Source organism: Salsipaludibacter albus, from assembly GCF_019798055.1.
Taxonomy (GTDB): Bacteria; Actinomycetota; Nitriliruptoria; order Nitriliruptorales; family Nitriliruptoraceae; genus Salsipaludibacter; species Salsipaludibacter albus.
In genome coordinates, this window is record NZ_JAHOPH010000009.1 from 55,963 (window position 1) to 112,072 (window position 56,110).

The 56,110-nt window shown below is 72.2% G+C and carries 58 protein-coding genes, 2 tRNA genes and 1 pseudogene (2 of these 61 running past the window's edge); 36 read left to right on the forward strand and 25 right to left on the reverse strand.

Translation table 11 applies throughout. The features are described 5' to 3' along the window. From cimA to KR546_RS07520, 10 genes are all read left to right on the forward strand, one after another. Positions 1–73, forward strand: partial view of a citramalate synthase gene (gene cimA, locus KR546_RS07475; protein WP_238444082.1) — the final stretch only. The gene continues 1,643 nt to the left of window position 1, outside the view; the window shows 73 of its 1,716 coding nt (coding positions 1,644–1,716); its start codon lies off the left edge, out of view; it ends in the stop codon at positions 71–73. A 156-nt stretch (positions 74–229) separates the two neighbouring features. Further along, the gene (locus tag KR546_RS07480; RefSeq protein WP_238444083.1) at positions 230–1,060 is read left to right on the forward strand and encodes an alpha/beta fold hydrolase; all 831 of its coding nucleotides are present in this window, start codon (positions 230–232) and stop codon (positions 1,058–1,060) included. Positions 1,061–1,189: 129 nt separating this feature from the next. Next, positions 1,190–2,059, forward strand: a complete 870-nt coding sequence (gene purU / locus KR546_RS07485) for a formyltetrahydrofolate deformylase (RefSeq protein ID WP_238444084.1) — start codon at positions 1,190–1,192, stop codon at positions 2,057–2,059. Positions 2,060–2,280: 221 nt separating this feature from the next. Next, positions 2,281–3,060 (forward strand): fumarylacetoacetate hydrolase family protein, encoded by a 780-nt coding sequence (locus tag KR546_RS07490; RefSeq protein WP_238444085.1) that lies wholly within the window; start codon positions 2,281–2,283, stop codon positions 3,058–3,060. Between the two features lie 11 nt (positions 3,061–3,071). Continuing rightward, entirely contained in the window at positions 3,072–3,419 is a 348-nt protein-coding gene (arsC, locus tag KR546_RS07495) for an arsenate reductase (glutaredoxin) (RefSeq protein ID WP_238444086.1), read from the forward strand. Continuing rightward, a complete protein-coding gene (locus KR546_RS07500; RefSeq protein ID WP_238444087.1) occupies positions 3,416–3,829 on the forward strand; it encodes a hypothetical protein in 414 nt (137 codons plus the stop codon). Before arsC ends, KR546_RS07500 begins: the two co-directional genes overlap by 4 nt. 87 nt (positions 3,830–3,916) lie before the next feature. Then, positions 3,917–5,335: an adenylosuccinate lyase gene (gene purB / locus KR546_RS07505; protein ID WP_238444088.1), complete on the forward strand. Its 1,419-nt coding sequence runs from the start codon at positions 3,917–3,919 to the stop codon at positions 5,333–5,335. 261 nt (positions 5,336–5,596) lie between these two features. Further along, positions 5,597–7,153 (forward strand): glutamate--tRNA ligase, encoded by a 1,557-nt coding sequence (locus tag KR546_RS19630; RefSeq protein WP_238444089.1) that lies wholly within the window; start codon positions 5,597–5,599, stop codon positions 7,151–7,153. 4 nt (positions 7,154–7,157) lie between these two features. After that, positions 7,158–7,766, forward strand: coding sequence for a GNAT family N-acetyltransferase (locus tag KR546_RS07515; protein WP_238444090.1), 609 nt, complete (start codon positions 7,158–7,160; stop codon positions 7,764–7,766). Continuing rightward, entirely contained in the window at positions 7,763–8,251 is a 489-nt protein-coding gene (locus tag KR546_RS07520; RefSeq protein ID WP_238444091.1) for a CDGSH iron-sulfur domain-containing protein, read from the forward strand. Before KR546_RS07515 ends, KR546_RS07520 begins: the two co-directional genes overlap by 4 nt. A gap of 40 nt (positions 8,252–8,291) precedes the next feature. On the opposite strand, the gene KR546_RS07525 is transcribed toward KR546_RS07520, so the two are convergent. After that, a complete protein-coding gene (locus KR546_RS07525; RefSeq protein ID WP_238444092.1) occupies positions 8,292–9,710 on the reverse strand; it encodes an alpha/beta hydrolase in 1,419 nt (472 codons plus the stop codon). Then, positions 9,707–9,934: a hypothetical protein gene (locus KR546_RS07530; RefSeq protein ID WP_238444093.1), complete on the reverse strand. Its 228-nt coding sequence runs from the start codon at positions 9,932–9,934 to the stop codon at positions 9,707–9,709. The genes KR546_RS07525 and KR546_RS07530 overlap by 4 nt, the downstream gene beginning before the upstream one ends. 176 nt (positions 9,935–10,110) lie before the next feature. Between KR546_RS07530 and KR546_RS07535 the strand changes: the two genes are divergently transcribed. Next, a tRNA-Gln gene (locus KR546_RS07535) sits at positions 10,111–10,182 on the forward strand. A gap of 64 nt (positions 10,183–10,246) precedes the next feature. Further along, positions 10,247–10,319: transfer RNA gene (locus tag KR546_RS07540), tRNA-Glu, on the forward strand. Between the two features lie 43 nt (positions 10,320–10,362). On the opposite strand, the gene KR546_RS07545 is transcribed toward KR546_RS07540, so the two are convergent. From KR546_RS07545 to KR546_RS07555, 3 genes are all read right to left on the reverse strand, one after another. Beyond that, positions 10,363–10,668: an HNH endonuclease gene (locus tag KR546_RS07545; RefSeq protein WP_238444094.1), complete on the reverse strand. Its 306-nt coding sequence runs from the start codon at positions 10,666–10,668 to the stop codon at positions 10,363–10,365. Positions 10,669–11,597: 929 nt separating this feature from the next. Continuing rightward, entirely contained in the window at positions 11,598–14,336 is a 2,739-nt protein-coding gene (locus KR546_RS07550) for a LuxR C-terminal-related transcriptional regulator (protein WP_238444095.1), read from the reverse strand. 155 nt (positions 14,337–14,491) lie between these two features. After that, on the reverse strand, positions 14,492–14,941 hold the full coding sequence (locus KR546_RS07555; protein WP_238444096.1) for an SRPBCC domain-containing protein: 450 nt from the start codon (positions 14,939–14,941) through the stop codon (positions 14,492–14,494). Positions 14,942–15,251: 310 nt separating this feature from the next. Between KR546_RS07555 and KR546_RS19920 the strand changes: the two are divergent. From KR546_RS19920 to KR546_RS07575, 4 genes and pseudogenes are all read left to right on the forward strand, one after another. Then, positions 15,252–16,191 (forward strand): annotated as a pseudogene (locus tag KR546_RS19920) (ABC transporter ATP-binding protein). Positions 16,192–16,230: 39 nt separating this feature from the next. Continuing rightward, positions 16,231–16,950 carry an ABC transporter permease gene (locus KR546_RS07565; protein ID WP_238444097.1) on the forward strand — a complete coding sequence of 240 codons (720 nt, stop codon included), beginning with the start codon at positions 16,231–16,233 and terminating at the stop codon, positions 16,948–16,950. A 49-nt stretch (positions 16,951–16,999) separates the two neighbouring features. Next, entirely contained in the window at positions 17,000–17,842 is an 843-nt protein-coding gene (locus KR546_RS07570; protein ID WP_238444098.1) for an alpha/beta fold hydrolase, read from the forward strand. 72 nt (positions 17,843–17,914) lie between these two features. Further along, positions 17,915–18,865, forward strand: coding sequence for a DUF5996 family protein (locus KR546_RS07575; RefSeq protein WP_238444099.1), 951 nt, complete (start codon positions 17,915–17,917; stop codon positions 18,863–18,865). A gap of 15 nt (positions 18,866–18,880) precedes the next feature. Here KR546_RS07575 and KR546_RS07580 read toward each other — a convergent pair whose 3' ends face one another. The 5 genes from KR546_RS07580 to KR546_RS07600 form a co-directional block, all read right to left on the reverse strand. Further along, positions 18,881–19,846: an LOG family protein gene (locus tag KR546_RS07580; RefSeq protein ID WP_238444100.1), complete on the reverse strand. Its 966-nt coding sequence runs from the start codon at positions 19,844–19,846 to the stop codon at positions 18,881–18,883. After that, positions 19,843–20,586, reverse strand: a complete 744-nt coding sequence (locus tag KR546_RS07585; RefSeq protein ID WP_238444101.1) for an alpha/beta hydrolase family protein — start codon at positions 20,584–20,586, stop codon at positions 19,843–19,845. The genes KR546_RS07580 and KR546_RS07585 overlap by 4 nt, the downstream gene beginning before the upstream one ends. Before the next feature lie 100 nt (positions 20,587–20,686). Further along, on the reverse strand, positions 20,687–21,145 hold the full coding sequence (locus tag KR546_RS07590; RefSeq protein ID WP_238444102.1) for a hypothetical protein: 459 nt from the start codon (positions 21,143–21,145) through the stop codon (positions 20,687–20,689). 71 nt (positions 21,146–21,216) lie between these two features. Beyond that, positions 21,217–22,473 carry a sodium/glutamate symporter family protein gene (locus KR546_RS07595; RefSeq protein WP_238444103.1) on the reverse strand — a complete coding sequence of 419 codons (1,257 nt, stop codon included), beginning with the start codon at positions 22,471–22,473 and terminating at the stop codon, positions 21,217–21,219. A 58-nt stretch (positions 22,474–22,531) separates the two neighbouring features. Then, positions 22,532–23,947, reverse strand: a complete 1,416-nt coding sequence (locus KR546_RS07600; protein ID WP_238444104.1) for a pyridoxal phosphate-dependent decarboxylase family protein — start codon at positions 23,945–23,947, stop codon at positions 22,532–22,534. A gap of 66 nt (positions 23,948–24,013) precedes the next feature. On the opposite strand from KR546_RS07600, the gene kynU reads away from it, so the two are divergent. Then, positions 24,014–25,306, forward strand: coding sequence for a kynureninase (gene kynU / locus KR546_RS07605; RefSeq protein ID WP_238444105.1), 1,293 nt, complete (start codon positions 24,014–24,016; stop codon positions 25,304–25,306). A 23-nt stretch (positions 25,307–25,329) separates the two neighbouring features. Here kynU and KR546_RS07610 read toward each other — a convergent pair whose 3' ends face one another. Continuing rightward, the gene (locus KR546_RS07610; RefSeq protein ID WP_420804245.1) at positions 25,330–25,935 is read right to left on the reverse strand and encodes a dienelactone hydrolase family protein; all 606 of its coding nucleotides are present in this window, start codon (positions 25,933–25,935) and stop codon (positions 25,330–25,332) included. A 44-nt stretch (positions 25,936–25,979) separates the two neighbouring features. Here KR546_RS07610 and KR546_RS07615 point away from each other — a divergent pair, with 44 nt between their 5' ends. Beyond that, on the forward strand, positions 25,980–26,555 hold the full coding sequence (locus KR546_RS07615; RefSeq protein ID WP_238444107.1) for an ArsR/SmtB family transcription factor: 576 nt from the start codon (positions 25,980–25,982) through the stop codon (positions 26,553–26,555). Between the two features lie 38 nt (positions 26,556–26,593). Then, positions 26,594–26,875, forward strand: coding sequence for an Lrp/AsnC family transcriptional regulator (locus KR546_RS07620; RefSeq protein WP_238444108.1), 282 nt, complete (start codon positions 26,594–26,596; stop codon positions 26,873–26,875). A gap of 7 nt (positions 26,876–26,882) precedes the next feature. On the opposite strand, the gene dapE is transcribed toward KR546_RS07620, so the two are convergent. Together dapE and KR546_RS07630 are read right to left on the reverse strand one after the other, a co-directional pair. Then, positions 26,883–28,073, reverse strand: coding sequence for a succinyl-diaminopimelate desuccinylase (gene dapE / locus KR546_RS07625; RefSeq protein WP_238444109.1), 1,191 nt, complete (start codon positions 28,071–28,073; stop codon positions 26,883–26,885). 72 nt (positions 28,074–28,145) lie between these two features. Further along, positions 28,146–28,967 carry a 2,3,4,5-tetrahydropyridine-2,6-dicarboxylate N-succinyltransferase gene (locus KR546_RS07630; protein ID WP_338019116.1) on the reverse strand — a complete coding sequence of 274 codons (822 nt, stop codon included), beginning with the start codon at positions 28,965–28,967 and terminating at the stop codon, positions 28,146–28,148. Positions 28,968–29,176: 209 nt separating this feature from the next. On the opposite strand from KR546_RS07630, the gene KR546_RS07635 reads away from it, so the two are divergent. Together KR546_RS07635 and KR546_RS07640 are read left to right on the forward strand one after the other, a co-directional pair. Then, the gene (locus KR546_RS07635) at positions 29,177–30,205 is read left to right on the forward strand and encodes a DUF368 domain-containing protein (RefSeq protein ID WP_238444110.1); all 1,029 of its coding nucleotides are present in this window, start codon (positions 29,177–29,179) and stop codon (positions 30,203–30,205) included. Then, a complete protein-coding gene (locus KR546_RS07640) occupies positions 30,202–31,116 on the forward strand; it encodes a diacylglycerol/lipid kinase family protein (RefSeq protein WP_238444111.1) in 915 nt (304 codons plus the stop codon). Before KR546_RS07635 ends, KR546_RS07640 begins: the two co-directional genes overlap by 4 nt. Positions 31,117–31,141: 25 nt before the next feature. Here the strand turns inward: KR546_RS07640 and KR546_RS07645 are convergent, their stop codons facing one another. Next, positions 31,142–32,326 carry an aminotransferase class I/II-fold pyridoxal phosphate-dependent enzyme gene (locus KR546_RS07645; RefSeq protein ID WP_238444112.1) on the reverse strand — a complete coding sequence of 395 codons (1,185 nt, stop codon included), beginning with the start codon at positions 32,324–32,326 and terminating at the stop codon, positions 31,142–31,144. A gap of 142 nt (positions 32,327–32,468) precedes the next feature. Here KR546_RS07645 and KR546_RS07650 point away from each other — a divergent pair, with 142 nt between their 5' ends. Genes KR546_RS07650 through serB form a run of 3 tightly spaced genes read left to right on the forward strand, consistent with a single transcriptional unit; the run spans position 32,469 to position 35,471 of the window. Next, a complete protein-coding gene (locus KR546_RS07650) occupies positions 32,469–33,230 on the forward strand; it encodes a hypothetical protein (protein WP_238444113.1) in 762 nt (253 codons plus the stop codon). Next, entirely contained in the window at positions 33,227–34,171 is a 945-nt protein-coding gene (locus tag KR546_RS07655) for a prephenate dehydrogenase (RefSeq protein WP_238444114.1), read from the forward strand. The genes KR546_RS07650 and KR546_RS07655 overlap by 4 nt, the downstream gene beginning before the upstream one ends. A 40-nt stretch (positions 34,172–34,211) precedes the next feature. Beyond that, positions 34,212–35,471 carry a phosphoserine phosphatase SerB gene (serB, locus tag KR546_RS07660; RefSeq protein ID WP_238444115.1) on the forward strand — a complete coding sequence of 420 codons (1,260 nt, stop codon included), beginning with the start codon at positions 34,212–34,214 and terminating at the stop codon, positions 35,469–35,471. A gap of 54 nt (positions 35,472–35,525) precedes the next feature. Here the strand turns inward: serB and KR546_RS07665 are convergent, their stop codons facing one another. After that, positions 35,526–36,515, reverse strand: coding sequence for a GNAT family N-acetyltransferase (locus KR546_RS07665; RefSeq protein WP_238444116.1), 990 nt, complete (start codon positions 36,513–36,515; stop codon positions 35,526–35,528). Positions 36,516–36,647: 132 nt separating this feature from the next. On the opposite strand from KR546_RS07665, the gene KR546_RS07670 reads away from it, so the two are divergent. Further along, a complete protein-coding gene (locus KR546_RS07670) occupies positions 36,648–37,448 on the forward strand; it encodes a hypothetical protein (protein ID WP_238444117.1) in 801 nt (266 codons plus the stop codon). A 216-nt stretch (positions 37,449–37,664) separates the two neighbouring features. Continuing rightward, on the forward strand, positions 37,665–38,087 hold the full coding sequence (locus KR546_RS07675; RefSeq protein WP_238444161.1) for a methylglyoxal synthase: 423 nt from the start codon (positions 37,665–37,667) through the stop codon (positions 38,085–38,087). Between the two features lie 4 nt (positions 38,088–38,091). On the opposite strand, the gene KR546_RS07680 is transcribed toward KR546_RS07675, so the two are convergent. After that, entirely contained in the window at positions 38,092–38,301 is a 210-nt protein-coding gene (locus KR546_RS07680; RefSeq protein ID WP_238444118.1) for a copper-binding protein, read from the reverse strand. 167 nt (positions 38,302–38,468) lie between these two features. Between KR546_RS07680 and KR546_RS07685 the strand changes: the two genes are divergently transcribed. Beyond that, positions 38,469–39,476, forward strand: coding sequence for an NAD(P)H-dependent glycerol-3-phosphate dehydrogenase (locus KR546_RS07685; RefSeq protein WP_238444119.1), 1,008 nt, complete (start codon positions 38,469–38,471; stop codon positions 39,474–39,476). A gap of 81 nt (positions 39,477–39,557) precedes the next feature. Here the strand turns inward: KR546_RS07685 and KR546_RS07690 are convergent, their stop codons facing one another. Then, complete coding sequence (locus KR546_RS07690) at positions 39,558–40,067, reverse strand: hemerythrin domain-containing protein (RefSeq protein ID WP_238444120.1); 510 nt, start codon at positions 40,065–40,067, stop codon at positions 39,558–39,560. A 96-nt stretch (positions 40,068–40,163) separates the two neighbouring features. Then, a complete protein-coding gene (locus KR546_RS07695) occupies positions 40,164–41,084 on the reverse strand; it encodes an SDR family oxidoreductase (protein ID WP_238444121.1) in 921 nt (306 codons plus the stop codon). 149 nt (positions 41,085–41,233) lie between these two features. Between KR546_RS07695 and KR546_RS07700 the strand changes: the two genes are divergently transcribed. Together KR546_RS07700 and rpmB are read left to right on the forward strand one after the other, a co-directional pair. After that, on the forward strand, positions 41,234–42,322 hold the full coding sequence (locus KR546_RS07700) for a D-alanine--D-alanine ligase family protein (RefSeq protein ID WP_238444122.1): 1,089 nt from the start codon (positions 41,234–41,236) through the stop codon (positions 42,320–42,322). Between the two features lie 250 nt (positions 42,323–42,572). Further along, the gene (rpmB, locus tag KR546_RS07705; RefSeq protein WP_238444123.1) at positions 42,573–42,773 is read left to right on the forward strand and encodes a 50S ribosomal protein L28; all 201 of its coding nucleotides are present in this window, start codon (positions 42,573–42,575) and stop codon (positions 42,771–42,773) included. Positions 42,774–42,926: 153 nt separating this feature from the next. On the opposite strand, the gene KR546_RS07710 is transcribed toward rpmB, so the two are convergent. Together KR546_RS07710 and KR546_RS07715 are read right to left on the reverse strand one after the other, a co-directional pair. Beyond that, on the reverse strand, positions 42,927–43,496 hold the full coding sequence (locus KR546_RS07710) for a dihydrofolate reductase family protein (protein ID WP_238444124.1): 570 nt from the start codon (positions 43,494–43,496) through the stop codon (positions 42,927–42,929). Positions 43,497–43,623: 127 nt separating this feature from the next. Then, entirely contained in the window at positions 43,624–44,202 is a 579-nt protein-coding gene (locus tag KR546_RS07715; RefSeq protein WP_238444125.1) for a DinB family protein, read from the reverse strand. Positions 44,203–44,837: 635 nt separating this feature from the next. On the opposite strand from KR546_RS07715, the gene KR546_RS07720 reads away from it, so the two are divergent. From KR546_RS07720 to KR546_RS07735, 4 genes are all read left to right on the forward strand, one after another. Next, complete coding sequence (locus KR546_RS07720) at positions 44,838–45,707, forward strand: alpha/beta fold hydrolase (protein WP_238444126.1); 870 nt, start codon at positions 44,838–44,840, stop codon at positions 45,705–45,707. A gap of 179 nt (positions 45,708–45,886) precedes the next feature. Beyond that, positions 45,887–46,498 carry an arsenate reductase/protein-tyrosine-phosphatase family protein gene (locus KR546_RS07725; protein ID WP_274387760.1) on the forward strand — a complete coding sequence of 204 codons (612 nt, stop codon included), beginning with the start codon at positions 45,887–45,889 and terminating at the stop codon, positions 46,496–46,498. Further along, positions 46,495–47,358 (forward strand): aquaporin, encoded by an 864-nt coding sequence (locus tag KR546_RS07730; protein ID WP_238444127.1) that lies wholly within the window; start codon positions 46,495–46,497, stop codon positions 47,356–47,358. The genes KR546_RS07725 and KR546_RS07730 overlap by 4 nt, the downstream gene beginning before the upstream one ends. Next, the gene (locus tag KR546_RS07735) at positions 47,243–47,884 is read left to right on the forward strand and encodes an arsenate reductase ArsC (protein ID WP_238444128.1); all 642 of its coding nucleotides are present in this window, start codon (positions 47,243–47,245) and stop codon (positions 47,882–47,884) included. The genes KR546_RS07730 and KR546_RS07735 overlap by 116 nt, the downstream gene beginning before the upstream one ends. 115 nt (positions 47,885–47,999) lie before the next feature. On the opposite strand, the gene KR546_RS07740 is transcribed toward KR546_RS07735, so the two are convergent. The 3 genes from KR546_RS07740 to KR546_RS07750 all read right to left on the reverse strand — a co-directional run bounded on the left by KR546_RS07740 (position 48,000) and on the right by KR546_RS07750 (position 50,605). Beyond that, positions 48,000–48,641, reverse strand: a complete 642-nt coding sequence (locus KR546_RS07740; protein WP_238444129.1) for a phosphodiester glycosidase family protein — start codon at positions 48,639–48,641, stop codon at positions 48,000–48,002. A 281-nt stretch (positions 48,642–48,922) separates the two neighbouring features. Beyond that, positions 48,923–49,300 (reverse strand): single-stranded DNA-binding protein, encoded by a 378-nt coding sequence (locus tag KR546_RS07745; protein WP_238444130.1) that lies wholly within the window; start codon positions 49,298–49,300, stop codon positions 48,923–48,925. A 99-nt stretch (positions 49,301–49,399) separates the two neighbouring features. Continuing rightward, entirely contained in the window at positions 49,400–50,605 is a 1,206-nt protein-coding gene (locus KR546_RS07750; RefSeq protein ID WP_238444131.1) for a magnesium transporter CorA family protein, read from the reverse strand. Positions 50,606–50,796: 191 nt separating this feature from the next. On the opposite strand from KR546_RS07750, the gene KR546_RS07755 reads away from it, so the two are divergent. The 3 genes from KR546_RS07755 to KR546_RS19635 all read left to right on the forward strand — a co-directional run bounded on the left by KR546_RS07755 (position 50,797) and on the right by KR546_RS19635 (position 55,512). Further along, positions 50,797–52,431: a DAK2 domain-containing protein gene (locus tag KR546_RS07755; protein ID WP_238444132.1), complete on the forward strand. Its 1,635-nt coding sequence runs from the start codon at positions 50,797–50,799 to the stop codon at positions 52,429–52,431. Between the two features lie 2 nt (positions 52,432–52,433). Beyond that, on the forward strand, positions 52,434–54,623 hold the full coding sequence (recG, locus tag KR546_RS07760) for an ATP-dependent DNA helicase RecG (protein WP_238444133.1): 2,190 nt from the start codon (positions 52,434–52,436) through the stop codon (positions 54,621–54,623). Positions 54,624–54,768: 145 nt separating this feature from the next. Next, positions 54,769–55,512, forward strand: a complete 744-nt coding sequence (locus KR546_RS19635; RefSeq protein WP_238444134.1) for a potassium channel family protein — start codon at positions 54,769–54,771, stop codon at positions 55,510–55,512. A 74-nt stretch (positions 55,513–55,586) separates the two neighbouring features. Here KR546_RS19635 and KR546_RS07770 read toward each other — a convergent pair whose 3' ends face one another. Together KR546_RS07770 and KR546_RS07775 are read right to left on the reverse strand one after the other, a co-directional pair. After that, on the reverse strand, positions 55,587–55,835 hold the full coding sequence (locus KR546_RS07770; RefSeq protein ID WP_238444135.1) for a hypothetical protein: 249 nt from the start codon (positions 55,833–55,835) through the stop codon (positions 55,587–55,589). 44 nt (positions 55,836–55,879) lie between these two features. Further along, positions 55,880–56,110: the 3' end of an IclR family transcriptional regulator gene (locus KR546_RS07775; RefSeq protein WP_238444136.1), read on the reverse strand. It continues 603 nt past the right edge of the window; only the last 231 of its 834 coding nucleotides appear in the window; the start codon falls outside the window, past its right edge; its stop codon occupies positions 55,880–55,882.

The window sequence follows — 56,110 nt, forward strand, 5'->3', positions numbered from 1 at the left end:
CATCGTCGAGGCGTCGTGGCGAGCGCTGTCGGATGCCTGGACCTACGCGATCCTGCAGGCCGGCTGGCGCTGATCCGGAAAACTTTGGGTGTTCCTCCATGTATTTCGCGTTTCTTCGTGACCTGATTCGGGCCTGCGGGGGCGTTTCGACGTTCGACCGTGGTGACGTCCGATCCGTCGGCGCACCCTGATCGTTCCTGTCCGACGTCCCCGAAGAAACGGCTCGTCCATGTCCACCGTGACCCTTGGTTCCAAGGACCCGATCGACCTGTACGTCGAGGACTCCGGCGGCGACGGTCGTCCGGTCGTGCTGATCCACGGCTGGCCGCTCACCGCCGACGCCTGGGCCGACCAAGTGCCCGCCCTGGTCGACGCCGGACACCGGGTCATCACCTACGACCGGCGGGGCTTTGGTCGATCCGACAGCGGCGACGCCTACGACTACGACGCCCTCTCCGGTGACCTCGACGTGCTGCTCAACCACCTCGACCTGCGCGGCGCGGTCCTGGTCGGGTTCTCCATGGGTGGTGGCGAGGTCGCCCGCCAGCTCGGCACGCGGGGCGACGACCGGCTGGCCGGCGTCGTGTTCGCCGCGGCCGTGCCGCCCTACCTCGAGGCCACCGCGGACAACCCGGACGGTCCGCTCGACGACGTTGCGATCAAGGAGATGAAGACCGGGCTGGCCGACGACCCCGACGGGTTCTACGACCAGTTCACCACCGACTTCTTCACCGCCGACGGCGAGGTCCGGGTGAGCGAGGCCAAGCGCACCAAGGCCGTCGAGATGGCGGGGCAGGCCGACCTCGACGCGGCGCTGGCCTGCATCGACTCGTTCGCGCGCACCGACTTCCGCGACGACCTGTCCCTGGTGCGGATCCCCACCCTGGTGATCCACGGCGACGCCGACGAGATCGTGCCGCTGGAGGCCAGTGGTGCCCGCACCCACGAGGCCCTGCCCAACTCCCGGCTGCACGTCGTCGAGGGTGGCCCGCACGGCATCAACGTCAGCCATCCCGACGAGTTCAACCGGGCCCTGCTGGACTTCATCGACGGCCTGTAGGTCGTCGGGCAGGTCGTCCACGACGTCCGTCCGGGGACGGCAGCCGCGGCCGGGGGCACACGTCCTGGCCGCGGCGTCCTGCCGTGACCGCGCCCCGTAGGCTCTCCCCGGCCACCACGCGAGGGGACCATGACCAGCCACGTCCTGACCCTGATCTGCCCGGATCGCCCCGGCATCGTCCACGCGGTGTGCGGGGCGCTGCTCGAGGTCGGGGGCAACATCACCGAGAACGCCCAGTTCGGTGACCCCGACACCGACCTGTTCTGCATGCGCACGGTGTTCGATGCCGACACCGACGACTCGGACGAGGTGGCCCGACTCGTCGCCGCGGCACTGGACGTCGACCAGGTGCCCGGCGGTCGCGACGCCGGCGTCCGGCTGCGGGTTCGCCCGGTCGCGCACCGCCCCGTCGTGATGGTCCTGGTGTCACGCACCGACCACTGCCTCGAGGACCTGCTGTACCGGTGGCGCAACGACCTGCTGCCGATCGACATCCCGGCCGTCGTGTCCAACCACGACGACCTCCGCGACCAGGTCGAGCGTCACGGGATCCCCTTCCACCACCTGCCTGTCAGCGGCGACACCCGGCCCGACCAGGAGGCCGCGATCCTCGACCTGGTCGAGCGCCACGACGTCGAGCTGGTGGTGCTCGCCCGGTACATGCAGATCCTGAGCGACGACCTGTGCACCCGGCTGGCCGGGCGAGCCATCAACATCCACCACTCGTTCCTGCCCGGCTTCAAGGGCGCCAGGCCCTACCACCGGGCACACGAACGCGGGGTCAAGCTGGTCGGGGCGACCGCACACTTCGTCACGGCCGACCTCGACGAGGGACCGATCATCGAACAGGACGTCGCCCGGGTGACCCATGCCCACACCCCCGACCAGCTCGTCGAGCTCGGCCAGGACACCGAGCGGCGCGTGCTCTCGCGTGCCGTCCGCTGGTGGGCCGAGGACCGCATCCTCCTCCTCGGCGACCGCACCGTCGTCTTCCCCTGACGTGCGCCCTCGCTTCGCTCGAGCGCATTGGAGTTGCTCGCTTCGCTCACAACGTCCAGCTCCCACGTCCAGCGACGCCAGTCGAGTGTGCTGATCCCGGCCACCGCTGGCCCCGGGCCGCACACTCGACTGCCAGACCCTGCGGAGGGGCGCGGACGGAGACGGCAGGGCCTCGGCTACGGTGCGGGATCGTTCCCGCCCGCCCATCACGAGGTGTGTCGTTGACCAGGTTCGTCCGCTACTCCACGTCCGAGGGACCCCGGTTCGGCGTGGTCGACGAGTCCGGCGTCCGGGCGATCGACGGCCACCCGTTCGGCGACTGGTCCGACACCGGCCAGCAGGTGCCGCTGGACACCCTGAAGCTCCTCGCGCCGATGATCCCCACCAAGGTGGTCGCCGTCGGGCGCAACTACGCCGACCATGCCGCCGAGATGGGTGGGGAGCTGCCCGAGCAGCCGCTGCTGTTCTTCAAGCCGACCTCGGCGATCGTGGGACCCGGTGACCCGGTGCAGATCCCGACCGACCTGACCCAGGACGTCCACCACGAGGCCGAGATGGCCGTCGTGGTGTCGCGCCAACTGTCGCGGGCGACGCCCCAGGAGGCCGCCGAGGCGGTCCTGGGCGTCACCGCCGCCAACGACGTGACCGCCCGTGACCTGCAGCGCGCGGAGCCGCAGTGGGCCCGCGGGAAGGGCATGGACACGTTCCTGCCGCTGGGTCCGGCGATCGCCACGGGGCTGGACCTCGATGCGGTGCGGGTGGTCGGCCGGGTCAACGGCGAGGTCCGCCAGGACGGCACCACGGCAGACCTCGTGTTCGACGTCCCGACCCTGCTGTCGTTCATCTCGCAGTCGATCACGTTGTTGCCGACCGACATCGTGCTGACCGGCACGCCGGCCGGGGTCGGGCCGATCGTGCCGGGAGACACCGTCGAGGTCGAGCTGGAGGGCGTCGGGTCGCTGGTCAACCCGGTGATCGCCCGGCCACGACGCGAGGGCTGAGGAGCGTGACGATGGAGATCTGGCACAACCCGCGGTGTTCGAAGTCGCGCGAGACACTCGGCATCCTGACCGACGCCGGCGTCGACCCCACGGTCCGTCGCTACCTCGACGACCCACCGGACGCCGAGGAGCTGGCCCGGGTGCTGGACCTGCTCGGGCTCGCGCCGTGGGACGTGACCCGGTTCGGCGAGCAGGTCGCGAAGGACCTCGGGCTGAAGGATCGGCCGCGCGAGGACCCGGCCGCGTGGATCGACCTGCTGGTCGCCAACCCCAGGCTGATCGAGCGCCCGATCGTCGTCGACGGCGACCGCGCCGTCGTCGGCCGTCCGCCCGAGAACGTCCACACCCTGCTGGCATGACCCGCCCGCCCCCGCCCGCCCCCGACCTGACGCGCTGGCCGGGACCGCGCGCGGAGGGACACGGCGGCCTGGCTCGGTTCTTCGCCGTGGCGGGACTCGTGGCCAACGGGTTGCTCATTGCCGTCATGACCTGGGGTGGTGTGCAAGCGGTCGCCCTGTTCCGTGCGACGGGCTGTGGTCCGGGCTGGTGCGGGGCCGGTGTGGTGACCCTGCAGGTCCTCGTGGTCGTGGGTGGACTGCTGGTCGCCCGGTGGTGGCTCCGGCTGGTGTGGAGTCCCTCCTCCTCGAGTGGCTGGTTCGGCGGGCTCCCCTGGCTGACCGCGGTCCTGCTGGGGTTCCTCATCTCCATGCTCGCGGCGATCGCGTTGGTCGGGATCCTGGTCTTCGCCCACCACCCCGGGGGGCCATAGACCGGGTACAGGGAGGTGCCCCGCGGGCTGGGACGGCCCGGGGCTACCGTTCGGGGCGACCCCACGACGACCAGGACATCAGGACCGATGGACGTGATCCCCAACGTGCTCGCGGAGCGCTACGCCAGTGAGGCCATGCGCGCGACCTGGTCCGTGGACGGCAAGATCCGGGCCGAGCGCCGGCTGTGGTTGGCCGTGCTGGGTGCCCAGCGCGACCTCGGCGTGGACGTCCCCGACGGGGTCATCGAGGACTACGAGGCGGTGGTCGCCGACGTCGACCTCGGCTCGATCGCGGACCGCGAACGGGTGTTGCGTCACGACGTCAAGGCCCGCATCGAGGAGTTCAACGCGCTGGCCGGGCACGAGCACGTCCACAAGGGCATGACCTCGCGCGACCTGACCGAGAACGTCGAGCAGGTGCAGGTCCGTGACGCCCTGGTGCTGGTCCGGGCGCGGATCGTGGCCCTGCTGGCACGTCTCGCGCGGTTGGCGGCGGAGCAGTCGGCCACCGTGATCGCCGGGCGCAGCCACAACGTCGCCGCGCAGGCGACCACGTTGGGCAAGCGGCTCGCCACGGTCGGCGAGGAGCTGTTCGTCGCTCTCGGACGGGTCGACGACCTCCTGGAGCGCGTGCCCCTGCGTGGCATCAAGGGACCGGTCGGCACCCAGCAGGACCAGCTCGACCTGCTCGGCTCGCCGGAGGCGGTGGCCGAGCTCGAGCGCCGGGTCGCCGACCACCTCGGCTTCGCCACCACCGCCACCTCGGTGGGCCAGGTCTACCCACGCTCGTGGGACTTCGACGTGGTGACGGCGCTGGCCCAGGTCGCATCCGCGCCCGGCAACCTCGCCACGACCCTGCGCCTGATGGCCGGACACGAGTTGGCCACCGAGGGGTTCAAGGAGGGCCAGGTCGGGTCCTCGGCCATGCCGCACAAGATGAACTCGCGGTCCAGCGAGCGGATCATCGGCTTCGTGACGATCCTGCGGGGTCACGTGACCATGGCGTCCGGGCTGCTGGGGGACCAGTGGAACGAGGGCGACGTGTCGTGCTCGGTGGTCCGGCGCGTGGTGCTGCCGGACGCGTTCTTCGCCCTGGACGGGCTGGTCGAGACCGCGCTGACGGTCCTGGACGAGCTGGGGTTCTTCCCTGCGGTGATCGCCGCCGAGCTGGACCGGTACCTGCCGTTCCTGGCGACCACGAAGGTGCTCATGGCGGCCGTCAAGGCCGGGGTCGGTCGCGAGGCGGCCCACGAGGCGATCAAGGAGCACGCCGTGGCCGTGGCGCTGGACATGCGCGCCGGGGCGGCCGACAACGACCTGGTCGAACGCCTGGCCGGCGACGACCGGTTGGGCCTGGCGCGGGCCGACCTGGAGGCGCTGCTGTCGGACCCGCTGGACTTCGTCGGCACGGCACCCCAGCAGGTCGCCGCCTTCGTCGCCCGGGTCGACGAGTTGGTCGCCTCCGATCCCGACGCCGCCGCCTACGTCCCCGGCGACATCCTCTAGCCGCCGGCCGGGACAGGTCAGTGGGGAGTCGGTCGGCCGTCGTGGCGTTCGTGGCCGGGTTGGTCGGCGTGGAACGCCGTGGTGGCGGGTCAGTGAGGAGTTGGTCGGCCGTCGTGGCGTTCGCGGCCGGGTTGGTCGGCCACGAACGCCCCCTGGGAGTCAGGGGTGGCCCGGGCGGGACCGGGCGGTGGCCGACGGAGGGGAGGGTGGCGGCGCGTATCCTCGGCGGTCACGCCTGCCGCAGCTCCCGAGGTCCCCGCCGTGTCCGAGCATTCCGTCCGTGTCCGCTTCGCACCTGCCCCGTCGGGGTGGCTGCACGTGGGCAGCGTCCGCACCGCCCTGTTCAACTGGCTGTGGGCACGCCACACCGGTGGCACGTTCATCTGGCGGATCGAGGACACCGACGCCGACCGTGCCACCGACGCGTCGATGCAGTCGATGATCGAGGCGATGCGCTGGCTGGGGCTGGACTGGGACGAGGGCATCGAGGTCGGGGGTCCGTACGGTCCGTACCGCCAGTCCGCGCGCGCCGACCTCCACCGCGCCGTGGCGCGCCGCCTCGCCGACCGCGGCCACCTCTATCACGACGACCGGTCACCGGACGAGCTGAACGCGTGGCGCCAGGAGCGCCGGGACGCGGACCTGCCCCCGATCGTGAAGCGCGACACCGTCCCGGACGCCTCCGAGGGAACGCTGCGCCTCGCGCTGCCGACGTCCGGGACCACCAGTGTCGACGACCTCGTGCGTGGGGAGGTGACCTGGGACTGGGCCAACGAGTCGGACCCCGTCCTGGTCCGGTCCAACGGGGCCGTCACCTACCCGCTGGCCAACGCCGTGGACGACCTCGCCCAGGGCGTGTCGGTGGTGTGCCGGGGCGAGGACCTGTTGTCGGTCACGCCCCGCCAGCGTCGGCTGTACGAGTTGCTGCTGGCCGACGACCTGCTCGACGATGCCCTCGCGGAGGCCGGCCTGCCGGCTCGGGACCCGTCCTGGGAGGCACCGTCGACCTTCGCCCACCTTTCCATGGTGGTGGGCCAGGACCGCAAGAAGCTGTCCAAGCGGCATGGCTCGGTCTCGATCCAGGAGTTCGCCCGACGTGGCTTCCTCCCCGAGACCCTGCTGAACTACATCGCGCTGCTCGGGTGGTCACCGCGGGACGGCCGTGAGCGCATGGACCGCGACGAGGTCGTGGCCGCGTTCGACCTCACCAACGTCGGTGCGTCGGCGGCCGCGTTCGACACCGACAAGCTGACCGCCTTCAACGGCGAGCGGATCCGCGACCTGTCCCCGGACGCGCTGGCCCACCGGCTGGTCCCGCATCTCGACGGCACGCACCTCCCCGACGACGACGAGGGCGATCCCGACCCCACCTTCGAGCCGGTGGTGGCCACGCCACCGACCGACGAACAGATGGCCACCCTGGTCGCGCTGGTCCCGCTGGTCCAGGAGCGCATGCAGACGCTGGCAGAGATCGCGGACTACGCCCCGCCGTTCTTCCGCGAGGTCGGCATCGACGACGCCGCTGCGGCCAAGGTGTTCCGCAAGGCCGGCGCCGTCGAGGCACTGGAGGCGGGGGCACGCGTGCTGGCCGACGTGGACTGGACCGTCGAGGGGATCGAGGAGGCGCTGCGTGGCCTGACCGACGAGCTCGGGATCGGGTTCGGCAAGGTCGCCCAGCCCATCCGGGTCGCCGTGACCGGGTCCAACGTCTCCCCGCCGTTGTTCGAGTCCCTGGAGATCATGGACCGGGCCGTGGTCCTGTTGCGGCTCGAGGCGGCGCTGCCGATCGCTCGTGACATCCAGGCCGGCACGGACTGAGGCGATGGACGCCGAGGCTGCCGACGCGACCCGCCCGCCCCCGGAGCCCGGGCCGGCGTGGCCGGCGGCGGAGCGGCTCTCGGACGCAGCGGTGGTCCTCGCGCGTCCGGATCCTGCCCAGGCACCGGCCGTGTTCCGGCTGGCCGCCGACCCGGCGCTGTGGGTCGACGTGCCCGAGGCCGGCAGGACCACCTCGGTGACGGCCCAGCGCGACGACCTCGAGCGGTTCGCCGCCCACTGGGACCGGTACGGATTCGGGTACTGGCTCGCCTGGTCGGCGACCGGGGACGACGACCCGGAGGAGGCCGTCGGCGGCGACCTGCTGGGCCTGGGCGGGCTCCGCTGGTTGTGGTGGCGCGACGACTGGGTGCTCAACGTGTACATCCGACTGGCGGCACGTGCGCAGGGTCGGGGCATCGCACGTCGCCTGCTGGAGACCGGGATCGAGCGGCTGGACGACTCCCTCGACATCGCGACGCCGGTGGTCGTGCGCACGAGGCCCACGAACGAATCCATGGTCGGCCTGGCCCGGCGCATTGGCTTCGTCGACGCTGGCACGGAGGAACGTGAGCTCGGCACCTACCGGGTGCTGGTCCGCGAGCTCGGCACATGAGCGTCGCCGAGCCGGACGGCCGCCCGGACGAGGTGCGTCTGCGGGATCGTGGCCCCGCGGTCGTCCCGCTGGACCTGCCGGTGGTCCGGGCCGGTGCGGCGTCGGCGACCGGTGGCGAAGGCGGGACCACGCGTGAGGTCACGGTGCCCGACGATCCCCGTGGCAACGTGGCGCTGTGTCGCTGCGGGCACTCCGCGATCCGTCCGTTCTGTGACGGCACCCACCGGTCCCGGCAGCTCGGCCACGACCGCCTGGTCGAGCCGCCCGACGCGGCCGCGGGCCCGGTACCCGACGACCTCGGGCCGTCGCTGGTCCTGCAGGACGACGGACCGCTGCGGCTGTGTGGCGGGGTGTCGGTCCGACTGCCCGACGGCACCGTCGTCGCGCCCGCGGACGGCACCGGCCTGTGCCGGTGCGGTGCATCGACGAGCCGTCCGTGGTGCGACGGGAGCCACTCGTCCTGTGGCTTCCGCGAGCACGGCTGAATGTCTGGGCGCGCCCTGCCGGTCCCGGCGCGGTGCGGCGTCACGAGACCCGGGAGTCCCGGCGACGGTCCTGGTCGGGACGCGTCGGCGGTCGCGGCGTGCGACCGGCCACGACCACGGCCATCGCGCGCACCGCCGCCGAGCCGGGGGCGAAGTAGGCGGCGTGCCCGCGGTTGCTCCGGTCGGTGGGCAGGCGGTGCACCCGGTCACCCAACCGGTGGATCGCCGGACCGAGCACGCCGGGCAGGAGTGGCACGGGGTCCAGGGCCGCGGTCGCCGACCACACGCCCACGCCACGGGGCAGGTCGAGGTCGTCCAGGTCGTCGACGCCGGCGCCGGGCCCGGGTGCGCCCAGGGCCACCACGTCGTCGACGTCCAGTGGCGTGACGTCGCCGGTCCGCGTCAGTGCGCGGAAGGTCAGCACGGCGCCGTAGGAGTGGCCGACGACGGTGTGGTGCACCCCCGGGTTCGTGGCGCGCAGCCCGGCGGCGTGGTCCACCAGTGCTGCCCGCTGGGCGTCCGCCCAAGCGTCGGTGGCCGCAGCGGCCAGGGGACGCGGGTCGCCGGTCGCCAGGCCGGACCCGATGGCGACGATGCCGGGTGGGGTGTCGTAGCCCAGCCACGCGACGGTCGCGACCCGCTCGTCGACCACGCGCGCGGCGTCGCGGAGGACGGCGGCCTCGCGCAGCAGTCGGGGCGTGGCGGCCAGCGTCGTGCCGATGCCCGGGACGATGGTGGCGACGTGGCGGGCCCGGTCGGGGTCACCCCAGGCCACGACCGCACGTCCGTCCCCGCTCGGGTCGAAGGCGAGGATCCGGTCGGCCGCCAGCAGTCCCTCGAGGCGCCCGATCTGACGGTCCATGGCGGTCCGGCCCGGGTCCGGGTCCCACGCGGCGGCGCCGGTCAGGGCGGTCGGGTCCCATCGCACGCGGTCGCGTGCGGATCGCAGGCCGTCGAGGTGGTCCCGGAGGATCGCCCGGTTGCAGCCGTCGCGGACGTCGATCGGGATGCCGGCGAGACGGCCGAGCACGTCGGGGTGTGCCGCAATGGCGGCCTGCCGGTCGACCGACGACAGGCCGGCCCAGAGTCCGGCCACGGCGTCGGGCCGGAGTGTGGCCAGCGAGGCCACGACCAGGTCCGGGTCGGCCACGCCATCCGTCCCGGCAGCGGCCAGGATAGACCACGCCACGGCTCGGTCGACGGCGTACGAGCGGTCGAGACGGGCGAACCGCGTCCCGACGACGGCCGGCTGGGCGACCAGGTGGGCGAGGTCGCCCAGCAGGTCCTCCACGTCGTCCAGGATCCCGCTCAGCGTCGCCGCCGGTCCGTCCGGGTCACCGTCCGTCGCCGCGTGCAGGCGGGCCCGGGCGTCGTCCAGTCGCTCGACCGTCCGGCGCACCGCGTGCAGGCCGTCGTCGGTGAAGGCCGTCATCGCCCGGGGATCCGCGCGCACGGTCATGGGCCGCCACCGTCGAGGTGCCGGTCGGCGAGGTCGTGGCCTGCCCTGGCGAGCCGGTCCGCGACGACCCCGAGGTCGTCCAGGCGCGTGGCCAGCAGGTCGTCGAAGCGCTCCCGGGCCAGGCCCCGCCATGAGAGTGCGCGGACGCCGTCGGCCAGGTCGTCGCCCAGCCGCACGAGTCGTCGGACGAGGCGCTCGACGTGGTCGACGAGGTCGTCCAGCACGGCCGGATCGCCAGGCCATGGGTCCGGTGTCGTCACGTCCGTGCCTCGCTCACCCGCCCCCGGGGGGCCTCACGCTACGGCTGCCTCGGCCGGACGGGCAGGCTCGTGTCGACCGTGTGGACAGTCGTCGACTCGCACCACCGTCCGCGAGCCGTTACCATTCACAGCCGCCTCATTCGGGGGTGGTGTAATCGGTAACACGGCTGGTTCTGGTCCAGTTATTGAGGGTTCGAGTCCTTCCCCCCGAGCTGTCAGTGGTATCCTCCGCTGAACAACTCGCCCCGCGTACCTTGCGGGGCGAACACGTGTCCTGCCCCCGTCGTCTAGCGGCCGAGGACGCCGCCCTCTCAAGGCGGTAACGTGGGTTCAAATCCCATCGGGGGTACGTCTCGAAGCCCTGCCGTCATTGACGGCGGGGTTTCGCGCGTTCACGGGGTCTTCAGCAGGTCGGGGGCGTAGCGCTCCAGCATCTCGATGGCGAACGCCACCTTGTCCTCGCTCCGCTGCCCACTGGGATGTGCCGAACTCCACAGCTCCAGGTTCTCCAGCCGATTGTCCGTCCGGTCCCCGTTGACGTGGTGGACGGTTTCGTCTGCGAACAAGGCGCGGCCGAGATGCCGTGCCATGACCAACCGATGTTCGGCCATGGCACTCGCGCCGTTCGCGAGGTCACGGTCCGAGCCGGCCACGGGGACGAACCAGTACCCGTGGCTCAGCCACCCCTGACCGGTCACGACGCGGATCGGCTCGTTCTCGACCGGGTGGCCGTGGACCAGGACCCGGCGATAGTGAGTCTGACAGAAACCCCGGGCATGACTCGGTCGTGTGCATCCATCTGCTCGGCAGTCCTGCATGGATCGCAGGGGCACGCCGGCGCGGACGTCCCCATGGGCGCGCCACCGCTGGTAGTGAGCGTGGCACCACCCGCGGCTCTTGGACTGCCGGTCGCAACCGTCGACGGCACAGGGAGCTGGTGGGGCGCCGTCCGTCGGCACGCCGGTCCGGTACCAGCGCTTGTAGTGCATCGAGCACCAGCTCCGGGCGTAGTGCGGACGGTGGCAGCCCGCGACGGTGCACCTCCGAGGTGCGTGGCTGCCGCTCATGGACTCCACCCGTCGTCCAACGGTGCGTGGCGTCACGCCGTCGCATCGTGAACGGCGGCGATCGTTGACGACGCTACGAGCCGACCGGCGGGCACAGGATGGCGATACGACGACGTGTGGACAAGCGTCGTCGCGCGTGTCCCGTCAGGCGGCGCGGGCGTGGGGGATCGGGGGGTGGTCGAGGAGGAAGGTGACCGCGTCGTCCGGGTCGTCGACGAGCGCCAGCATGCCGGTGTCGGCGAACAGGGGACGAGCAGGGGCAGGGCGGGCTGCTGTTCGGTCCAGAAGTGCCGTCCGACGAACACCATGGGACTCACCAGGCCGTGCAGGCCGTAGAAGTTCTGGCAGGCGTCCTGGAACACCTCTTGGAGGGTGCCGGCGCTCCCGGGCGCGCGGACCATCCGGTGGCCGCCCATGGAATCCGCTCGGGGGTACGTCTCGAAGGCCCTGTCGTCCACGACGACAGGGTCTTCTTCGTTGCTGGCTCGGCAGGACCGACCGCCGCGCGTGCCACGCGGTCGTGCCGCCTGGATCGCGCTGCCCCTCGACTGCCGGCGAGGTCAGGGAAGTTCCAAGTCGGCGAGTTGTCGACGGGAGTTGAGGCCGAGCTTCTGGAAGATGTTGCGCAGGTGGGCGTCGATCGTGCGGGGGCTGAGGAACAGTTGTGCGGCGACCTCCTTGGAGGTTGCTCCGGTGGCCACGAGCCGGGCAACGTGCGTTTCCTGGGGGGTGAGCGCGTCGGTCGGGCGGGCGGTTCGGCTGCGTGGCTGCTCGCCGGTGGCGCGCAGCTCGCGTGCGGCTCGGGTGGCGAACGCGTCCGCGCCCATGTCCGAAAGAAGCTCGTGTGCGGTGCGAAGCTGTTCACGGGCGTCCCGGCGCCGGCCCTCGCGGCGCAGCCACTCGCCGTAGACCAGGTGGGCGCGGGCCAGGTGGGTGGCCATCCGGCAGCGGCCGAGTCGTTCGATCGCCTCGCGGTAGTGCTCCTCGGCGGTGGGCCCCGTGCTGGTCAGCGCGCGCGACCGCGCCGCCAGCCCGAGCGCCCATTGCGTACCGCTGGCACGGGCCCGGATCTCGAGTTGCTCCATCGCCGCGGGCTCGGGCTGGCCGGCGCGGGCGGCCGCCTCGATGAGTTCGGGCAGCGCAACGCTGCTGAACGCCAGCTCGTCGTATTCGCACGCCGCCGCCGCGGCGGCGAGCGCGGCGTCGTAGTGGCCCAGCCCGTTGTGCAGGTATGCCAGCGAAACCTGCGACGAACCGACCGCGGAACCTTCACCTCGCTTCGTCGCGTCCTTGACGATGGTCGAGTAGAGGTCCAATGTCTCTGCCTGGCGGCCGCGCCAGGCAGCCAGGACGAGCCTGGCGTTGGGTATGAGCGGGGCACCCGTTGCCTGCGTGATCGCGTCCTCCTCCGCCAACAGCTCGGCGACACGGGCAAACTCGCCGGTGAGCACGAGCACGGAGGACAAGGCGTTGAGCGCGGGGGCGAGCGTGGTCAGGGCGCCTGCCTCGCGGCCGAGGCGGACGGCGCGGCTGGCCAGGACGTAGAGCGCCTCGTCGTCCCAAAGCATGGCCGCGACGTGGCAGGCCAGCCACAGCCAGGGGCGGCTGTCGTCGCCGGTTCGCGAGTCGCGGGTACGCAGTGCCTCCAGGGCCTGTTGCAGGGTGGGAACGCTCGCCTCGTAGCCCTGCGTGAACCTGATGGCCAGTCCGTCCAGCAGGAGATCGACCGGCCGCGGCGGCGTTGGCGTTGCAGGCGCGTCCAGGGCGGCCTCGGCCACGTCCACCAGCCCTCGGCCTCGGCCGAGACGACCAGCGTGGAAGGAGGCCTCGAGTGCCTGCAGGTAGGTCTCACGGGCCAGCGCGGCGTCCATCGGGCCCAGCGTCCTGGCGGCGTCGAGCAGCAATCCTGGTGCGTCGCCGCCGCGTGTGGTGTGGAACGCGATCTGGGCACGCAGCAACGCGGCACGGGCGAGTTGCCTGTCGTCCAGCGGTCCGCTCGCCGCGACCGCAAGCAGCTCCAGGGCGGCGTCGGATGCACCGGCTTCGTGCTTGGCGTACGCGGCATCCAGCGCACGTGTCGATCGGCGTCTGGGCTCGGGGGTCAGTTCGGCGGCGCGCTGCAGGAACGCAGCAGCCGCGGCCAGGCCGCCACGGGCACGTGCGCGCCCAGCCGAGCGCTCCAGCTCCGCCGCGACCGTCTCATCGGTGCCGAGCGTCGCTTGCGCCCGGTGCCACGCCCGCCGGTCGGGGTGACCGACCGGGTCGGTCGCGACCGCCAGTGCGCGGTGTGCGTGGCGACGGTCCGCAGCCGTGGCGGCCCGGTAGACCGCCGAGCGCACCAGCGGATGACGAAACCGCACCCGGCTGTCGACGGTCAGCAAGCCGGCGTCTTCCGCCGGCGCGGCGGCCTCGTCGGCGATCCCCAGGTTCCCGGCCGCGCGCCACAGCAGGGCCACGTCGCCGGTCGGCTCGGCCGCGGCGACCAGCAGGAGCAGCTGGGTGTCGGCCCGCAGGCTCGTCGAGTGGCGCCGGAAGCCCGCTTCGATCCGGCGCGGGACGTCCAGTGCATCCGGCAGCTCGAACCCGCCCGCGAGCTCCACGAGTTGAGAGCTGTGCGGCAACTCGAGGAGTGCAAGTGGGTTGCCGCGCGCCTCGGCCACCACCCGGTCGCGCACCTGGTCGTCCATGGGTGTGTGGACCGCCGCGTCCAGCAGCGACCGTGCATCGGTCTCACCGAGCCCCTCCAGGTGCAACTCCGGCAAGCCCGCGAACGGGTCGACGTCCGCGTCGCCGAGATCGCGCAGCGCGAACACCATCGCGATCCGCTCGGCCTCCACCCGGCGGGCCACGAACGCCAGCACCTGCGCGGACACCTCGTCCAGCCACTGGGCGTCGTCCACCACGCACAGCAACGGCCCGTCCTCGGCGGCCTCGGCCAGCAGGTTCAGGGTGGCCAGCCCCACCAGGAACTGGTCCGGCGCCGCACCATCCCGCAACCCGAGCGCCACGCCCAGGGCCGCCTGCTGCGGCTCGGGCAGCGCCCCCACGCGGTCGAGCATCCCGGCGCACACCTGGTGCAGCCCGCCGCAGGCGAACTGCGCCTCGGACTCGATCCCGGCTGCCTCCTCCACGCGGAAACCGAAGCCGTCGGCAGTGGCCGTGTCGCGGGCGTGGTCCAGCAGCGCGGTCTTGCCGATGCCGGCCTCCCCGCGCACCACCAGCACGCCGCTGCGGCCGGCCCGTGCTCCCACCAGCAGTTGCTCGACCACCTCGTGTTCGGTGCGCCGGCCCAGGATCACCAAGCTGGTCCTCGTCGTGGATGCCCGACCGCGGCCCGCCGGCTGTGTGCCCGCACGACCAGCCGCGCCTCGGTCGCGACGAGACTAGGCGACGGTCATCGAGGCAGGTCGAGGCGCTGCTGTCCACGCCGGGTCGGATCAGGGCCTGGTGCCCCTCATGGCTGGACCGCCCCGTCCGCACGGGCGACCGCCCGGTCACGGAGCGCGGCGTTCATCGCGGCGAACCCGGGCTCGGTGTCGTCGAGCACCCGGCCCATCACCGGGACGAGCAGCCCGCTGAACACCTCGCGCTGGACGAACCGGGTCCCACCCTCCGGCGGCGACACCAGGCGGAGTTCGTGGTCGCCGTCGAAGATGCCCGGGACGCCGAGCCGGCCCCGCCAGCGAACGAAGGTGCCCTCCTCGATCGCGAGCACGGTGGGTCGGAAGGTCAGCGATCGTCCTCCGGGCCGGATGGTCACCGTCAGCTGCTCGCCGACGGCCAGCCGTCCGGACAGTTGGGTCATGAACGGGTTCCACTCGTCGTAGCGGTCGGTTTCGGCCAGGACCTGCCAGACGGTGTCCGGGGGTGCGGGGATGTGGACGTCGTGCTCGACGATTCTCATGCGGGCTCCTTGCTCCTGTGTGTGGTCGCGTCATGCGTGCCGTGCCGGGGCCATCACGGACCGAGCCGTGGTGGGGCGGTGTCTCGCCGAGCCGGACGCGTGTCGTGTCCCCAGGTTCGCCCGATGGTCACCCCCTCGCATCGGTGAAGGCCACCTATGTCGTCGACCCGAGGTCGTGACGGGATGAACGAGAACGCGGATGTACGTACGGGACTAGGTGACGGTCACCGATGCGAACTGCCGGCGTGCAGGAGAGCCTCGTGACATGGCAACGACGAGTCGACCGACCCCAACCCCACAGGGCCCCGTGATGACCAGCATCGACACCCTGAGGCGTCCCGCCTCTGCTGGCCCCGACGCGGGTCCCGTGATCGCCGTGGATGCGCTGGACGTGAGGTACGGGGAGTTCCACGCGGTCAAGGACCTGTCGTTGCGGGTCGAGCGGGGCGAGGTCTACGCGCTGCTCGGGACGAACGGGGCGGGCAAGACCTCGGCCCTGGAGGTGATCGAGGGCCACCGGACGGCGTCGTCGGGCACGGTCCGCGTGTTCGGCGAACACCCGTCGGACCGACGCACGGTGCGACCCCGGATGGGGATCATGCTGCAGGAGAGCGGGTTCTCGCCTGACCTGACCGTCTCCGAGTCCGCACGGCTGATCGGTGCACTGACCGGGCGGTCGGACACCGTCGAGCGGGTGCTGGAGGTCGTCGACCTCTCCCGCAGGTCCGACACCAGGGTCTCGCAGTTGTCGGGCGGCGAGAAACGCCGTCTGGACTTCGCCACCGCCGTTGTACGGGCGACCCGAGCTGATCGTCCTCGACGAGCCCACGACGGGTCTGGACATCCGGTCCCGCGACGCGGTGTGGGGCGCCGTCGAACAGCTGCGTGAGGACGGTTCGACGATCCTGCTGACGACGCACTACCTGGAGGAGGCCCAGCAGCACGCCGACCGCGTCGGGCTGATGCACCGGGGCGTCCTGCAGGCCCAGGGCACCGTGTCCGAGCTGACCCGCATGCTCCCGGCGTCGATCCACTTCTCGCTTCCACCCGACGTCCCGGCACCGCCGATGCGGACCGTCGCCGGAGCGGACCAGTCCTACCTGGTCGAGACCTTCGACCTGCAGGCCGACCTCAAGGTGCTGCTCGACTGGGCGGCCGCACACGATGTCGAACTTCGTGAGCTGTCCGCTGCGCCGACCCGCCTCGACGACGTCTTCCGCGCCATCGACGCCGACCCGGCATCCGCCTGACCCTGCAACGTCACCGGGCAAACACGAACGGACACCGGAATGATCCCCATCGCCCACAGCGAACTCGTCCAGATCTTCCGCAACCGGGCCGTGCTGCTCACCGGCCTCGTCATGCCGGTCGCGGCCAGCGCCTTCTTCCTCGTCAACCGCGACACGTTCGAGCGGATCGGCAGCCTCGGCTACATCGCGGCCGTCGTCGTCGTCACGATCGCCGCGTTCAGCCTCTACGCCACGACCGTGACCACGTTGGCCACCCGCCGGCAGGACCTGTTCCTCAAGCGGATGCGCTCGACCGCGGCCGCCGACCCGACCATCCTGACCGGACTGGTGCTCCCGGTCAGCGTCATCTCCGCGCTGCAGGTGACCGTGATCCTGGTGGTGTTCGCCGCCGTCAGCGGCACGCCGGCCAACGTCGCGCTCCTCGCCGTGGCGGTGCTCGCGACGTGGGCGATGATGCTCGCGCTGGGGCTGGCCACGGCCGGCGTGACGGACTCGCCCGAGCAGGCCCAGGTCACCTCACTGCCGCTGAGCCTGGGCGTGGTCGCCGTGACCAGCTGGGTCGGCATCACCGGCACCGCCGACCTTCCGTGGCTCAAGCGCCTGCTGCCCGGAGGATCGGCCGCCGAGCTGGTCGTCGATGCCTGGGACGGCGGCGCAGCCCTCACCGACTCACTCACCCTGCTCGTGCCGACCCTGTCGTGGGTCGTCGTGGCGATCGCCCTCGCCACGAAGATGTTCCGCTGGGAACCCCGCCGGTGACCCACCGCCAGCACCACGGCACCCACCACCCAACCAGGAAGGACCTGACATGCCACACGTCACCGTCGGGCGCGAGAACAGCGCCGACATCCGAATCCACTACAACGACCACGGCGAGGGACGGCCGATCGTCCTGATCCACGGCTACCCACTCGACGGCAACTCGTGGGAGCGCCAGGAACGCGCCCTGCTCGCCGCCGGCTTCCGCTGCATCAGCTACGACCGACGCGGGTTCGGGAAGTCCTCGCAGCCGACCACCGGCTACGACTACGACACGTTCGCCGCCGACCTCAAGGCGCTGCTCGACCACCTCGCGCTCGAACGCGACGTCGTCCTCGCGGGCTTCTCGATGGGCACCGGCGAGGTCACCCGCTACCTGGGCACCTACGGGTCCGGCGGGGTCAGCCACGCGGTGCTGCTCGGCGTGGTGCCGCCGTTCCTCCTGCAGACCGACGACAACCCCGAGGGCGTGCCCGGTGACGTCTTCGAGGGCATCAAGCAGGCGATCGTCGCCGACCGCTACGCCTACTTCGACACCTTCTTCGCCGACTTCTTCAACACCGACGTGCTCGCACCGGAGCGCATCGACGCCGCCGCGCTGCGCGCCGCCTTCCAGGTCGCCTCGGGCTCGTCGCCCTACGCCACCCACGCCTGTGTGGACACCTGGCTGACCGACTTCCGCGACGACCTGCCACGCATCGACGTCCCGACGCTGGTCGTGCACGGCACCGCCGACCGGATCCTGCCCTTCGACGCCACCGCAGGTCGCCTCCGCGACGACGAGCTCATCGCCGACCTGACCGTGGTCGAGGTTCCCGACGGGCCGCACGCCATCGGGTGGACCCACCCCGACGAGGTCAATGACGCACTGCTGGCCTTCCTGGCCCGCTGAACACGCGGGCGGGAGTCGCCCCGGAAGCGCGCACCCGACGTTCAGCGATCAGCGGACTCGAAGGTCACGACGATGAGAAGAAGCGATGCCACCAGTGGTCACCCAGGGGCCTGGCCGAGCCTGCGCGTGGACGACTGGGTTGACACCCGCGACACGCTGCACATGTGGACCCAGGTCATCGGCAAGATCCGGCTGGCCAAGGCACCGATGGTCAACCACTGGTGGCAGGTCCCGTTGTACGTCAGCCCCCGAGGCCTGACGACCTCCAACATCCCCGACGGCACCGGCAGTTTCGACATCGAGTTCGACTTCCACACCCACCAGCTCACGATCGACACCGACCACGGCGAGCGGCGCACCGTGAGCCTGGAACCCAAGTCGGTCGCGACGTTCCACGCAGAGGTCATGGCCGCACTGGACACGCTCGGCGTCGACGTGACGATCCGCACCACCCCCACCGAGGTCGAACGGGCCATCCCGTTCGAACACGACGACGAGCACGCCAGCTACGACCCCGACGCGGCCCACCTGTTCTGGCGACAGCTGGTGCAGGCCGACCGCGTGCTGGGCGAGTTCCGGTCGCGGTTCATCGGCAAGGTCAGTCCCGTGCACGTCTTCTGGGGTGGGCTGGACCTGGCGTGCACCCGCTTCTCCGGCCGCACCGCACCACCCCACCCGGGAGGCGCCCCCAACTGTGGCGACTGGGTCATGGTCGAGGGCTACTCCCACGAACTGTCCAGCTGCGGGTTCTGGCCCGGCGGCTCCGACGAGGGCAGCTTCTACGCCTACGCCTACCCCGAACCCGACGGCTTCGCCGACCACCCCGTCGAGCCGTCCGCCGCCCACTACCACCACGAGGGCGGCCAGTTCCTGCTGCCCTACGAGGCCGTGCGGACCGCCCCCGACCCCGACGCCACCCTGCTCGACTTCCTCCAGACCACCTATGAAGCGGCCGCCGACCACGGCGACTGGGACCGCGACGTGCTCGAGGACGACCCCGTCCGACGAGCCAACCCACGCTGACGAACCGAGGACCCGTCAGGGGTGGGGGATCGGGGGATGGTCGAGGAGGAAGGCGACCGCGTCGTCCGGCTCGTCGACGAGCGCCAGCATGCCGGTGTCGGCGAACAGGCGGCCCAGCAGCGGCCAGGCGGGCAGGGTCTCGGTCCAGAAGGGCCGTCCCACGAACACCATCGGACTCACCAGGCCGTGCAGGCCGTAGAAGTTCTGGCAGGCGTCCTGGAACACCTCCTGGAGGGTGCCCGCGCTCCCGGGGAAGAACACCACCCCGTGCCGCGCGATCGCGAGCAACCCGTGCTCGCGCACCGAGTTCTGGAAGTACTTCGCATGGTGGGTCGCCAGCGGGGTGGGTGGCTCGTGACCGTAGAACCACGTCGGCACGCCCAGCGACACGCCGGGCTCGTCGCAGGTCGCGTCGTGCACGGCGAACGCCGGGCGTTGCCAGGCGTGCAGGCGTGTCAGGACGTCGAGGTCGACCGCACCGTCGGCAGCGACGACCCCCCCGACGCCGTCGGGGAAGGACGGGACGCTGGCGAGCGTGTCCAGGTGCGTGACGACCTCGGACCAGTCGCGCGTGGCCGTCCTGGCCCCGAGGTGGGTCGCCTCCATCGCCCCGGGACCGCCACCGGAGGTCGGGACGATGCCTGCGCCGGCCAGCGCGCGGGCCACCCGCACGACCCCGACGTAGGGCGCGTCGTCGGCGGTCGCGCGGACCATCCGGTGGCCGCCCATGATCCCGACCAGCCGGCGCGAGGTCGTGAAGCCGTCGAGGGCGTCGGAGATCGACGAGTCGTGGATCGCCTGCGCCACGGCGTGGATGTGGCTGGCGCGGTCCCGCCCGGCTGCCACCCAGGCCCGGTAGACCGCGAAGTCGTGGGTGGCCGCGTAGGACGCGGGGTCGGCGGGATCGAAGCCGGCCAGCAGGTCGTCGCCGTACAGCCGGGTCCGGAAGGGCTGGACCGGGATCGCGTCGGACTCCATCACCCGGCCAGCTCGTCGACCACGGCGACGACCCGGTCGAAGAAGGCCGACCCGGCATCGAGGACGTCGTAGTGGCCGGCGTCGACCGCCTCGACCCGTGCCCGCCCTCCGGCAGCCACCGCTGCGTCCGCGTAGGCCTCTGCCTGGGTGATCGGCACGCTGTCGTCGTCGCGTCCGTGCACCAGCACGACCGGGACGTCCAGCGGCACGTCCTCGATGGGCGAGGCCGAGCGCCAGCGCTCGGGGAACTCGTCGGGCTCGCCACCCATCAGGTCCAGCGTGGCCGTGCCCCCGTCCGACAGGTGTCGCGCGTGTGCGTCGTGGAGGTCGGTGACGGCCCCGATCGGGACGACCCCCGCCAACGCGACGCCGGTGTGCGCGGCCGCCCACAGCGCCAGGTGGCCTCCGGCCGAGTGGCCGGTCAGCACGACCCGGCCCGGATCGAGCCGCTGCTCGTCCACGAGCCGGGGGACCAGGTCGAGCGCGTCCCGGGCGTCGTCGAGGGTGCCGGGCCAGCCGCCGCCGTCGTTGCCGACCCGGCGGTACTCGACGTTGCAGGTCGCGTAGCCGGCCCGCCGCATCCCGGCGCAGAACGGCCGTGCGTGGTCCAGGGCGTACTCGGCACGCCAGAACCCCCCGTGCAGGTGCACGACCAGGGGGACACGGCCCTCGACGTCCGGGCGGCGGAACTCGACCCACTGGTGGGGCGACGACCCGTAGGTCAGACGTGTCGCAGCACGCACGCTGGATCGCCGATCGGTCGGGGACGGCGGAGTGTAGGCCGACCCGGGTCGGACGCACCCGGTCGGTGGCCGGCCCCGCGACCACGCCTGGGCCACCTGGTCACCCGGCAGCCTCGACGGTGGTGACGGGGACGTCGACGACCTGCCCGATCCGGGTCGGCAGATCCACCTTCAGCCACCGGGAGATGCCGGCGGGCAGGGTCGAGACCAGTACCTCGTCGTAGTCGTCGCGGAGGAAGCAGGTCGTCACCGAGTTCAGGGCGTTGGTGGTGCCCACTTCACCCGTGGCCGTTCCGCCGTGCTCCTCGACCAGCGCGATCATCTGCTCCAGCCGATGCTCGGCCCGTCGGTTGGCCTCCTCCAGGGCGTCGTCCCGGGAGCCGCGGTCCGGGATCGCGAAGGACGGGTTCCACACCACCCGCCGGTCGTGCTCCAGTCCGGGCCTGGTGACCGGCACGACGACGTGGAACCGGTCCCGCCCCTGCTCGATGCGTTGGGTGACCTCGAGCTGCAACTCGGGTCCGCCCAGGGTCTGGTTGGCGACGATGAGGCAGGTCACGATGGGCTCCCCGGTCGGTCACTCCACCATGCCGAATCGACGGACACGCCGTCAAGGGCCGATGCGCCACGTCACCCAAGACTCGAGGCCCTGTCCATGCGCCGGGACAGCAGCCCGGTTCCCACCCAGGCGCCGACGGCCACGACCGCGAACACCCCCAGGCTCAGGGGCAGCGACAGTGCGCCCTGGGCCGTCGCGGTCGCCACGGCGACACCGCCGAGGACGAGTGGCGCCGACGGGACGACCGCCGCCCCGAGCTCGACGGCCACGACGTCGCGATCGTCGGGGTCGGCCAGCGAGACCAGGGCCAGCCCCGACGACACGGTCCCGGTCACGGTCCCGAACAGGGCCAGGCCACGCGTGAACCGATGGGGCTGCGGCAGGCGGCGGGTGACCAGGACGACCGTCGCGATCGTCGCCGCCACGGTGGTGACGACCAGCACGGCGAGGGGGAGGGCATCGGCGGCGATGCTGGCCCACGCCAGCGACGCGAGGATCGCCACCGTGAGCCCGTCCACGGCCGCGACCGCGATGCGACGCTGCGGCTCGGCCGGGATCCGCCGGCCGGTCCGTTCCACGAGTGTGCGCACGCCCAGCCCAACGAGCAGGGCGAGGAAGAACAGGATCCCCAGCACGGTGTCGCGCACCTCCGCGCCGCCCAGTCCGGCCAGCGCGCCGACCAGCACGTACAGCACGACGTAGCCGGCCACGACGAGCGCGACGGACCCCACCAGCGACCATGGCGCGACGTGGTCCTGCACGTCAGGCGCGCGGGTCGTCCGGTCGGGTCCACCGCGACGTCGCCCGTGCAGCCGCAGGGCCCACAGGCCCAGTCCGTAGGCCACGACGAACCCCAGCGAGGCGACGGTCGCACCCAACGACACCGCGTCGGTGAAGCCCGACGACTCCCAGATGCCCCCGATGGACACGGCCTGGCCCGGGCCCTCCTCCAGTCCCATCGGTGCGAGGTAGCCGAACGCGGGGAAGAGGTCCCGGCCGGACGCGCGCCAGACGACGGTGACGAGGCCGCCGACCACGGCCTGCACGGCGAACACCAGCCCTGCCCCCACCCCCAGCCACAGGGCACCCCGCGTCACGCCCGACCGCTCGGAGCGGGTCAGCCCGATCGCCAGGAACGAGATGCCGAACAGGTGGTAGGCCACCTCCTGCCAGGCCTCGATCGACCCCGGGAGCACGTCGAACTGGCGCAGGACCAGCCCCAGGACCCCACCGACGATGGCAGCCGGGACCAGCCCGTCGCGGCGCCGCCCCGTCACCAGCCAGCCGATCGCGTACAGCACCGCGGTGCCCAGCAGTGCGACGAGCATGGGTCCTCCGGGCGTGGGACGGACGGCCACGCCTCCGTGGCCGGCCACCACCGACGGTTCAGGGGGTGAACAGGTCCTCGAGCGTGCTGCGGATGGCCACGGCGCGCAGTTCGGGGGGCAGGGCGTCGAGCGTCGCGTCGATGCGCGCCCGGTCCGCCACCAGGTCGACCTGGCCCAGCAGGTCACCCAGGAGCGCCTCGGCCGCCGCGGGGTCGAGGCCGTCCGGACCCAGCGCGCCGGGGTCGAACCCGTCCGGCAGCAGGGGAGCGGTCGGTCCGGTCTCGTGCACGGCGGCGTCGAGGTCGGCACACAACTGGTCGACCAGGGGGAGGTGGCCGGCGGTCAGGGTGAGGTGCAGGTGCGCGGGCGACGAGCCGTACGCCGGCGTGGGACCGAGGTGCCATCCCCGCGCTCGCATCGCCGCGGCCAACCCGAAGACGTCGGCCTCGGCCTCCATCGTGGTGACCAGCGCCAGCAGGGTGGCGTCGGGTGGGGCGGTCAGGGCGAGCAGCTCGTGGTCGTCCACGAAGGTGGCGACCCGCTCGGTCGCCTCCCGCGCGCGGTGGGCCAGGTCGCGGTAGCCGTCCCGGCCCAGCAGGCGGACCACGGCCCACGCGGCGGCCAGCGGCCCGCCCGACTTCGTCGACTGCATCGTCGGGTTGACCAGCGGATAGCCGGTCCAGTGGGTCGAGGTCGCGTACTGCCAGCGTCGGTGGGCGGCGTCGACGTACAGGGCGATCGACGCGCCCTTGGTCGTGTAGCCGTACTTGTGGAGGTCCAGCGAGATCGAGGTGACGCCGTCGACGTCGAAGCCGAAGGCCGGCGCGCCGTCCAGGAAGGGCATCGTCAGCCCGCCCATGCACGCGTCGACGTGCAGCCACAGGCCCTGCTCGCGCGTTCGGGCGGCGATCTCCTCGATCGGGTCCACGACGCCGTGGGCGAACTGCGGGGCGGACGTCACCACCATCGCGGTGGCCTCGTCGGTGGCGGCCAGCAGCGTGTCCGGGTCGGCGCGGTGGTCGTTGCCGGCCGCCACGCTGCGGACGTCGAGGTCGAAGTACGCCGCGGCCTTGTGGAACGCGGCGTGGGCACTGTCGGCCAGGACCAGGTTGACGGTGCGGTTTGGGTCGCCCAGCTCGTCGCGTCGTGCGTCCCGGGCGGCCTTGACGGCCAGCAGGATCGACTCGGTGCCCCCGGACGTGAACGAGCCGACCACGTGGTCGGCGCCCCCGACGAGGTCGCGACAGAACGTGACGAGGTCGTTCTCGAACCGGGCGAACGAGGCGAACACCGTCGGGTCCAGGCCGTTCGCCCCCGAGAAGCGCTGGTGGGCCTCGTGTCCGAGGGCGACCAGGTCGGCGGCGACGTCGTCGCTGGGGTGGAACACGTAGGAGAAGAACCGGTCGCTGTCCCAGGGCGGGTCGCTCGCCGCCACGGTGTCGAGCTCGGCCAGGACGTCGTCGATGGATGTCATGGGGCGCAGCGTAGGCTGGCCGGCGGTGGCAGCAGGCCATCGGCGCGTCGAGACGGGAGTGGTCCCATGGCCGGTGTCGACCTCGGTCCGTTCCCCGACCTGGCGGGGTTCGATCGCGCCGCCGCGCTCGACGCCGACGATCCGCTGGCCGGGTGGCAGGACGCGTTCGTCGTGGCCGAGCCGGACCTGCTGTACCTCGACGGGAACTCGCTCGGGCGCCTGCCGCGGGCGGCGGTCGACGCGGTCGAGGATGTCGTCACGACGCAGTGGGGCCACCGCCTGATCCGGTCGTGGAACGAGGGCTGGTGGGACGCGCCCACGCGGCTGGGGGACCTGCTCGCCCCCGTCGTGGGAGCACGGCCGGGCGAGGTCGTGGTCTCGGAATCCACCTCCACGAACCTGTTCAAGCTCGCCGTGGCCGCCGTGCGTGCCCGGCCGGGCCGGACCCGGATCATCACCGACGACCTGAACTTCCCGACCGACAACCACGTCCTGGCGGGCGTCGCCGACCTGCTGGGTGACGGCGTGGAGGTGGTCACGGTGCCGAGCGCCGACGGGATCCACGGTCCGGTGGAGGAACTGCTCGCCGAGATCGACGACGCGACAGCCCTGGTCTCGCTCAGCCAGGTCTGCTTCAAGTCCGGCTACGCCTGGGACGTCGGGCAGGTCACCCGTGCGGCACATGCCGCGGGGGCGATGGTGCTGTGGGACTGCAGCCACTCGGTCGGCTCGGTGCCGGTCGACCTGGGGGCCCACGACGTGGACCTGGCCGTGGGGTGCACCTACAAATACCTCAACGGCGGGCCGGGGGCGCCGGCGTTCGCCTACGTGCGCGCCGACCTGCAGGACGAGCTGGCCAACCCCATCACGGGCTGGTGGGGTCACGACGAGCCGTTCTCGTTCGACCTCGACTTCCGCCCCGCCTCGGGCATCCGGAAGTTCCACGTCGGCACGATGCCGATGCTGTCGCTGCTGGCGGCGGAGGCGGGGATCGCCATGGTCGCCCAGGTCGGCATCGACGCGATCCGCACGAAGTCCGTCGCCCTGACCACCGTGCTGGTGGACCTGGTCGACGAGCACCTCGCGCCGCTGGGGTTCGCACTGGCCTCACCCCGTGACCCCGATCGTCGGGGCGGCCACGTGTCGGTGTCGCACCCGCAGGCGTGGGGGATCACCCGCGCACTGGTGGAGGAGGGCGAGGTCGTGCCCGACTTCCGGGCTCCCGACGTCGTGCGCCTGGGCCTGTCGCCGCTGACCACCTCGTTCACCGACGTCCACACGGCCGTCGGGCGGATCGCCGATGTGGTCCGCGGCGACCGCCACCTGGCCCATGCCGACAGCGACCTGTCGGTGACCTGATCCCGCGGGGCGACGGTGAGTGGTCAGTCGAGTTCGTCCAGGAACGCAAGGACACGCCGGACGAGCAGGTCGGCGGCCTCGGGATCGTGGACGTCCAGTGACGCGTCGGCGAACAGGTGGACATCCCCGTCGTAGAGGAACAGCTCGGCGTCCTCGGTGGTCGCGACCAGCTCACGCGCGGCGTCGAGGTCGCCGCCGGCGGCGAAGAACGGATCGTTGCCCATGCCGTGCACCTGCACGGGCACGTCCTCGGGCCAGCCGTCGCTGAACTCCGACACGGGCGCGCAGGCATCGACGAGCACGGCGCCACGGGCGTCGGCTCGGGTCTGGGCGAGTTGCTGGGCGGCCATGACGCCCAGCGAGAACCCGATGAACACCGGCGCCGAACCGAGGTCGTCGGCCGCCGCCACCCCCCGGCCGGCCAGTTCGCCGAACCCGACCTCGCGCGCGTGGGCCATGCCGTCGTCGATGGTGGTGAACGTCCGCCCGTCGAACAGGTCGGGTGCGTGGACGGTGTGCCCGGCGTCGCGCAGCGTCGACGCGAACGCCTCCATCCCCGGTGTCAGCCCCTGCACGTGGTGGAGCAGCAGCACGTCTGCCATGGTCGTCTCCTTCGGACGTCGATAAATGATCCAATAGTTTCGAACGTTCCAGAAGACTAGTGTGACGCATCATGACGAGCAACCCCGTTCCGCCCGGCCACGACCTCGCCGACCGGCTGGCGCTGACCACCCCGGCGCAGGTCAAGGCGATCAGCCATCCGCTGCGGACCGCGATCCTCGGGCTGCTCCACGAGCGGGCCGCCAGCGTGACCGAGCTCGCCGAGGCCGTCGAGCGCCCACGCAGCACCGTGGCCTACCACGTCGAGGTGCTGGCCGACGCGGGGTTGCTGCAGGTCGTGCGGACCCGGCGCGTGCGCGCGATCGAGGAGCGGTTCTGGGGTCGCACCGCCCGCCTGTTCTTCGTCGGCGTCGACCAGGAGTCCGACGGCGAGGAGCTGCCACGGGACTTCAACGACTTCGCGGTGGCCGCGCACGAGTCGCGCCAGGCGTTCCTGGACGGCGAGCTGTGGGGCTTCATCCGCCATGCCCGCATCTCTCGTGCGCAGGCGGGCGCGCTCTGGGAGCGCATGGCCGCACTGGTCGGCGAGTTCGAGACGCTGCCTCGCGAGGGCGACACCGTCTACGGCTTCGCCGTCGGCGTCTATCCGACAGACCAGGCCAGCCTGCCCCCACCCGACGATGAGTAGGCTCGGACCCGTCGGTCGCCGTCGATGAGGAAGCCGCGATGATCCACGCCTTCGTGCTCATGAACGTCGCCCCCGAGCACATCGCCGAGGTGGCCGAGCGCACCGCGGCGTTCGACGGGGTCCAGTCGGCCCACTCGGTGGCCGGCAGCGAGGCCGACGTCGTCGCCGTGCTGGCCGTGTCGAGCCACGACGAGATCGCCGCAGTCGTCACCGAGCACCTCGTGACCCTCCCCGGGATCCTGTCGACCCGGACGATGATCGCCTTCCGCAGCTACTCCCCGGACGAGCTCGACGCTGCCTGGGAGGGCATCGGCGACTGATCCGGTCTCAGCCGGTCTGCCCGAGCGCGTCCGCGTCGAGGGCCGCCAAGAAGGTCGCCAGTGCGTCGTGGGCTGCGCGCAGGCGCCACACCTCGACGAACTCGCCACGTTGATGGGCCTGGTCGGTGCGTCCGGGCCCGAAGTTGACGGCCGGGACGCCCAGGGCGGCGAACCGGGCGACGTCGGTCCACGCCTGCTTGGCGGCGACCTCGGCCGGCACCGCGGCGACGAAGGCCGCGGTCACCGGGCGGTCGGCCATCGGGGCCGCAGGAAGGGCCCGGTCGGTGATCGTGACGTCGATCTCGAGGTCGAGGTCGGCCGCGAGGCGTCGGATCTGGTCGCGCAACTCGGCTTCTGCGGTCTCGAGGTCGCGACTGGGGCTGAACCTGAAGTTGAGGTTGAGGTTGAGTGCGCCGGGCAGGACGTTTCTTCCGTTGTCGGTGTGGGCCTGGGTCATCGACCAGACGTCGTGGAAGGTCACGCCGTCCAGTTCCACCGGGGTCGGGCCGCGATCGTCGAAGGCCGTCAGCAGTCGACCGGCGGCCGTCAGCGCGTTGCGTCCGTGCCACGGACGGGCCGAGTGGGCCTGGCGACCGTGCACCACGAGCGTCGCATGGAGCCCACCCAGGCACCCCAGCTGGATCTCGCCGTCGGTCGGTTCGAGGATGACCACCAGGTCGGCGCGTGACAGCCACCCGACCTCGTCCAGCACCACGCCCAGTTCATTGTCCTCGGCCGGGCCCTCCTCGGCGGCGTACAGGACCAGCACGACGTCGACGTCGGTGCCGAGCTCGCCGTCCGCGACCCGTTCGAAGATCCGGGTGGCGACGACGTTGCCGGCCTTCATGTCGGACGTGCCACGCCCGACGACCACGTCGACGCCGGCGACGACGTCCCGCCGTGGTTCGCGGTCCGCCGGGGTCGGGGCCACGACGTCGAGGTGTCCGGCCAGGACGACCAGTGGCCGATCCCCGGCGCCGGGTGGACCGGCCGTCGCCGAGCGGACCACCAGCGAGTTGCCGATCCGCCGGACGTCGTCGCCACGGGCGTGGTGATGGGCGGCCACCGCGTCGGCGATGGGACCCTCGTCGCCGGTCTCGCACACCAGCGCACAGTGCTCCAGCAGGCGGTCGACCAAGTCCGTGGTGGTCGCGTCGTCGACCGCCACGCCGTCGGGGGCAGGGACCGGGGTGGTCATCGGGTCCTCGCGGTGAGGGGAACGGTGACGCGGATCGTCATTTCAGGTGGCCCTTCGGTCACGGGACCGGACTCACACCTGGACGGCGAAGTCGCGCAGGGTGGCGTTCAGCGACGTCTTGGCGTCGGTGGACTCGGTCCGCTGGCCGATGATCAGGGCGGCCGGCAGCTGCCACGTGCCTGCCGGGAACTCCTTGGGACGCGTGCCGGGGATCACCACGGCGCCCTGCGGCACGTGTCCCCGCACCTCGACCGGCTCGTCCCCGGTGACGTCGATGATCGGGGTCGACCCGGTCAGCACCGTGTTGGCCCCGACGACCGCGCCGCGACCGACCCGAACGCCCTCCACGATGATCGAGCGCGACCCGATGAAGCAGTCGTCCTCGATGATGACCGGCGTGGCACCGGCCGGTTCGAGCACCCCGCCGATGCCGACCCCGCCCGACAGGTGGACGTTGCTGCCGACCTGGGCACACGAGCCGACCGTGGCCCAGGTGTCGACCATCGTGCCGGCCCCGACCCAGGCACCGATGTTGACGTAGCCGGGCATCAGCACGACCCCGCGCTGGAGGTGTGCGCCGTGGCGGGCGGTGCCCGGCGGCACGACCCGCACGCCCTGCTCGGCGTAGCCGGTCTTCAGGGCGACCTTGTCGTGGTACTCGTACGGGCCGACCTCGATGGTCTCCATCTCCGCCTGGCGGAACATCAGCAGGATCGCCTGCTTGGTCCACGCGTTGACGACCCAGTCGCCGTCGGGACCCGGCTCGGCGACGCGGACCTCGCCGCGGTCGAGCAGGTCCAGCGTCTCGGTGACGGCGGTGCGCGCCTCGGAGGACTGCCAGCCGTCCTCGCTGGCGGCGGCCGCGGTGATGGTGGCTTCGAGCTGGTCGGTCACGACGGAGGTCCTTGGCTGGCGGTGTCCTGGGGGCGGTGGGACCCGGCTCCGGGGGTGGTGCGACGCGTGCGGTCGACGTCCGGCGACGGGGTCCGGGTGGGCGAGACCGCAGCGTACGCCGGGCTACCGTGGGGGCGGCCACTCGGCCCCCTCGGCGGTCCGATCTCCCGCCGGTCCCGATTCCCGTCGATCCTGACGCAAGGCTGTCCGTGACGTCCGACCTGCGCGAATCCCGCGAGCACCGCCGGCTGCGCCACGACCTCGGCACGCTGGCCGGTGGTGCCTTCATGGGGGCTGCCGAGATCGTCCCGGGCGTCTCGGGTGGCACGATCGCGCTGGTGTTCGGCATCTACGACGCCCTGATCACCACCCTGTCGACCGGGGCGGGCGCCCTGGGACGGCTGTTGCGTGGTGACCTCGCGGGCACGGGGGACGCGCTGCGGCGGATCGACTGGCGATTCCTCGTGGCGCTGCTGGTCGGGATGGGCAGCGCGATCCTGCTGCTGAGCCGGGTCATCGAGGGGCTCCTCGAGGACCAGCCCGTCGTCATGTCCGCGTTGTTCGCCGGCTTGGTGGCAGGTTCCGTCGTGCTGGCGATGCGCGAGCTCCACGCCACGCCGAGCGGCACCCACGTCGCGGTGATGGCGTTGGTCGGTGTGACCACCTTCGTCGCGCTGGGGGTGACCCCCAGCCGGATCGTCGATCCCTCGCTGCCGATGTTCTTCGGTGCCGCCGCCGTGGCGATCTGTGCCATGATCCTTCCGGGGATCTCGGGATCGTTCATCCTGCTCCTGCTGGGCATGTACGAGCCGGTGCTGGCCGCCATCTCGGGTCGCGACCTGGGCGTCCTGGCCGTGTTCGCCGCGGGTGCGGTGACCGGGCTCGCCCTGTTCTCGTCGTGGCTGGACCGGTTGCTCCTGCGCCGCCACGACCTGACCCTGGCGGTGCTCATCGGCCTGATGGCCGGATCGATGCGGGTCCTGTGGCCGTGGCCGGCGGGACCAGAGGGGGTCGGGGACGCCCGGCTGGGCGCACCGGTGTCCGGCGACGTCGTGCCGGCACTGGTCGCCACCCTCGTGGGCCTGGTCGTGGTGGTCGCGGTGGCCCGGATCGGCGACCTCACCGTCGGCGACGACCCGCTCGACATCGACCCGGTCGATCCCCCGACCGACGATCCCGGCCGGACCACGGACATCGACGCCGGCCGGACCGCACGCAGCGACGAGGTGGGACCATGACCAACGACATCCCGACCAGGCTGCTGGTGGTCAGCAATGCCGACGCCGGCACCAACGACGAGGCCGCCGTCGACGCCGCCCGGGCGGTGTGGGAAGCAGCCGGACGCGAGGTGCGGGTCGTCGCCACCGCGGGGCCCGACGAACTGGCGGACCTGCTGCGCGACGTCGACGACGAGCTGGTCGTGGCGGCCGGTGGCGACGGCAGCCTCCACGCCGTGGTCCAGGCCCTGGCCGACGTCGAGCGCCTCGATCGTGTCCCCGTCGGCCTGCTGCCACTTGGCACCGGCAACGACATGGCGCGGGGGCTCGGGTTGTCGCTGGAGCCCGAGGACGCGGCCAACGACCTGCTCGTCGGATCGCTGCACGGCATGGACCTGCTCGTCGACCAGGACGGCCGGATCGGCATGAACGCCGTCAACATCGGGATCGGTGCGGCCGCGTCCCAGCGCGCGACCAGCCTGAAGAAGGGGATGGGGCCGGCCGCCTACCCCGTCGGGGCCGTCGCGGCCGGGGCGACCGAGCCGGGCTGGACCCTCACCATCACCGTCGACGACGAGGTGGTGGTCGACGCCCAGCCGGTCCTGCACGTCGTGATCGGCAACGGTCCCTCGGTGGGAGGCGGGACCGCGGCGGCGCCCGGTGCCGACCCCGAGGACCACCGCGCCGAGGTCGTGGTGTCGCTCGCGACGTCGGCGATGGCCCGGATCGGCTACGCCACCGACCTCCGGCGGGGCGAGCACGTCGACCGGGACGACGTCCTGGCCGTCGGCGGCCGCGAGATCGTGGTCGAGGGTGACGAGCATCCCTGGAACGTCGACGGGGAACTGCCGCCCGAACGCACCCGGTCGCACTGGGTGCTGCACTCCGCTGCGTGGCACCTGGTCCACCCGGGACGACCCTCGGACGTCTGAACTGCCCGGGCGAGCGACCGATCGGTCAGGGTCGCGGCACCCGGCCGTCGTCGAGCCCGGCCTGCCACCCCGCCACCGCGGTCCTGCAGTCCTCGACCGTGGGCACCAGTGCCAGTCGCAGCCAGCCGGCCCCGGCCGGCCCGAACGACCGGCCCGGCGAGGCCACGACCCCGGCGCCCAGCAGGGCCTCGGCGTGGCCGACGTCGTCGCCGTCCGGCGCCGCGAACCAGACGTAGAACGTCGCGGTGCTGTCCAGCACGTCGTAGCCGGCGGCGGACAGGAAGCCGGCCACGACGTCGCGCTTGTCCCCGAACACGGCGCGCCGGTCCGCGACGTGCTCGTCGTCCTGCCAGGCCACGGTCGCCGCCGCCTGCACGAAGTCCTGCGACGCCGTCCCGAAGTTCGGCCGCAGCAGCCGCTGGGTGCGCAGGACCGCGGCGTCGCCCACCAGTGCGCCGGAGCGATAGCCGGTCATGCCCGAACGCTTCGACAGCGACACCGTGGCCACAACCCCGGTCGGGTCCCCGTCCACGGCCTCCAGCACCGAGGGTGGCGGGGTGTTCCCGAACCACACCTCCTGGTAGCACTCGTCCGAGCACAGCAGGATGTCGTGCGCCCGTGCCACCGCCACCTGGTCGCGCCAGTAGGACAGGTCGGCCTCCGCGCCGGTCGGGTTGTGCGGGTAGTTCAGCCAGGCGATGGCGGCGGCGTCCAGGCGATCGTCGTCCAGCGTGGCCAGGTCCAGCAGCCAGCCACGGTCGTCGCGCAGGGTCACCGGGTCGGACCGGCCGCCGGCGAGCAGCGCGGAGCGGCCGTACACGGGGTAGCCCGGGTCGCCCCAGATGACCGACCGCCTGTCCGCGTCCGGGTCGATGATCGCGAACGGGAGATGGAAGATCGCCTCCTTGGAACCTGCGGTCGGGAGCACCTGGGTCGCGGGGTCGACCCAGTCCACTCCGTGGCGACGGGCGAAGAAGCCGGCCACGGCGGCCCGCAGCCCGGGCTGCCCGTAGGTCGTCGGGTAGTCCGAGACGGGACCGACCGCGTCGACCAGGGCTCGGCGCACGAACTCGGGCGTGGGCTCGTCGGGGTCCCCGATCGAGAAGTCGTGCAGCACGGCGCCGGCCGCGCGCAGGTCCGTGACCCGGTGACGCAGTTCCTCGAGGGCGTAGGCCCCGATCTCGTCCAGTCGGGGGTTGCGAGTGACCATGGTGGGCCTCGGTGGCATCGGTGCCGAGCGGCGGCGGAGTGGCGGGCCGCAGCGTAGGCCACGGGACATCCCCGATCGGCCCGGCCTAGCCTCGACCGGGCCCACCTCGTGCCCGCCTGCCCGCCGCCGGATCGGCCCCTCCGTGACCACCGCCTGTGTCGCCCCGCCCAGCGACGCCGCCCGTTCGGCGGCGGCCCTGGTGCTGGGCGAGGGCGTCGCGCGTGGTGCGGCCCTGATGCCCGACGCCGACACGGCCCTGCGCGCCGTCGCGGCGGGGACCTGTGAGGTCGCGGTCGTGCCGTGGGAGGACTCCCACGCCGGGACGGCGACCGACACCGTGGACGCGCTCGTCTTCACGCCCGGCGACCTCGTGGTGTGCGCCGAGGTCGACCGCGTCGAGGACGGACGCACCACGCGCTGGGTGGCGGTCCGCGCGGCCGACGACGCCGCCCGCCCGGCCGTGGGCGACCGCGTCCAGACCCTGCTGTTCGCGGTGCCCCACCTCAACCGACCCGGGTCGCTGACCGAGATGCTCGCGGCCTTCTCGTCGCGTGGCATCAACGTGACCCGGTTCGAGCCCCGCCCGCTCCACGCCGCCCTGGGCATGTACGGCTTCCTGCTGGAGGTCGAGGGCCACCCCGCGGATCCGTGGCTGGCCGACGCGCTCGCCGACCTGTTGACCGCCTCGTCGGTGGTCACGCACCTGGGGACCTGGGAGGCCGGGACCCGGGCGTGGTCGGCGGTGACCGGGCGCGCGCCAGAGGGCCCGGTCGTGCGCGATCGTGCGGACGTGGTGGCGCTGGGGGAGCGGTGGTCGCCCGCGACCACGTCCCGGGACACCGACGGGTCTGGCGGAGCCGAGCCGGCAGGGCCGGTTCCGGACGCCGACCGGGTCGACCCATGACGGTCGGGGTCGTCGGGCTCGGCCTCCTGGGCGGGTCGATCGCGCTGGAGCTCGTGGGGCTGGGCGACCACGTCGTCGGCCACGACCCGGACCCGGACACGGTCGCCCGCGCGGCGACGCGCGGCATCGAGATGCTCGACGACCCGGCCGCGGTCGCGGCCGCCAGTGACCTGGTCGTCGTCGCGACCCCGATCGCGCACGTGCCCGGACTGGTGGAGGAGGTTGCCCACGGCGGGGCCACGGTGACCGACGTCGCCTCGGTCCGCGCCCCCGGGGCCCTGGGGTTCGACCCGGACACCGCCCCCGCCAACTGGGTCGGTGGCCATCCCATGGCGGGAACGGAGCGTCGAGGGTTCGCCGCGGCCCATCGTGGCCTGGTCGTCGGGTCGCCGTGGTTGCTGACCCCCCACGACGCGATCGATCCGGGGGCGCTGGTCGACGTCGTCGAGCTCGCGCTGCGGCTGGGTGCCCGACCGCTGGTCCTCGACGCCCACCTGCATGACACCGTGGTGGCGACCACCAGCCACCTGACCCACCTGCTGTCGTGGGCCCTGCACGCCGACGCCCGCAGCCTGGGCACGGGCGTCGTCGACCACCTCGCCGGGCCGTCGTTCCGGGACGCGACCCGCGTCGCCGCGAGCTCGCCGGAGTTCTGGGCCGACCTGCTGGGACGCAACCGCGACGCCGTCCGCCTCGCGCTGGACCGCGTCCGTGACTGGCTGGACGCGACCGTCGCGGCCCAGCAGGACGACCTCGTCGCGCGGCTCGCGGCGGCCCAGCGGGTCCCGGGCCCGCCGTCCGCCCCGTCCGAGACCGTGACCGTCGACCTGGCCGATGTCGCGACGGCACTGGCCGACCTGCGTCGCGCCGGTGCGGCTGGCCGCGCCATCACCGGCATCGCTACCGTCGGCGATCGTCCGGGCCTGCTCGTCTCGTCCTAGCCCTGGCCCCTCCCCTCGACTCCCACGCCGGAACGCCGCCATGACCGTCGACTCCGCCGACCCGGCCCCCACGGGGCGCACCGTGCTGATCCGGGTGTCCGGCCACGACCGCCCCGGGATCACCGCCGGCCTGCTGGAGCTGCTGGCCGGCCACGACGTGGACGTCTACGACATGGAACAGGTCGTCGTTCGCGAACGGCTCACCCTGGACGTGTTGGTCGGGGTGTCCGGAGGTGACGACTCGCTCAAGGACGCCCTGTTCTGGGCCTTCGAGTCCGGGGTGCAGCTGGACTTCGAGATGGTCGAGCCGACCTCGACGCGGGCCGGCCTGCCCCGCACGGTGGTCACGACCGTGGGTTCCCACGACCGGATGACACCGGCCGCCCTGGGGGCCATCACGCGCGCGATCGCGGCCGCCGGCGGCAACATCGACCGGATCCTGCGTCTCGCGCGCTACCCCGTGCGATCGTTCGAGTTCGTCGTGGTCGACGGCGACTCTGACGAGCTTCGCACCAGGGTGGTGGAGGCCAGCGCCGAGCACGGCGTGGACGTCGCGGTCCAGCGTGGGGACATCGTCCGACGGGGCAGCCGGCTGGTGGTGATGGACGTCGACTCCACGCTGATCCGCAACGAGGTCATCGACCTGCTCGCCGAGGAGGTCGGCGTGCGCGACGAGGTCGTCGCGATCACCGAGTCGGCGATGGCGGGTGAACTCGACTTCGCGACGTCCCTGCGCCGCCGGGTCGCGCTGTTCGCCGACGTGCCGGTCGAGGTGCTCGACCGCGTGTACGAGCGCGTCGACCTCACGGCCGGGGCCCGCACGTTCGTGCGCACGCTCAAGCGGCTGGGCTTCAAGGTCGCGCTGGTGTCCGGCGGCTTCGGCAGCGTCGTCCGCCGGCTCGCCGACGACGTGGGGGTCAGCCGGGTGGCGGCCAACGAGTTGGAGGTGGTGGACGGCCGACTCACGGGGCGGCTCGTCGGCGAGATCGTGGACCGGGCAGGCAAGGCCCGGGTCCTCGAGTCCTTCGCCGCCGCCAACGACATCCCGATGTCCCAGACGGTCGCGATCGGGGACGGGGCCAACGACCTCGACATGCTGGCGGTGGCGGGGCTGGGCATCGCGTTCAACGCCAAGCCGATCGTGGCCGAGTCGGCCGACACCGCCATCACCGTGCCCTACCTCGACGCGATCCTGTTCCTGCTCGGGATCCGACGCGAGGAGGTCGAGGCCGCCGACGTCGCCGACCCGGCGGTCGAGACCAACGGCCTGGTCGCGATCCCGGGGACCCCGCCCGCCTGACCGGGCGCGCGGCCGGACCCCGCCGCCCCCGCCGCCCTGGCCCGTCAGCGCTCGTCAGTGCTCGTCGGGCCGGGCCTCCACGACGTGCTCGACGACGTCCGTGCGGCGAACGACCTCCATGCCGGCCCGCTCGTACAGGTCGGCGGCACCGTCGAGGGTGTCGTCGTCCACCTCCAGTGCCACCGCCGACAACCCGCGTGCGTAGAACCGGCGGAACGCCGTCATCAGCAGGGCCAGCGCGATGCCCCGGCGTCGCCACTGCGGCACGACCCCCAGGTCGCGGATGTACCCGACCTCCTTGCCCTCCGGCGTGCCGGATCGCCCGAGGCAGATCCCGACGACCCGGTCGTCGACCTCGGCGACCAGCCACAGGGGCCAGTCGGGTGGGGCACCGGCGGTGCGCGACTCGACCCAGTCGGTCAGTCCCAGGGGCATGGCCGTCGGGTGGTCGTCGAACGCCACCTGGTGGGTGCGGTGGATCGCGGCGAGGTCGTTGTGGCTGGCGGACCGGATGGTGACCGGGTCGGGCCAGACCGGTCGGGACGGGGGTTCGTGCAGGCCCAGGCGCATCGCGAGGTAGTGGTGGGCAGGCTCGAAGCCGCGGGCGCGCAGGAAGGCCGCCGCAGGCCGGTCACCGGCCGTCAGCGTGGTGCGGAGCATCACGGTGTCCAGGCCCCGGTCCCGAGCCTCGCGACGGGCACGCTCCTCGCCCTGGCGATGCAGCCAGCTGGCCAGTCCCTTGTCGAGGTGGTGCGGGTCGACCCGCGCGTCGATCCACACGTCCGGCCGGTCCGAGAACATCCCGTCGTCGACGGTGAACTCGGCGAAGGCGGCGAGGTCCCCCTCGCCGTCCAGGACGACCACGGTGTCGGTGAAGTCGTCGCGCCCCAGCCACCGCAGGCGCAGGTCCTGCTCGCGGAACGAGATCGTGCCCTGCCGATCGGCCTCGGCACGCTGGAAGAGGCGGGCGACGCCGTCCAGGTCGTCCCACGTCGCCGGCCGCGCGACGTGGTCGACCGGCAGGTCGACCGCATGCTCCGCCACGTCCCGCTCCTCGTCTCTTCCGGAGCATGCTAGGGCTTGGCTCGGAGGTGGGGCGTGGTGGGGCCCGGCGATACGCTGCGGGGTCGATCGCGGCCCGTCCGGCCGCCCTGTCCCCGATCCGAAGGCCTTCCCGTGGCGCGTGTCCCGGTGTTCCACCTGACTCAGCCCATTCGGCTCCCCGTCATCGAGGAGGAGGGCCTGCGCACCCGCGCCGACCTGTCCGGCCTGCTCGGCCCGGTCGACGACTTCGACCAGGCCGCGCCCGGCACCTTCGCCCGTGGCAAGCGGGTCTCGGCCTACGTGTCGCGCGCCCATGCCCAGGACTGCGTCGGCGAGCACGGCTGCGGCCTGGTGACCACCTCGGTGGACCCGACCAAGGCCCTGGCGAACACGGCCTCGGCCCGGAAGTCGGACGACCCGGAGGCGTACTGGGAGGGCGCCCGACCGCTGGCCGACTGGCAGGCCGAGGGTGACCTGCCCGAGGACCTCGAGGTCCACGTCAACGTCGGCGTGCGCGCCAAGTTCGTGGAACTGCTCGCCCCGCTGGTGTCCGACGACGAGCTGGGCGACTACGCCGGCCTGGTCCGGGCCGCGACCGACGAGGACAGGTTGTCGGCCAAGGCGCTGATGCACCTGGCGCTGATCGCGTCCGAGGGCGACTTCACGTCCGAGGCGTTCACCGCCGCGTGTGCGCTGGCGTGGCGGGACGAGCCCGACCCACCGAGCGTCATGACCGAGCTGGTCGAGCTCGGACCGGACAAGATCGCCTCGGCCGCCCTCGCCGAGTTCGGGGGTGACTCGCCGGACGCGGTGGTCCGGCTGCGCGAGGTGCTCGACGAGACCCGGGAGTGGGCCGACGAGAACGGCCTGCCGCACGGCCAGGGGATCCTCGCCCGCACCGCGTTGGTCCTGGACGAGCTGCCGACCGCCTGAGCGCGCCGGCCTGCGCGTCGACCGGCGGCGGGATGGTGGCCGTTCGCGGGGTCCGGACCTGCACCGTGGTCGTGACGTCCCCGCAACCTCGTGGTGACAACGCCCGGGTACCCCGGGCTCGACGGCCGCTGTTGCCGGCCGATGCCAGCCTTCCCCTGATCCCCGCTGCGAGGGACACCGCCATGGACGTCGAACGTCTCACCCCGCCACCTCACCATCGCGCTGGTGGCCCATGACAACTGCAAGGTCGACCTGCTCGAGTGGGCCGAGTTCAACCGCGACGTGCTGCGTGACCACGTGGTCGTCGCGACGGGCACCACCGGCACGATGCTGGAGTACGAGCTGGGCCTGGACGTCACCCGGGTCAACAGCGGCCCGCTGGGCGGCGACCTCCAGATCGGCGCCCGCATCTCCGAGGGCGCCATCGACGTGCTGGTGTTCCTCTGGGACCCGCTGGAGCCACAGCCCCACGACCCCGACGTCAAGGCGCTGCTGCGGATCGCGACCCTGTGCGACGTGCCCGTGGCGTGCAACCGCGCGACGGCGGACTTCCTGATCTCCAGCCCGCTGTTCGGTGGCGATCGTCGGACACGCCCGGCCCACGACTCCGCCCGCAGCCGGCGAGCGCGAGGCGCCTGACGACCTACAGGCTGACGATGCCCAGGTGGCCGACGGTCTCGCCGCCCTCGCCATCGTCGACGAACTCGAACCGCACCCGCTGGCCGACCCGCAGCTCCAGCAGGGGAGCGGCCTCGAACGTCGCGGCCGGCACGACGTGCTCGACCAGGTCGTCGGTCAGCAGCACGGACTCGTGGGTGCGGTGGTCGAAGCTCTTGACGGTTCCCTGCGGCATGCCGGTTCCCCAGGCGTGTGGACGTGGCGATGGACTCGGAGGATAACCCACCGTGCCAGTCCTCCCACGGCCCGCCACGACCGATCGCCTTGGGTGGCGGGGCGTCCTGACTGACGCCCGACGGGGACCCGACTAGCGTCGGCCGCGGGCGGCGAGAGAGGTCGAGCATGGGCAGGACGGCGGTGATGGGTGCCGGGTCGTGGGGGACCGCGTACGCCCTGATGTGCCACGACGCGGGCGAGGACGTGGTCGTGTGGGCCCGCCGCCCCGAGGTCGCCGAGGAGATCAACGTCGAGCGGACCAACCGGGCGTACCTCCCGGACGCCGAGCTGCCGCCGTTGCGGGCGACCGCCGACCCGGAGGAGGCCCTGGACCGAGCCGACGTCGTCGTCCTGGCGGTCCCGTCCATCGGGATCTCCGACCAGCTCGCCGCCTGGGGCCACGCCGTGCCGGACCGGGCGTCGCTGGCCAGCCTGATCAAGGGCGTCGACGTCGAGACCCGGCGGTTCGGCTCCGAGGTCATCGCCGACGGGATCGGGGGTGACCCCGACCGGATCGTCGTGGTGTCGGGTCCGAACCTGGCCAAGGAGTGTGCCCAGCGGCTCCCGGCCGCCACCGTCGCGGCCAGCCCGTCCATCGACCATGCCCGCCGCGTCCAGCAGGCGGCGCACGCCCCCTACTTCCGGGTCTACACCAACCCGGACCGGATCGGCGTCGAGGTGGGTGGCGCGGTCAAGAACGTCGTGGCACTGGCTGCCGGGATCGCCCACGGCATGGGCTTCGGCGACAACACGATGGCCACGGTCATCACCCGTGGCCTGGCCGAGATGCAGCGGCTCGGCGTCGCCCTGGGTGGCGAGGCACTGACCTTCGGCGGCCTGGCCGGGGTCGGGGACCTGGTCGCCACGTGCACGTCACCGAAGTCGCGCAACCGCACGGTCGGGACCCGGCTGGGCACGGGTGAGTCGCTCGACGACGTGATCGCCTCGATGAACATGGTCGCGGAGGGCGTGAAGTCGTCGAGGGCGATCGTGGCCCTGGCCCGCGAGCAGGAGGTCGAGATGCCGATCGCCGAGGCGGTCGTGGCGATCCTGCACGAGGGGTTGGACGCGCGCGACGCGATCAAGGCCCTCCTCGCGCGTTCCGCCAAGCCCGAGATCTACGGCCTGGACTAGGTCGAGGCCTGGACGAGATCGAGGCCTGGACGAGGTCGAGGCCTGGACGAGGTCGAGGCCTGGACGAGGTCGAGGTCTGGTCTACTCGGCGCGGTCCTCGGCCCGGGCGACCAGCCGGCGGACGTTGGCGATGTCGCCGCAGTCGTCGTCGAGCTCCTCCTGGCGGACCCGCGTGAACGCCTCGCCGAGCCGCACCAGCACCTCGTCGTCGATCTCCTCGCGTGCCGGGTTGAGGATCGTGCGCTCCTCCTCGTCGAGGTGGTGGCTGAGCGCCTCGCTGAGCTCGTGCACTGCCTCGCTGAACTGGTCGGAGTCGACATCGTCGACCTCCATCAGGTCGAGCAGTGCCACGTGGCCCTCGTCGTGCTCCTCGGCGCCGTGCTCGGCCTCGTCCTCGTCGATGGCGTCGCGCGTGCGCAGGGTCGGATACACCTCGGCCTCCTCGGCCTCGGCGTGGGCCACCAGCACGGCCGCCAGCTCGGCAAGGACGCCCGCGCGGTCCGGGGTCTCGGTGCTGCGCAGGTTGCGCAGCAGCGACTCGAAGCGGCGGTGGTCGTCGAGGATCAGGTCGATGACGTCACGGTCGGGCACGGTGCTCTCCGGGGTCGGGGATGTCGGGGATCGGGATCGGGTTTCGGGCGGGTCGGACGCGACGGTCGGCGACCGGGTCGTGGGGGAGGGGACCTGTCAGGCGCCGGGATCGATGCCCAGCGCCGAGACGATGCGGCCACTCTGCTCCATCACGCCGTCGGTGAACTCGACGCGGTCGTCGCCCAGGTCGGTGAGCTGGTCGAAGTGGTCGGCGACCTCCTCGACGGTGGGGGTGTGGTCGAAGGTCAGCGGAGTGCCCTCGACGATCGCGACCCGGGCGATGTAGCCCCCGCCCACGGAGTAGATCCGCCCGGTCGTCGTGTTGGCCTCGCTGGTCAGCCACGCGACCAGCGGCGAGACCTCGTCGGGCTGGAGCTTGTCCAGCAGTGCGGCTGGCCAGATGTCCTCGGTCATGCGGGAGGCGGCGACCGGCGCGATGGCGTTGGCGAGGATCCCGTACTTGGCCCCCTCGATGGCCAGGGTGCGGGTCAGGCCCACCAGCCCGAGCTTGGCCGCGGCGTAGTTGGACTGCCCGAAGTTGCCGTACAGCCCGGAGCCCGACGACGTCATGACGACCCGGCCGTAGGACTGCTCACGGAAGTGGGGCCAGGCGGCCCGGGTGACGTGGAACGCCCCGGAGAGGTGGACCTTGAGGACGGCGTCGAGCTGGGCCTCCTCGAGCTTGGCGAACGACACGTCGCGCAGGATCCCGGCGTTGTTGACGACCACGTCGATCCGTCCCCAGGTGTCCAGGGCGGTCTGGACGATCGCCTGTCCGCCCTCCCAGGTGTGCACGCCGTCGGTGTTGGCGACCGCCTCGCCGCCGGCGTCGGTGATCTCGGCAACGACCGCGTCGGCCATCTCCGAGCCGCTGCCGGTCCCGTCGCGGGCCCCGCCGAGGTCGTTGACCACCACCCGGGCGCCGAGCCGGGCCAACTCGTGGGCGTGGGCACGCCCGAGGCCGCCACCGGCGCCGGTCACGACCGCCACGCGCCCGTCGAAGTCGACTGTTGACATGCGGAGGACTCCTGCTCGACGACCCGTCCGACGGCGTCGAGGGTAGGCCGGACCGGACGTCGAGCGTCCGGGCCGGTGGACCGGGGGCCACCACCGTGGGCGCTACCGTCCGCCCCGGCGTCCCCCGACAGACGACGAGGAGTGCGAGGATGGCCGACGAGCGCGTGCTGGTCCTCTACGGCGGCCAGTCCAGCGAGCACCCGGTGTCGTGCCTGTCCGCCCGGTCCGTGCTGGAGGTGGTGGACCGGGAGCGCTACGAGGTGGTCCCGGTCGGGATCACCCGGGGCGGTCGCTGGCTGCTGACCGACGGGGTCATCGAGGCACGTCCGGGCTCGCCGCTGCCGGAGGTGGACGAGGATGCGGGTGACCCGGTGACCCTGGTGCGTGGTGTCGACGGCACCCACCTCGTGCGCCTGGTCGGCGACCGCGCCGAGGACCTGGGCGCCATCGACGTCGCGTTCCCGGTCCTCCACGGACCGTTCGGCGAGGACGGCACCATCCAGGGCTACCTCACGACGGTCGGGCTGCCCTACGTCGGCGCCGACGTGACCGCGTCGTCGGTGGGGATCGACAAGCGGGCGATGAAGCTGGCCTTCAAGGCACGCGGGCTGCCCCAGGTGCCCTACCTGCCCGTGACGTGGGGACGCTGGCAGCGAGACGGTGCGGCGTTGCTGGACGAGGTCGAGGCCGCGCTGTCGTACCCGATGTTCACCAAGCCGGCGCGCCAGGGCTCGTCGATCGGGATCACCCTGGCCCGGCATCGCGAGGCGCTGGCGGCCGGGCTGGACGAGGCCTTCACCCACGACCGGGTGGTGATCGTCGAGCAGGGACTGGACCGGCCCCGCGAGGTCGAGGTGGGCGTGCTCGGCAATGACGAGATCGAGGTGACCGCACCCGGCGAGATCGTGCCGTCGGACGAGTTCTACACCTTCGAGGCGAAGTACATCGACGACTCGCAACTGCACGTGCCCGCCGACCTGCCGCCCGACGTCGTCGCCAACGTGCAGCGCTTCGCGACGCAGGCGTGGCTGGCGATCGGGTGTCGTGGCATGGCTCGCGTGGACTTCTTCCTCGACCGGGACGGCACGCTGTACCTCAACGAGATCAACACGATCCCCGGCTTCACGCCGTCGTCGATGCTGCCCATGCTGTGGCAGGCCGAGGGGCTGTCCTACCCCGAGTTGGTCGACCGGCTCCTGGAGTTGGCCCTGGAGGCCGCCGCCGACGACCTGGGATGATCGGGCGGGCTGATCGGGCCGAGAGCGGTCTGGTAGGATGACGGGCCGCAGCGCGCGGTGACGCCCGCTGGCCACGATCCACGCGCCCGATGCCCCACGTCCCACACGGCGCACCCTCGCGAACGTGCGTCGACGACGCGCGTCCCCGGGTCACCTCGAGGCCACCGTCCCCGCCCACCCGACTTCACCCCAGACCATCTCGCGTGCCCCGGCCATGCCGACGGCACGTCCATCCGGAGAGGAGCCGCCCATGGCCTCCACCTGTGACATCTGCAACAAGGGCCCCTGGTTCGGCAAGCAGGTCAGCCACTCGCACCGCCGGTCCAGCCGTCGGTGGAACCCCAACATCCAGAAGCTGCGGGTCATGCACGAGGGCCGCGCCCAGCGCCTGAACGTGTGCACCTCGTGCCTGAAGGCCGGCAAGGTCCAGCGCCCGCCCGTCACCAGCTGACCCGACGGCACCCGCCCGGCCCCATGACGGGCGTCCGAGGCCCGGTGCCTGCAGGAGATCGAACGACCGCCACCCAGTGGGTGGCGGTCGTCGTCGTGTGAGGCTGTACGCGGCCATCGACCACGTGCCCCGGCCCGGCACCCCATCGGGGCGTCACGTCGTCGTTCGCCTGGGCCGGTACCGCAGGGCGACCGCGCCCGACCGGAACTCGTGGCGATCCACGAGCTCGAGCTGGATGCGCTCGCGCAGACCGGCGAGCAGCGTCGGCCCGTGTCCGGCAAGGACCGGCTGCACGACGAACTCGTACTCGTCGATCAGGCCCATGTCAGCCAATGCCCGGGGGAGCGTCACGCCACCGACGAACAGGCCCTCGCCGGGCTCCTCCTTGAGCCGCCGGACGGCGTCGCCCAAGTCGGTTCGCACCAACTCGGCGTTCCAATCGACCGTGGCCAGGGTGCTCGACACGACGTACTTCTTCGCAGCGTCGATGGTTTCGGCGAAGGGGATCTCCCACTCGTCCATCCAGTCAGGCCACCCGCCCGTGGTCGGGTGCCGCCACGCCGATTCCATCATCTGGTAGGTCACGCGGCCGAACAGCAGGGCGTCGGCTCGTTGCATCGCGTCTGTCCAGTGGCGCATCGAGTCCTGGTCGGGTGGCAGCCCTGCCTCGTGATGGCAGCAGCCATCGAGGGTGACGTTGATCGAGTATCGAAGCGGCTTCATCTCGTTGCTCTCCATTGGTGCGCGTGGTGCGTCCACGGTCTGTCAGACGACTGACGGCCTCGGTCCTCACCGTCATGTGCGGATCCACGCGCGCCGCCGGGTGGCCGGACTGCGGAACAGCCGGTGATCAGGTGAACTGCTCGGCGAGTGCGGTGAGGCGGTCGACGTACGCCGGGAAGTCGTAGTCGTCGGGGAGGTTGTCGCCGGGTGACCACCATCCAGCGGCCCCGTCGATTCTCTCGCGCAGGATGTCGGCCTGGCCGGCGTGACGAGCGACGTCGGCGTGGACGTGGGTGAGGACGTGGCCCAGGGTCACCTCTGGCGCATCGGGGCCCCACCACGGCACCCGGCCGGTGGCATCGAGGTCGAGTTCGGCGATGGTCCGGTCGGCGAAGGTGATCACCCGCCGATACAGCGCGACGATGTCGTCGGCGGTCTCGGTGGCAGTGGCGTACCAGTCGGCCTGAGGATCCGTCTCGAAGTCTTCGGGCTCCTGCAGTCCGGAAGGGTCGTCGATCATGCGACCGAATGTCGGCCCGAAGTAGCCGAACTCGACGTTCGCACAGTGCTTGACGATGCCCAGCAGATTGGTGCCGGTCGGAGTGCGAGGCAGGCGCAGGTCGCGTTCCGACAGGCCGTCGACCTTGGCGAACAGGGACTCCCGTTCATGGTCGAGGTACTCGTGCATGCGGTCCTTGAGGTCCATGCCCACGTCCTGCCGCTCGCCCGGAGAGCCATCAGACTCCCGCAACGGTAGGCGCCTGGTGTTCTGGCGGTCATCTCCGTTCGGGAAGGATCTGGCGACCCACGGGGCGAGCCACCGCTCCATCCACGTGCCGGCACGCCCGGAATCCTCTCGCGCCTGGCATGGCCAACGACCGGGCGATCGGGGCTGACGTGAGCTGGGACGTCTCTGTGCAGGACATCCCCCGCGACGCGAGCCGCGAAGTCGCCAAGAAGTCGATTGTCGCTTTGACCCCTGCTGGTGGGCGCGCAGTCGACAATCGATCGAGCAGTTCCGCGTGAAACAAGTCGATTGTCGACTGGGCACCTGCCCACGCCACCAAAGGCGACAATCGATCGGGATCCGCCGATCTTGCCACTCCCTCGGCGCTCTCCGCGGATACGCCATCCATCGGGGAAATGCCCGATCCTGACGCTCCGTCGGGAGGACGCGAAGCTGGGGAAGCCGTCCGATCTTGATGCTGCGTCGCTGGCCAGGGCCGGCGCGGATTGTCCGGGAGCGGGGATGGTTCGTGGTCCACCGGTGATCTGCGTGCGTGGGTGCGTAGGATCCGGGTGGGGTGGCGATCGCCGGAGCGGACCGGAGGTGCAGCAGTGGTGAGCCCGGAAGATCACGTTGCCGAGCACCGCGCTGCGGGCAGGATGGTGGACGCGAACGGGGTGCGGACGTTCGTTCGTGAGGAGGGCGGCGGCGAGCCGGTGCTGTGCCTGCACGGCGTGCCCACCAGCAGCTTCCTGTACCGCAAGGTGCTCCCCGACCTGGCTGATCGCGGGTTGCGTGGCATCTCCTACGACCTGCCCGGGCTCGGACTGACAGCCCGGGATTCCGGGGTCGGGCCGACCTGGAGCGATCTCGGGCGCCATGCGGTCGACGTGGTACACGCGCTGGGTCTGGAGCGGTTCCACCTCGTTGTCCACGATGTGGGCGGGCCCGTCGGAATGGAGGTGGCGGCACACCTGCCTGACCGGGTGGCCTCCCTGACCGTGTTGAACACCATGGTGGCGGTGAGCACGTTCGTCAAGCCGTGGACCATGCGTCCCTTCGAGGCGCCCGGCCTGGGCTGGCTGTGGCTCAAGGGGATGGTCGACCCGGCGTTCGTCAGGTCGATGTACGACGTGGGCATCGCGGATCGGTCGGCGACCTCGCGAGCCGAGGTGCTGGCCCACCGTCGGCTGCTACTGCACGAGGACGGTGGCCGCGCCTTCCTGGGGATCATGCGCAACTTCGAGACCACACCGGCGAAGGAGGCGCTGTACCGCGACGTTGTGGGGTCGGACCGCTACCCGGTCCAGGCGGTGTGGGGAGAACTCGACCCGGCCCTGCGCGTCGACGAGCATGCACGACCCGTCGTGGAGATCGTGGGCGAGGCGAACTTCCACCGCGTGCCGGGCAAGCACTTCCTCCAGGAGGACTGCCACGAAGCCGTCGCGGACCATGTCGCGTCGATCGCGTCGCGCACCGCCTGAAGGCAGCACGACGTCCAGCGTTGCGAGGACCGAGGGCGACGGGCGAGTCCCGGGCCCGGGTTGCTCATGTCGAGGCCAGTCGGTTATCTTCTGGGAAGTTGACTCAATTTCTGGTGAGGTAAATGTCGGACGCACGGGATCGGGCGGCTTGGCACCAGGCCCTGGGGGACGTCCACCGCTTGGCGATCGTGGACTTGCTGGAACTGTCGGATGCCACGCCGGGAGAACTGGGCGAGCACACCGGGCTGGCGTCCAACCTGCTGGCCTTCCACCTGGATGTGCTGGAGGCGGCGGGGCTGGTGGTGCGCCATCGCTCACAGGGGGACGGACGCCGGCGCTACGTGACGCTCGGGCCCACCGCGACCCGGTCCGTGTTCGACCCGGACGGCGACCGCACGGCGGTGCCCGCGGACCGGGTGGTGTTCGTGTGCACCCACAACTCCGCGCGGTCGCAGTTGGCGTCGGCGATGTGGACGGCCCGCACGGGCCGCACGGCATGGTCGGCCGGCTCGCAGCCCGCCGAGCACGTGAACCCGGATGCCGTCGCGATCGCCGCGGCCCACGGCCTGGACCTGTCCGTGGCACGGCCACACGCCTACGGGCAGGTCGAGGTGGATCCCGACCTGGTGGTGTCGGTGTGTGACCGTGTCCGCGAGGACGGCCTGCCGTTCGACGCCCCGCTGTTGCACTGGTCGGTCCCCGAGCCCGAGACGGCCGCCGACTTCCCTGCGACCTGGTCCGACCTCGACCGGCGGCTGGACCGGTTGGCCGACCGGGCGGCCGTGGCATGACCACGGCGGCGGCCCTGCCACGACGCGATCCGGCCCGGCGGCTGGTGGCCGAGGGCCTCGGCACGGCGGTGTTGCTCCTGGCGGTGGTCGGGTCCGGCATCGCCACGAGCGACACGGCGGCCCCGTCCACCCAGCTGTTCCAGCACGCCGCAGTCGTCGGGATGACCCTGGTCGTGCTGATCTGGGTGCTCGCCCCCGTGTCCGGCGCCCACCTCAACCCTGCGGTCACCCTGGCCGCGGTCGTGTCCCGTCGCCTCGCCCCAGGACTGGCCGCCGCCTACGTCGTGGTGCAGCTGGCAGGGGCGATCGCCGGGACGGTGCTCGCCGACCTGCTGTTCGCCCGCCCGGCGCTGGCGTGGGGCACGATCGACCGGTCGGGTCCGGAACTGTGGGCCTCCGAACTGGTCGCCACCGCTGGCCTCGTCGGCGTGATCTTCGCGCTGCTGGCCACCGACCAGACCGCACGCGTCGGTGCCGCGGTCGGGGCCTGGGTCGCCGCGGCGATCTACTTCACCTCGTCGATGAGCTTCGCGAACCCGGCCGTGACCATCGCCCGCATGCTCACCGACTCGTGGACCGGGATCGTGCCCGCCCACGTCCCCGCATTCGTGGCCGCCCAAATGCTCGGCGCCGTGGTCGCGGTCGCTGCCGTCACCTGGCTGTTCCGGCCCGTGCCCGACCGGGCCGGGACCTCACCCACGCCGCGACCCGTGGCCGCGGCCGATCCCACCAGGAGCACGTCCCATGACCACCAGCCTGGACCTCGCCCAGCGCAACCAGCTCAGGACCACCGCCCAGGTCCTCAACCGCGAGTTCAAGGGGGTCTTCGCGACCGAGGTGATCGAACGGTTCCTCCATGAATCGCTCGACCAGCTCCTCCGCGGTGCCAACTACACCAACTTCGTCCCCGTCCTGGCCGAACGCTTCGCCCGCGAACGCCTCCGCGCGCTGGGCAAGATCCAAGGAGACATCGTGACCGACACCCCGACCGTGATCTTCCTGTGCGTGCACAACGCCGGCCGCTCCCAGATGGCCATGGGCTGGATGCAGCACCTCGCCGGCGACCGCATCGAGGTCATGTCCGGCGGGTCCGACCCCGGCAGCCAGGTCAACCCGTCCGCGGTCGCCGCCATGGACGAGGTCGGCATCGACATCTCGTCGGGCTACCCCAAGCCATGGACCGACGAGACCATCGGCGCCGCCGACGTCATCGTCACGATGGGCTGCGGGGACGCCTGCCCCGTGCTGCCCGGCAAGCGCTACCTCGACTGGGAGCTCGAGGACCCCGCCGGCAAGGGCGTCGCCGAGGTCCGGCCGGTCCGTGACGACATCGAACGACGCGTCCGCGGGCTGATGCGCGAACTCGGCGTCGAGCCCCCGGCCTGAACGCCGGCACGGCCCCGGATGTCCGCCGACGTGTTGGCACGCCAGCGTGTCGACCTGACGGCTCGGGTGCACACCCTCGTACGACGTTCCGGGCGTGCCACCCGGGACGGACCCCTCAGCGAGGTGACGCGGTGATCACGCCTGCGTAGGGGCCGAGGTACGGCAGTGGGTCGTCGCTGAGGCCGTCGACCCACAGCTGGGAGATCTGGCCGTCGAGGTACAGGGCGTCGTCCACGCCCAGTTCGTCGCGGAACAGGGTCGCGAAGTCCCAGAGGTTGACCGGCCGGAAGGTGGCGACCAGGTAGACGGTGCGGCCGTCGGGGCTGACGCCGACGCCCGACCGGATGGCGACGTTCTCGCTGCCCTCCCGGAACTCGGGATGCACTTCACCGTCGAGCAGCAGGGCCGGCCCGGACTGGGTGGCGTGGACCACACCGGTCGGGTCGTAGACGGTCGAGTCGACCACCGCGGCCGTGCCGTCGTCGTGGACCGCGAAGACCGCGTTGGGCTTGAGGTGGAAGTTGCCCCCACCATCGGCGAGGTTCAACTCGCGCAACTCCTGCCCGTCGGCGACGAGCAGCCCGCCGGGGGTCAGGTCGGTGGAGAAGATCCCCGCGTTGGTGAGGACGGTGACCTCGGGGTGGGCGTCGAGGTAGGCGCCCAGGTCGGTTCCCTCGGGGTCCTGTGGCCAGTCGACGCGGACATCCCACCGGTCCAGGGGCAGCACGACCGCGTCCGCTGGTCCGATCCCACGCACGTCGACCTCCGTGCGTGCATCCGTCGACCTCGGCGTGGGGACTGGCTCGGTCGCCACGGTCGTCGAAGGCCCGACGTCGGGCAACGCTGCGGCCGACGGCGAGGGCTGGGCGGCCGACGTCGTGCCGTTAGGCGCTGGCGGGGGAGTGGGGCCGGACCCGGGCGAGGAACAGGCGACCGCCGCGGTCACCAGGACCACGGCGGCACGACCAGCGAAACGGAACACGGGCGCACGGTACGCCATCGCCCGTTCCGGCCCCTGCGGGGTTGGGTCGCCGGCGGTCAGACCGCCGAGTCGGCCGGCTCGGGCTCGGCCTGCTCGGGATCGGGCGTGGGCGCGGTGTCGTCGGCGCGCGGGCGGGGTGCGTCGAGGAACTCGACCCGGTCGGCGACCACGACCACCTTCTCCCGGTTCGCGCCGGTCTCGCGATCGGTCCAGGTCTGCTGCTCGAGCCGGCCGGACACGGCCACCCGGCGGCCGGTCGTGAGGTGCTCGGCGGCGACCTCGGCCGTGCGCGACCAGGCGGTGACGGTCAGGAAGTCGGTCCCGTCGCCGAGCCGGTCCACGGCAAGGCGCAGGTCGGTCACGGGCGTGCCGGTCGGGGTGTGGCGCAGCTGGGGTGTCGCGGTCAGCCGGCCGACGAGCGTGGTGGTGTTCATGGGTGGGTCCTGTCGATGACTCCAGTCGATGTCCGGGACCCTACGGACACCTTCGCCCGGGCCGAGGCGCCACCTGCCGACCTGTGGACGACCGCGTCGCTACCGCCGTCGCAGCAGCCGGCGGGTGCCGCGCCCGAGGCTGCGCGCCCCACTGACCGGGACCTTCAGGATCGTGCCCAGGACCGGGACGTCGAGGGTGTCGGACAGCCGGGCGCGTCGGGCGGTCGCGTCGCGTTCGGCCTGGCCGCCGATCCAGCCCCGCAACCGGAACCAGGTGCCCATCACCGCGATGATCAACGCGAACGACCCCATCATGATCGCGAATCCCCAGCGGTCGTCGGCTCCCGGCAGGTTGAAGAAGTTCGTCCCCCAGATCCCGGCCAGGACCGAGATCGGCAGGAGCATGGCCGAGACCAGGGTCAGCACGCGCAGCATGTCGTTGAGCTCGTCGTCCTGGGCCGCGCGGTAGGTGTCCAGCGCGCTGTCGAGCAGCTGGCTGTAGGACTCCGACAGGGCGCTCATGCGGTACAGGTGGTCGTAGATGTCCCGGAATCGCGGGAGGTCGCCGTCCCGGATGGCGACATTGTCCACCAGCGGTTCGATCTCGCGGACGGTCCGGCGCAGGACCTCGGCCTGCGGGACGACCACCCGGCGCAGCTGGATGACGTCGCGCTGGAGTCGGTACAGGTCGTCGCGGGTCGCCTCGGTGGGCGTGGTCAGCAGGTCCGCGTCGACGACGTCCAGCCGACGCTCGAAGTGGTCGACGAACGGCACCATGACGTCGGTGATCGAGTCCAGCAGGTGGTGGACCAGCAGGATCGGCCGGGGGATGAACGCACCCGCGCGCCGCTCGAGGTGGGTCGCCAGGGCGTCCAGGGCCGGCATCCTCCATCGGTGCCAGGTGACCAGCAGCCGCGGCGCCAGCAGCACGTCGAGCTCGCCCGTCACGACGCTGGACGCGCCCCGCACGTCCGCACCGCCGTCCGGGTCGGGTTCCGGCGCGACAGTGTCGTCCTCGCGCAGCCGCAGCGCGTGCACCACCAGCAGCAGCTGGTCGTCGATCAGCTCCACCTTCGGGAGGTGGCGGTCGTCGCGCATGTCCTCGGCGAACAGGGGGGCGACCCCGAGCCGGGACAACAGCGTGTCCTGGAGTGGGTCGGGATCGGCCTCGTCGAGCACGTCGACCCAGTACCACGGGACAGCCCGTCCCGCCGCCTGGGGGATGTCGTCCTCCAGCGCGGCGACGACCTCGTCGAGGGTGGCCGTGGTGCAGGCGTCCTCGGTGACGTGGCGGATCGTGATCATCGGACTCCCGACGTCCGCGGGTGCATGTGCCCGGCCGAGGCTATTGGTCCCGGGCCGATCCGCCGGGGACCGCTCCCGGACCGCCCCGGACGGACCACCCGCCCAACCGGGCTGCCACCCGTCGCGCCCCGCCCCTAGGCTGCGGACGTGCGGCGTCGTTGCGCGCAGTCGATCTCCCGGGAGGTGAACCGATGACCCCGACCGCACCCGAGACCGGTCGACAGGTCACCCTGGCGACCCTGGTCGACGTCATGGGGACGATCGAGTCCGCGCTGTCCATGGCGCGCGAGGAGGTCGATGCGCTCAACGTCTTCCCCGTGCCCGACGGCGACACCGGCACCAACCTGCTGATGACCGTGCGGTCCGCGCTGGCCGAGGTGTCCGACGACGCCGACGCGGCCACCCGCGCGCACCAGCTCGGCCACGGGGCGGTGCGCGGTGCGCGGGGCAACTCCGGGGTCATCTTCTCCCAGGTCGTGCGTGCCCTGCTCGAGCACGTCACCGACGAGCCGTTCACGACCCGGGACCTCGCCGCCTTCCTGTCCTCCGCACGGGACCTGTCCTACGACGCCGTCGCCGAACCGGTCGCGGGCACGATCCTGACCGCGATGGACGAGGCGGTGGCCGCGGCCGAGCGGTCCATGGAGGACCACCTCGACCTGCCCCTGGCGCTGGAACAGGTCACCGACGCCGTCGCGCTGGCGGTCGCCCGGACCCGGGACGTCCTGGACGCCAATCGCCATGCCGGCGTGGTCGACGCCGGCGCGCGCGGGTTCGAGGTGGCGATGGTCGCCCTGCGGGCGCACCTGCAGGGCGACGAGGTCCCCAGCCACCCGCCACCGGTGCGTCGCAGCCAGGAGACCGGCGACATCCGCCGCGAGTCCGGCTCGCTGGCCTACCAGTACGAGGTGCAGTACCTCCTCGAGGCCCCCGACGACCGGGCCGAGACGCTCCGGCGAGAACTGACCGACCTCGGCGACTCGGTCGTGGTCGTGGCCTGCGGCGGGCTGCTCAACGTCCACGTCCACACCAACGAGGTGGACGCCGCCGTGGCCGTGGGTGCGGCCCTGGGGACCACCACCCGGGTCGAGGTGCACGCCTTCGCCGACCAGATCGACCGCCCCACCGTCGAGGCGACGTCGCAGCACCGCGCGGTCGGCCACGTCGTCGTCCTGCCCAGCGCCGCGCTCGGCGACCTGGTCACGGTCCCCGGCGTGCGGGTCGTGGTGGCGTCACCCGGTCGCCTGCCCAGCGTCGCCGACCTGCTCGCGGCCGCGGGCGAGGTCGACGCCGACGACGTCGTGGTGCTGCCCGGACATCGCAACGTGGTGCCGACGGCCGTGCAGGCCGCTCGCGTGTCGCAGGCCGAGGAGGGACCGGACCTGCACGTCGTGGCCGAGGCCGACACCGCGCCGGCGGTGCTCGCGGCGCTGGCCGTGGCCGACGAGGAACTGCTGGACGTCGAACTGCTCGCCACCGCGGCGGCCGACGTGGTGGCCGGCGAGATCGTCGGTGCCGTGCGCGACGCCACCACCCCGGTGGGAGGGGTCCGCCGTGGCGACCACCTGGTCGTCGTGGGCGGCCGCGTCGTCGCCGCGTCCGACGACGCCGACGCGATGCGCGAGCGACTTCTGGACGCATTGCTGGCCGACGGGGCCGAGCTCGTCACGGTGCTGGCGGGCCACGACACGACCGTGGCCGACCGGGCAGCCTTCACCGAGGCGGTCCGTCGCCGGGTGCCCGACGCCGAGGTCGAGGTCCTGGCCGCGGACCTGCCGACGTCGCGCTGGCTCGTGGGCGCCGAGGGCGTCCCGGTGCATCGCTGACCGTGGCCGACGACGCCGTGCTGTCGCTCGACGACGCCGTGACCGTGCTCGAGGGGGTGGGACCGAAGACCGCCGAGCAGTTCGCGGACGGTCTCGCGATCCACACCGTCGGGGACCTGCTCCACCACTACCCCCGGCGCCACGACGACCTCGGCGAGCTGATGGACCTGTCCGCGGTCACCGTGGGCGAGCCCGCCACCCTGGTCGGGACCGTCCTGGACTGGACCACCCGGACCGTGCCGCGCCGGGGACGGCGCGGACGCCTCACGATCTCGGAGGCCGTGGTCGCCACCGACCCCGGACCGACCTTCCTGGTGACGTTCTTCAACCAGGGATGGCGACCGAACACGCTGCCCCGTGGCTCGATCGCCGCCTTCTCGGGCAAGGTCGAGCGGTTCCGCTCGATGCTCAAGATCTCGACGCCCGAGGTCGTCGACCTCGGGCGTGCCCGGGACGTCGACGCGGGCGAGGCGGTGGCCGCGTTGGACCACCAGGTGCTGCTGCCGGTGTACCCGGCGACCGAGGACCTGCCCACCTGGAAGCTGGCCCGGTGGGTCGAGCAGGCGCTGGAGTCCGTCCCGCCGTACGCCGACTGGCTGGACGAGGACACGCTGGACCGGTTCGACCTGGTCACGCTCGACCAGGCGATGCGCTGGATCCACGTCCCACCCGACAAGCCCAGCTTCTCGGCGGCACGGCGGCGGCTGGTGTTCGACGAGCTCTACGCCCTCCAGCTCGGCCTGCAGTGGCGGCGCGCGCACCTGCGCGCCCGGTTGGCGGGCGTGGACAACCATCCTCGCCCCGACGGCCAGGCGGTCGCCTTCTGGGACTCGCTGCCGTTCACCCCGACCGAGGCCCAGACCGACGCGGTCGCCGAGATCGGGACGGACCTGGGTGCCGAGGCACCGATGCACCGGCTGCTGCAGGGCGATGTCGGGTCGGGCAAGACCCTCGTGGCCGTGCACGCGATGCTGACCGCCGTCGACAACGGTCGCCAGGCCGCACTGATGGTCCCGACCGAGGTGCTCGCCGACCAGCACTTCCTGACCCTGCTGGAGCTGCTCGAGCCGTTGGGCGTCAACATGTTCGACGGGGTCCGGGTCGAGTTGCTGACCTCGTCGACCACGACGACGGAGCGACGCCGCATCCTGTCGGGGCTGCTCACCGGCGAGGTCGACCTGCTGGTCGGCACGCACGCCCTGCTGACCGAGGAGGTGCGCTTCGCCGACCTCGGACTGGTGGTCGTCGACGAGCAGCACCGGTTCGGGGTCAACCAGCGGGTCGGGCTCAAGGACAAGCGTGACGCGCCGTCGGCCGACGGCCGCGCCACCATCCCGGACGTGCTGGTCATGACCGCGACCCCCATCCCGCGCTCCCTCGCGCTGACCCTCTACGGCGACCTCGACGTCACCGTCCTCGACGAGCTCCCGTCCGGTCGCAAGCCCATCGTCACCCAGCTGATCACCCCCGACCAGGTCGGACGCCGCCAGAAGCTGATGGCCTTCGTGCGTGAACAGGCGAGCGAGGGTCTGCAGACCTACGTCGTGTGCCCGCTGGTCGAGGAGTCCGACGCGCTCGAGGGCGTGAAGTCGGCGGTCGCCGAGCACCGTCGGCTGTCGCGGGACGTCTTCCCGGACCTGGAGGTGGCCCTGGTGCACGGCCAGCTCTCGGCCGCCGACAAGGAAGCCGCGATGACGAGCTTCCGGACCGGCGCTGCGAGCGTGCTGGTCGCCACGACCGTGATCGAGGTCGGGGTGGACGTCCCGACCGCGACGATCATGGTGGTCGAGAACGCGGACCGGTTCGGCATCTCGCAGCTGCACCAGTTGCGGGGGAGGGTCGGACGTGGCGCCGACATGTCCTACTGCGTGCTGTTCGCCGACCCGGTGAACGACGACACGCGCGAGCGCCTGGAGGCGGTGGCCGCGACCGTCGACGGGTTCGAACTGGCCGACGTGGACCTGCGGATCCGCGGACAGGGCCAGCTGTTCGGAGCGCGCCAGTCGGGCATGCCCGATCTCAAGCTGGCCAGCCTGCACCGCGACCTGTCGGTGGTCGCCGCCACGCGGAACCTGGCGCGTTCGGTGATCGACGCCGACCCGGACTTCACCGACCACCCGCTGCTGCGCGCGGAGGTCCTGCGCCGCTACGAGGGCGGCCTGGAGGACTTCGCCGCCTTGCAGACCGGGTGACCGCGCCCCCCTGCCCCGTGCCTGGATCATCGGCGGTGTCGTGGCCGCGCTCGCCTTGCTGTTCGTGGCGTCAGCGCAGGTCGCAGGCGCGCCGGCGTGACCGTCGGCGCCCTAGGGTTCCGATCTGGCGAGGAAGGATCCACCCGTGACGTCGAGTGACGACCTCTGGATGGAGGCGAAGGACCGCGAGGAGCTCGTGGAGGCCTCGGGGACGACCCTGGTCGACCGGTTCGACGTCCTGCTGGTGCTGGTCGTGGCGTCCCTGGCCGTGCAGTCGCTGATCGACATGACCGATGCCTTCCGCGACCGTGGCGCGCTCGCAGGCGCGTTGTTGGTCACCGCCCTGGTCGGCTCCACGATGATCGTGGCGTTGCGCACGGCCGGGCTCCAGCGTCGCCGCCGGCGCCCCACGGAGATCTTCCTGGTCGTCGTCGTCGTCCTGTTGGGGTTGGTCCTGGTCCTGCAGCTGGCGGCAGGGCAGTCGATCCGCCTCGACGAAACGGGGGGCGCGCCCTGGTTCTGGCTGGCGCTGTCGGTGATGGCACCCGTCGTCGTGGTGCGTCGCCTGCTCCACCACAAGGCCGTCACTCGCCAGACGTTGTTCGGGGCACTGTCGGGGTATCTGCTGATCGCCATCGCGTTGTCGTTCGCCCTCCAGACGGTGGGCAGCGTCCAGTCCACGCCATTCTTCGGCTCGCCCCAACCCACGACGACCTTCATCTACTACAGCCTCGTGACCGTGACCACCGTGGGCTACGGCGACTTCACCGCCGCGACCGACCTCGGTCGGATGTTGTCGGTCTTCGGCGCCGTCCTGGGCCAGGTCTACCTCGTGGTGGTGGTGGCGATGGTCGTCGGCCTGCTGGCGCAGCGACGTCGACAGACCTGAGACCCGCGCCACGCCTCGACCGGTCGTCGTCACGGTCCGGGCTGGCGTGCGGCCGCCCGAGGCACTGGGGGCGTCTAGGACGTCCGCCGGGTGGTCGCGTTCGGGCGAGACCGGGACCGGCCGCCCGCGTCTGCACCACCGCTCGGCTCCGGTGTCGAGGAATCGGCCAGCATCGCGACGGGCAGCAGGAAGACGTGGCGGTCGAGGCACCGCACCCGGGCGTGCTCCACGGGGCCGTCGGTCGACGCCAGCACCGCGCGGTCCCAGACCTCCGCGGGCAGTCCGCATGCCGGGCAGGCCGTCACCTGCAGTGTCGGGACCATCTCCGCCACCTCCCTGCGACCGACCGGCGTGGCCGGTCCGGGCATCAGGAGGCGGCGTCGCCCGTGCGCGATACATCCGTGGTCGCGGAGACGGGCTGGTCGGCCAGCTCGGTCCGCACGTGGCCCGTGCGATGCGAGATCTGGTCCGCAGCCGCCGCGGTCGCGGCCCCGATCGCGGCCAGGCGTTCACCGGCCAGCCGGAACGAGGGCCCGGACAGCGCCAGGGCCGCCACGACGTTGCCGTCCGGTCCCAGCACGGGTGCGGCGACCGACGT

Coding starts and splice junctions, on each gene's coding strand:
- kynU (WP_238444105.1), top strand. CDS start 24,014: ATGGCCGGTGTCGACCTCGGTCCGTTCCCCGACCTGGCGGGGTTCGAT.
- KR546_RS07750 (WP_238444131.1), bottom strand. CDS start 50,605: ATGATCACGATCCGCCACGTCACCGAGGACGCCTGCACCACGGCCACC.
- KR546_RS07555 (WP_238444096.1), bottom strand. CDS start 14,941: ATGAGAATCGTCGAGCACGACGTCCACATCCCCGCACCCCCGGACACC.
- KR546_RS07515 (WP_238444090.1), top strand. CDS start 7,158: ATGGACGCCGAGGCTGCCGACGCGACCCGCCCGCCCCCGGAGCCCGGG.
- KR546_RS07695 (WP_238444121.1), bottom strand. CDS start 41,084: ATGTCAACAGTCGACTTCGACGGGCGCGTGGCGGTCGTGACCGGCGCC.
- KR546_RS07565 (WP_238444097.1), top strand. CDS start 16,231: ATGATCCCCATCGCCCACAGCGAACTCGTCCAGATCTTCCGCAACCGG.
- KR546_RS07570 (WP_238444098.1), top strand. CDS start 17,000: ATGCCACACGTCACCGTCGGGCGCGAGAACAGCGCCGACATCCGAATC.
- KR546_RS07755 (WP_238444132.1), top strand. CDS start 50,797: ATGACCCCGACCGCACCCGAGACCGGTCGACAGGTCACCCTGGCGACC.
- KR546_RS07480 (WP_238444083.1), top strand. CDS start 230: ATGTCCACCGTGACCCTTGGTTCCAAGGACCCGATCGACCTGTACGTC.
- KR546_RS07615 (WP_238444107.1), top strand. CDS start 25,980: ATGACGAGCAACCCCGTTCCGCCCGGCCACGACCTCGCCGACCGGCTG.
- KR546_RS07500 (WP_238444087.1), top strand. CDS start 3,416: ATGACCCGCCCGCCCCCGCCCGCCCCCGACCTGACGCGCTGGCCGGGA.
- KR546_RS07685 (WP_238444119.1), top strand. CDS start 38,469: ATGGGCAGGACGGCGGTGATGGGTGCCGGGTCGTGGGGGACCGCGTAC.
- KR546_RS07735 (WP_238444128.1), top strand. CDS start 47,243: ATGACCACCAGCCTGGACCTCGCCCAGCGCAACCAGCTCAGGACCACC.
- KR546_RS07520 (WP_238444091.1), top strand. CDS start 7,763: ATGAGCGTCGCCGAGCCGGACGGCCGCCCGGACGAGGTGCGTCTGCGG.
- KR546_RS07600 (WP_238444104.1), bottom strand. CDS start 23,947: ATGACATCCATCGACGACGTCCTGGCCGAGCTCGACACCGTGGCGGCG.
- KR546_RS07575 (WP_238444099.1), top strand. CDS start 17,915: ATGAGAAGAAGCGATGCCACCAGTGGTCACCCAGGGGCCTGGCCGAGC.
- KR546_RS07710 (WP_238444124.1), bottom strand. CDS start 43,496: ATGAAGCCGCTTCGATACTCGATCAACGTCACCCTCGATGGCTGCTGC.
- KR546_RS07770 (WP_238444135.1), bottom strand. CDS start 55,835: ATGGTCCCGACACTGCAGGTGACGGCCTGCCCGGCATGCGGACTGCCC.
- KR546_RS07700 (WP_238444122.1), top strand. CDS start 41,234: ATGGCCGACGAGCGCGTGCTGGTCCTCTACGGCGGCCAGTCCAGCGAG.
- rpmB (WP_238444123.1), top strand. CDS start 42,573: ATGGCCTCCACCTGTGACATCTGCAACAAGGGCCCCTGGTTCGGCAAG.
- KR546_RS07645 (WP_238444112.1), bottom strand. CDS start 32,326: ATGGTCACTCGCAACCCCCGACTGGACGAGATCGGGGCCTACGCCCTC.
- arsC (WP_238444086.1), top strand. CDS start 3,072: ATGGAGATCTGGCACAACCCGCGGTGTTCGAAGTCGCGCGAGACACTC.
- KR546_RS07730 (WP_238444127.1), top strand. CDS start 46,495: ATGACCACGGCGGCGGCCCTGCCACGACGCGATCCGGCCCGGCGGCTG.
- KR546_RS07745 (WP_238444130.1), bottom strand. CDS start 49,300: ATGAACACCACCACGCTCGTCGGCCGGCTGACCGCGACACCCCAGCTG.
- KR546_RS07640 (WP_238444111.1), top strand. CDS start 30,202: ATGACCAACGACATCCCGACCAGGCTGCTGGTGGTCAGCAATGCCGAC.
- KR546_RS07525 (WP_238444092.1), bottom strand. CDS start 9,710: ATGACCGTGCGCGCGGATCCCCGGGCGATGACGGCCTTCACCGACGAC.
- KR546_RS07680 (WP_238444118.1), bottom strand. CDS start 38,301: ATGCCGCAGGGAACCGTCAAGAGCTTCGACCACCGCACCCACGAGTCC.
- dapE (WP_238444109.1), bottom strand. CDS start 28,073: ATGACCACCCCGGTCCCTGCCCCCGACGGCGTGGCGGTCGACGACGCG.
- serB (WP_238444115.1), top strand. CDS start 34,212: ATGACCGTCGACTCCGCCGACCCGGCCCCCACGGGGCGCACCGTGCTG.
- purB (WP_238444088.1), top strand. CDS start 3,917: ATGGACGTGATCCCCAACGTGCTCGCGGAGCGCTACGCCAGTGAGGCC.
- KR546_RS07655 (WP_238444114.1), top strand. CDS start 33,227: ATGACGGTCGGGGTCGTCGGGCTCGGCCTCCTGGGCGGGTCGATCGCG.
- KR546_RS07620 (WP_238444108.1), top strand. CDS start 26,594: ATGATCCACGCCTTCGTGCTCATGAACGTCGCCCCCGAGCACATCGCC.
- KR546_RS07715 (WP_238444125.1), bottom strand. CDS start 44,202: ATGGACCTCAAGGACCGCATGCACGAGTACCTCGACCATGAACGGGAG.
- KR546_RS07595 (WP_238444103.1), bottom strand. CDS start 22,473: ATGCTCGTCGCACTGCTGGGCACCGCGGTGCTGTACGCGATCGGCTGG.
- purU (WP_238444084.1), top strand. CDS start 1,190: ATGACCAGCCACGTCCTGACCCTGATCTGCCCGGATCGCCCCGGCATC.